Source organism: Synechococcus sp. RC10B2, from assembly GCF_047502635.1.
Genome location: NZ_JANSHO010000081.1, coordinates 1 through 47,798 on the forward strand (window position 1 = coordinate 1; position 47,798 = coordinate 47,798).

The window sequence follows — 47,798 nt, forward strand, 5'->3', positions numbered from 1 at the left end:
AAAAGCGCACGACACCCCTCCCCCGCCACGCGGGAGAGGGGCTGGGGGTGAGGGCGATTAGCACCCGCTGCCGAAGTTGAACAACACCTCCAGCAGGTCGGCGTCGTCGACGACCCCGTCGCGGTTCAGGTCGGCTTGCGCGTTGCTTGCGCCGAAGGCGAACAGCACGGTCAGCAGGTCGGCGTCGTCGACGCAGCCGTCGTCGTTAGCGTCGCCCGCGCGCGCAGGAACCCAGCCCAGCGCGGTCGGCTGCAGCCCTGCTGGGTAGCCCTTCAGCGTCAGACTCTCCACAGGCGTCGCGGTCGCCGTCTGCGCGTCGTGGTTCAGTTGCACGCGCCACAGCGTCGCGCCGTTGCTGTCGGCGGACGCCAGATACAGCGCGTCGCCCGCAGGGTCATACGCCAGCCCGCCCAGCACATGCCCGCTGGGGACGCCGCTCAGCGCGTACTGCACCGCGCCGAACACCAGCGGCTCGTCAGGGAAGTTCACGCGATGTAGCCCGTTCGCCGTCGTAATCAGCAGCGCGTCGCCGACCCACTCCAAGCCAATCGGCTGCAGGTCGGGGCGATCCATGCCGTAAAACCCGTTGGTGGGCAAGCCTGCCATATTGCTCACATGCACGATTCCAGGGCTGGAGTTGCTATGTGCGGGTGCGGCGCGCCAAATCTCGCCGTTGTGGATTGTGCCGTCCTTCATCCAGTGGTGCCCGTAGAAGCAGTTGCACATCTGGTAAGCGAACGCCGAGCGGAACGCGCCCGTGTAGGGGTTCAGTTTCAGCAGCGTGCGGTCGTTCTCCAGCCCGACATACAAATCGTTGCCGTCATACGCCAGCAGGTTGTAGTCGCGTGACTGCACGAAGCCCCACCTGCCTGGCTCTACCACGCGGTCTACCTGCCCCGTGCGCAGGTTGTAGCGGAACACACGCGCAGGCAACTCGCCCGCGCCCGACAGCCATAGGTAGCCGTCGGCGTAAACATTCGCGAGCAACAGCGCGCTCAAACCGAAACACGCAATCAGTTGTCGCATCGTTAGACCTCCATTCGGGACACTGCACCTTAATTGACTCCGACGCTGCCCAAAAGCGGACATGTCTGCCCGCGAAGGGTCGCCATACGCAGTATACACCCAATCGGGCGCGGGCGCAGCGTGCGGGGGCGAAAAACTCGGAAGATTCGGGGCGCAAACTGGTACAATTCTCCTGCTATGACCCGCGAAGCGTTTCGGGAGCGGCTGGCGCAGGGCGCACTGGTCGCCGACGGCGCGCTGGGCACGATGCTTGCCCTGCGCGGCGTGCCGCAGCCGTATGAGTTGGCGAACTTGACGCACGCCGAAGTGGTGCGCGCGCTGCATCGCGAATACTACGAAGCGGGCGCACGGCTGATTGAGACCAACACCTACTTCGCGAATCGCGTGCGGTTGCTGAACCTGCCTGAGCGCGGCAGCGAATTGCCCCCCGCCTTCAGCCTGCTGGAGCAGTTCGGGTCGCCCGACGAGTTGGTGCGGCGCATCAACCGCGCGGCGGCGCAACTGGCGCGCGAGGCGGTCGGCGACGACGCGCTGGTGTTCGGCGCGGTCGGTCCGGTGGGCAAGCCGCTGGAGCCGATGGGCGAGGTGCGCCGCGCCGAAGCGGAGCAGGCGTTCGAAGAGCAAATCCGCGCCCTGCTGGAAGGCGGCGTGGACGGGCTGATACTGGAGACTTTTATTGACCCGCAGGAACTCGCGCTGGCGATTCGCGTCGCGCGTCGCCTCGCGCCCGATGTGCCGATTATCGCCTCCAAAGGCTTCGTGGAGGACGGCGAGACGCTGATGGACGGGCTGCCCGAACGCTTCGCCGAACAGATTCAGCCGCTCGATGTGGACGCCGTCGGGGGCAACTGCATCGTGGGACCCCAGCGGATGCTGGACATCGTGCGGATGATGGCGCAGGCGACCGAACTGCCGATTAGCGCGATGCCGACGCCAGGCTTGCCGCAACTGGTGCGCGGGCAGGTGGTGTACGACATCCACCCCGACTACTTCGGCAAGTACGCCGCGCGCTTGGTGGAGGCGGGCGCGACGATTGTCGGCGGGTGCTGCGGCACGACGCCCGACCACACCCGCGCTATTGCCCAGCATGCCCGCGCCGCGAAGACCAAGCCGCGCACAGTCGTCGCCGTGCGCACGCGCGAACGCGCCCCCAAAGAGGAACTGCCCACCGCCAAGCCGTCGCGCCTATCGCACCTGCTGGGCAAGGAGCGCGTGATTACCGTCGAACTCGACCTGCCGCGCGGGCTGAAAATCCAGAAGGTCATCGAGAGCGCGCGCCTGCTGAAAGAGAACGGCGTGCATATGATCGACATCTCCGACGGGGCGCGGGCGCGCCTGCGGATGAATGTGATCGCCACCTCGCACATCATTCAGCGCGACGCGGGGATTGAGGTCATGATGCACTTCGCCTGCCGCGACCGCAACCTGCTGGCGATTCAGTCCGACCTGCTGGGGGCGCACGCGCTGGGCATTCGGAATGTGCTGGCGATTACGGGCGACCCCGCGCAGATTGGCGACTACCCCACCGCAACCAGCGTGTTCGATGTGGACGCGATTGGGCTGGTGCGCATCCTGCGCCGCTTCAACGAAGGGCGCGACCTCGCGGGCAATAGCATCGGCGTCTACGCCAACTTCACGATTGCCGCCGCCTACAACCCCCTCGCGCCCGACTTGGACGCCGAAAACGACCGCCTGCGCCGCAAAATCGACGAGGGCGCACATCTCATCTACACACAGCCGCTTTTTGAGATGCCCGTCGTGGAGCGCACGGCGGAACTGTTGCAGCGCCTGCGCACGCCGTGGTTCGTGGGCGTGCTGCCGCTGCGCAGCGCACGCCACGCCGAGTTTATGCACAACGAGGTGCCAGGCATTGAGATTCCCGAACCCATCCTGCAGCGGATTCAGGACGCGCCCGAAGACGCCGCACTACAAGTGGGGCTGGAGATTGCGCAGGAGTTCGTGCGTCAGGCAGATCCGTATGCGCAGGGGCTGTACCTGATGCCCCCTGCAGGCAGCGCACAAATCGCCCTCAAGGTGCTGGAGGGGTTGGGGTAAACTAAAGCAGGGGTGATTGCGCATGCATGCTGAGAGTTGGGCGGTTCCTTTACTGGATCAACTTATTCAGCAGAAGCAGGAGCAGCGCGCAGGCTTGGAGCGATTCTGGCAGTGCACGCGCTGGCTACGCCTTTTGACCCTACCTGCGTTCCCTGTTTGGTTGCTGCTTCAAATAGAGATGCGCTACGCAGAGCCGTTTCTCGTCGGGCTGCGCGAGCGGTACATCCACAATCGCCTCACGCGTATAGACCGCTTCATTCTCGAATGCTTATGGTATCAATCGCTTGTGCCACGATTCGTCCAGTTTTGGGAGCGTATTTTTTTGTATTATTTCGTCGTGTTTGTTTTAGCGTTTTCGATGATTTTTTACTTCATAGCGTTCATCGCGATTCGTGAGTTTCTGCGCTGAGCGTCGCTGCAACGGTGCTTAGCGGTCGGCGTTTCTGGGCGAGGCGCGAAGTAGGTTGTTCAACCTCGTGTGGAGGGCTTCTATGGCGCATTGGGTACTGTACGCGCTCTTCTCGGTGGGCGTGGTCATCGAACTCGTGTCGGTCTATTTGGACTGGCGCGTGATGACGGGCAGAGGGAAGACCAGCGGCGCGTGGGGTGTGGCGTTCGGGATTTTCGTGTTGTTTGGGTTGTACGGCGCGCTTTTGGGCAATCGGCGCGGCGAGCCGTTCGTGTTCACGCGGGAGTTGGCAGTCGCGCTTGCGGCGATAGGGTTTCAGGTAGCGTTTCACGGGCTGTATCCACTGGCGCGAACCTACTTGCCCAGGCGGCGTTCCTAAAGAGCCGTGAATACGGTGTTTCTGCGCTTCGGAGTGCAGAAGCGAAGCTCCCGCCTCATGCTGAAGCTACGCTTCAGCACTCCATAATTTGTCTCTCTCGTCGCGGTGTGCCCCTATCTCCCAAGCCCTTTTTCCTTGAGGTACTCGCGATAGACCGCCACCGCCTGCGGCATGGTGCTGGTGAGTTGCATAATGCCGCTGACGCGCCCTTTGGGCTGAATCTTGCGCTGGGTGAACGCCATCATCGCGTTCTCTTGACCCGTGTAGAGTTTGTGGAACAGGTCGGCGGTTAGGGTCAGCGCGGCTTCCTCCTCGCCGTCGGGCTTTTCGGTCACCACTTCCAACTTGCCGCCGCGCGTGTCGATCCAGAAATCGATGTCGGGCTGCTTGATGTGGATGGCAATCAGCATGTCCAGTTTCTGCCAGCCTTCGCGGATAACATCCACGCCGCGCAGCCGCTCGATGAACTCCAGCACAAACGCCTTCGCTTGCTCGGCATCACGATACGGGAACCCCATCGTCGTCTACCTCCGACGGAAGGGTTCGACGGCGCGCGGTGGGTTCCTGCCGACTCAGCGCACGGTGCTGCCGCTGGGCACTTCGCGGTCGGGATGCAGCAGCACTGCCCTGCCGTCCACATCCGCCGCCAACATCATGCCCTCCGAGACGATGCCCCGAATCAGCGCGGGCTGCAGGTTCACCAGCACGGGAATCTGCTTGCCCACCAGTTGGTCGGGCGTGTAGTCTTCGGCGATGCCTGCGACGATGGTGCGCGTCTCGCCGCCGACATCGAGCGTCAGTTTCAGCAACTTGGTGGACTTGGGCACGGGTTCGGCGGCAGTGACGGTCGCTATCCGTATCTGCAGTCGCTTGAAGTCGTCGATGGTGATGGCGTCTTGCATGGTCGTCGCTCCTTGCTGGGGTGGTTCGGGCTGGGGCGTAGGCGTGGGCGGCTGCTTGGGTTCCGCTTTCGCTTGCAGGCGCGGGAAGATGGGCGTCGGCTCCTGCAGCGTGTGTCCTGCGGGCAGGGCGTCCATCGCGGTGGCGTCGCTCCAAGCGGGCGGTTCGCCGATGCCGAGTTGCCGCGCGATTTCGCGGGCGACTTGCGGCATCGCTGGCTCCACCAGCGCGCACAGCAGCCGCGCCGCGATAAGCCCCGCGTACAGCACCTGCCCCGCGCGCGCCGTGTCGCCCTGCTTCATCAGCGTCCACGGCGCTTGCTCGTCGTAGTAGCGGTTCACCGCACTGATGATTTGCCACGCCTCGCGCAGCCCGCGGGGGAAGTCCACTGCCTCGTAAGCCTCCGTGACGCGGGCGGCTTGCTGCGCGAACAGGTCTGCCAGCCCTGCGTCTACCCGCGCACCGTCGGGGACGCGCCCGCCGAAGTAGCGGTGCATCATCGACAGCGTGCGGTGCAGCATGTTGCCCAAGTCGTTCGCCAGGTCGCCGTTGTAGCGCGTCTCCAACCCCTCCAGACTGAACTCGGCGTCGGAGTCGGTGGGCATCTCGCGCAGCATATAGTAGCGGAAGGCGTCCACTGCGTAGGGCGTCTCGCAGCCTGACGCCGCCGCCAACGACTGCACCACCTCCAGCGGCGCGTACACATTGCCCAGCGACTTGGACATCTTCTGCTTGTTCACAATCCACCAGCCGTGCCCGTACAGGCGTTCGGGCAGGGGCAAATCTAATGCCATCAGCATCGCGGGCCAGATGGTGGCGTGGAAGCGCGGCAGGATGTCCTTGCCCATCAGTTGCAAATCGGGCGGCCATGTGTCGGTGTAGTCGTCGCGCTCCAGCCAGCCCGTCGCCGTGAGATAGTTCAGCAGCGCGTCGAACCACACATAGACCACCCCGCTGGCGGGGTCGTCGGGCACGGGCACGCCCCAATCCGTACCTGTGCGCGTGACGGCGATGTCCTGCAGCCCTTCGGCGATAAAGCCCAGCGTCTCGTTGCGCCGCACTTCGGGTTCGATAAAGCGCGGATTCGCCGCGAGATGCGCCTTCAGGCGCAATTCGTAGGCGGAGAGGCGGAAGTAGTAGCACGGCTCGTCGCGCCACTCCAGCGGCTTGCCGCAGTCGGGGCAAGTGCGCGACTCACCTACCTTGCTGCTGGCGAAAAAGGTCTCGCACGAGACGCAGTACCAGCCCTGATAACTGCCCTTGTAGATGTCGCCCTGCCGCACCAGCCGACGAAAGACCTCCGTCACCACGCGCTTGTGGCGGTCTTCGGTCGTGCGGATGAACACATCGTACTCGATGTGCAGGGCTTGCCAGGTGCGCTCGAACTCGGCAGCCATCTCGTCGACGAACTGCTGGGTGGGGATGCCGCGTTCCCCAGCGACGCGATGCACTTTGGGCGCGTTCTCGTCCGTGCCTGTGAGGAAGTAGACCCTACGCCCGCGCCGTTTCTGGAACCGTGCGCAGGCGTCGGCAACAATCGTCGTCAGCGCGGTGCCGATGTGCGGCACGCTGTTGACATAGTAAATCGGCGTCGTGATGTAGTAGCGCTTCATGCGTGAGAGTAGTGTACCTGATGGCGCGTCGGGGTAAACTAATCGGGTGAAAAAAGGCGAGCCGATGAGTTATGAGCAGGCACGGGCGCGCTGGCAAGCGTCGAACCCGCCGCGCCATTACCTGTCGATAACCGACCTGACCCGTGAATCGGCGGAGACCGTCCTTGCGCTGGCGCACGCGATGAAACGCGCCACGCAGGGGGGGCACGAGTTGTTCCGCTTCGCGCGTCCGACCGCCGTCGCGCTGATTTTCGAGAAGCCGTCGCTGCGCACGCGCGTGACCTTAGAGGTCGGGTTGTACCAGATGGGCGCGTATGGGGTGTACCTAACGCAGAGCGACATCCAGATGGGCGCACGCGAGGCGGTGATGGACATCGCCCGCAACTTGGGGCGTTGGGTGCAGGGCATTATCGCGCGGGTGTTCCTGCACACCGCGCTGGAGGAACTCGCGCGCTTCTCGGATGTGCCCGTGATTAACGCGCTGAGCGACCGCGAACACCCGTGCCAAGCGCTGGCGGATCTGATGACCATTCAGGAGCGTTTCGGAACCGCGCCCCGCACGCTGGCGTGGGTCGGCGACGGCAACAATGTGTGCCACAGTTTCACCCTGCTGGCGGCGATGCTGGGGCACACCGTGCGCATTGCGACGCCTGAAGGCTACGCGCCGCGCCCAGAGATTCTGCAGCAGGCGCAAGCCTTCGCTGCCGAGTCGGGCGGCGCGGTTGTCGTAATCGATGACCCGCGCGAGGCGATCGCCGACGCCGATGGGGTCTACACCGATGTGTGGGTCTCGATGGGCTTCGAGACCGAGCGCGAGGCGCGCATGCGCAAGTTCCTGCCCTATCAGGTCAACGAGTCGCTGCTGTCGCTTGCCAAGCCCGACGCGATTGTGCTGCACTGCTTGCCCGCCCGACGCGGCGAGGAGATTACCGACGCCGTGCTGGACGGCGCGCAGTCGGCGGTCTGGGATCAAGCCGAGAACCGCCTGCACACCCAGAAAGCCTTGCTGGCGCTGATGCTGGGCTAAGCGCGCCCGAAAATCGCCAGCGACACGCGCGGCGCACGCGCCACCAGCCACGCCAGCCCGAACGGAATCAGCAGCCCCGTTAGGTAAAACAGTGGCAGCCCGAAACGCGCCTGCAACGCGCCCGCCAGACCCCAACGCGCCAACTCCGCCAGGATCAGCGGGTGCAGCAGGTAAATCTGCAGCGAGTAGCGCCCCAGCACGCCGACGCCCGAAACCACCCGCCACTCGCGCGTGCTGAGCCAATACGCCACTGCCAGCAGCAGGAAACTGACCCCCGTCGTGAACAGCCAGTTGCCCACCTGATACTGGAAGGTGTTGACCGCCTGCCCGCGCAGGGCATCCAGCGCGAGCGGCAAATAGAGCCACAGCCCCACGCACGCGCACCCCAGCGCAAGCAGCCACCCCCGACGCAGCACCACATCCAAACGCGCCGTCTGCGTCGCCAGCCACACCCCAAGCAGCACCACAGGCGTATACCACAGCACATAACTGCCCGTGTAGGGCACACGGTACACCAGTCGGTTAAACCAGTAGACCGCCATCGTGAGCGCGACGATGGCAAGCAGCACCGCCCAGAACGGCGGGCGCAAGCGCGCCACAGGCAACAGCAACGGCAACAGCACATAGAGTTGCATCGCCACCGCCAGAAAGTAGAGATGGAAGTACGCCTTGCCCCAGAACAGGTAGTCCGCCCAGCGCGACCAATCAGGCGACGCGCCAAACGCAAAGTACCGATACGCCAAGTAGACCCCACTCCAGAGCAGGTAGGGCAGCAGCGCTCGCAACGCGCGATTGGTCGTGTAGCGCCGTAGGCGGAACTGGCGCAGCAGCGCGGTCGTCAGCACCAGCGCGGTCATCATCAAAAACGCGGGCACGGCGTAGTGCAGCGTGCGGTTCAGCACCGCCAGCGTCAGCCACGCCAATCCGTCGCGATCGAGCATCCCCAGAAACCGCCCCGACGCATGGTGGAACACCACCTCCAGAATCGCCAGCCCGCGAAACACCTCCACCCAGCGGAAGCGTTCGTTAGCGTCTTGGGCAGGCGGCGCGGCGACCGCCGCGTTGTCGTGCGTTGGGCTAACCATGCGCGCCCTCCTCGAACCAGCGCGCCAACGCCTTCAGCGCGACATCCCATACGGCGTCGTTCGTGCGGTGCGGCAAGCTGGGGAAGAAGACCAGATGATCCTCACGCAGGTCGCCCCAGCCTGTGAACGGCAGGGCGCACCGTTGGCGTTCCTTGAGCCTGCCGCGCCACGGCTTGCCGTCGTTTGTGAGCGCGACGGTATATACCGTGCGCCCCATCGCCCGCCGCGTCTCGCGCCAGCGACACGCCTGCGAGACGGGGATTAGCACATCCTCGCCCGCCTGAATGAACATAATCGGCGCGCGCACCTCCAGCACATGCTTGAGCGGGTCGCGTGCGTCCCAGCATTCGGGGCACTCGTCGGGCGAGCCGCCCACCCAAGCGTCCCAGCGCTTGGCGCGCTCTGTGCGCCCGTAGTTGACCAGCATCTGGCGTTGTTCGCGGAAGTCCATCGGCGTCATCACGCATACGATGCCGCGCACATGCGGGTCATTGCGGGCGGCGTTGATGGCGATTGCCCCGCCCAGCGAGACGCCGATGTAGGCGTACCTGCCGTCGCCGCCGACCTGCGGGAGCGACTTCGCCAGCCCGCGCACATCCACCGCGTCTTCCAGCCCGAAGTCGATGAAGCCGCCGCTTTTGCCCTGCCCGCGCATGTGGGGCAGCGCAACCAGATAGCCCGCCTGCGCCAACCGTCGCGCCGCCGCCCGATGGTTCGCGTTCACGCCCACGAACCCGCCAGGCAGCAGCACCACCGCAGGCGCACGCGACTTGCCCTTCGGACGGTAAATCTCGGCGTACAGCGGCACGCCGTCCCGTTCGTAGCGCACGGTCTCGTAGTCTTGAGTCCTGCCCACCACCCGCAAGTTGGGAACCCACACGCCGTTCTCGGAACCCGTCTGTCTCGGCTGGCACGCGATGAGCAGCCAGCACGCCCCCAACAGCACCCAGCGTCGCATCGTCGCCTCCGCCGACAGGATACCCCATAACTGCCACGACTGGGTACACTCCCACCCGATGCACCAGTTCACTTGGCGGGCGATGGGCACGGAGTTTACGCTGTATCTGCCCGACGGCGAGCGCGAGTGGGCAGCGGGCGTCGCAGGCGAACTGCAGGAAGAGACGCGCCGACTCGAACGCCAACTCAGCCTCTACCTGCCCGACAGCGACCTGTGCTACCTGAATGCGCACGCGCACGAGCAGCCCGTCCGCGTGGAGCCTGAACTGTTCCGCCTGCTGCAGATCTGCCAGTCGCTGTATGCGCTGACGCAGGGCGTGTTCGACCCGACCGTGACGCCCCTGCTGCGCCTGTGGGGCTTCGTGGACAAGCAGTATCGCGTGCCCGACCCCGACGCGATTGAGCAGGCGTTGGAGCGCGTCGGGATGGAGTTGGTGCTGCTGGAGCCAAGCGGCTGCTGGGTCTACTACGCACTGCCTGGCGTGGAACTCAGTTTCGGCGCAATCGGCAAGGGTTGGGCAATCGCGCAGTGCGTGCGGATTCTGCGCGAACTGGGGGTGGGCAACGCCCTTGTGGACGCAGGCGGCAGCACGCTGTACGCGCTGGGAACGCCTGCGGGGGGTGTTGCCCTCACCCCCAGTCCCTCTCCCACAGGGTGGGCGAGGGGAGCAGAGGCTGCCCTCGCCCCCAGCCCCTCTCCCACAGGGTGGGAGAGGGGTGTAGGGGCGGACGGCGATGCGCCCTGCGGTGCATTCCCCCTCTCCCGCCTTGCGGGAGAGGGGGACAAAGGGGGTGAGGGCGACAAGGCACCCCTGCCCAGCGAAGCGCAATCAGGCTGGCTCATTCGCCTCCCCAATGGAAGCGAGAGGCTACTTCGGGACGCCGCGCTCGCCGTCGCAGGCGACACCGAGCAGTATTTCGAGGTGAATGGCATACGCTACGGGCACATTATAGACCCACGCACAGGCTACCCTGCCCCGTCGCGCCCGCCCGTAGCCGTGATTGGCGACGATCCGACGCTGTGCGACGCGCTCAGCACCGCGCTCTACATCGAACCCGCGCTGGAGAGTATCGTCCGCACGCGCTGCAGGTCGGTCTCCGTATCCACCGCAATCGACGGCTGCGGGAAGTAGACCATCCGAATCTTGTAGCCGTGTTCCAGCACGCGCAACTGCTCCAGCGACTCAGTGCGTTCCAGCGGCGTCGGTTCCCACTGGGCGTATTGCAGCAGCAGCGACTTGCGGAACACATACAGCCCAATGTGGCGCAGCACGGGCACATCGCTCGCCTCGCGCGGATAGGGAATTCGCGAGCGGGAGAAGTAGAGCGCGTCGCTGTTCTGGTCGACGACCACCTTCACCACGCTGGGCGCCTCGTAATCTTCGGGCTGCGCGTGGCAATAAAGGCTGCTCATCATCACGCTGGGGTCGTCCAGCAGGGGCTGCACGGCGCGGTCAATCGCTTCGGGGTTCAGCAGCGGTTCGTCGCCCTGAATGTTGACATAAATCTCGCCGTCGGTGTTGCGGGCGACTTCCGCCATGCGGTCGGTGCCTGAGCGGTGCGCGTGGCTGGTGAGCATCGCCTGTGCGCCGAAGGCGTGCGCTGCCTCGACGATTTCGGGGTCGGGCGTAGCGATATAGAGTTCATCCAGTGTGCGCGCCTGCGACGCCCGCTCCCACACCCACTGAATCATCGGCTTGCCCGCGATGTCCAGTAGGGGCTTGTTGGGCAGCCGCGTCGCCGCCAACCGCGCGGGAATCACACCGATGACCTTCATGCGCCCACCTGCCATAGGATTAGCCCCGACAGCACCTTCGGGTGGAAGTAGGTGGACTTGTGGGGCATTTTGCCGCCTGCGCTGGCGATTTGCTGCAGGGCACGCAGCGGGGGCGGGTTGAGCAAGAACGCCGCCTGCGCCGCACCCGTGCGCACTGACTCCAGCGCGTCCTGCGCCGAGCGGGTGTAGCGCTTCTGCGGCTCAGTATAGCCCAGCGCGGGCATGATGCGCTCGTGCAGCACCCACGAGTCGAGCCGTATCAGCGCGTCGGGCAAGCCTTGCACGGGCGGGTACATCTTCGGGCGGATGAGCCACGCGCCCTCGCGCCACACGAAGCCAATCGCCTCGCCGCCGTGCTGCGCCATCTGTTCCAGCACCGCCTCGTGCGCGACGGGGACGCATTCGAACTCGCTTTGCAGGCGCGCTTGCCACTCGGCGGGCGTGCCAGGCGGCGACTCGGCAAGCACGCGATGCGTCGGCAGAATCACCAAGCCCGGATCGTCCAGCGGCACGAGCAAAATGGGCACGAACCGTTCGGGCGAGTCGTCGGCGCCGTAGGTCTGACCGTAGCGCAGTGCAGTCTCGTAGCGGTGGTGCCCGTCGGCGATCCATACGCGAGCGTTCGCGAAGGCGCGCTCAAACCGCGAGACCTCCACAGGGTTCACGAGGCGCTCCAGTTTGTGGAAACTCCCTTCGGGCAGGTCGTCGCCCTCTACTTGCGCCAGTGGCTCCCACATCGCGTCGGCAATCGCCTCTTGGAACGCGGGGGTGTCCTCGAACAGCCCGAAGATGGTCTCCAAGTGTGTGCGGGTCGCCTGCAGCAAGCGGTAGCGGTCTTCCTTGACGCCAGGGAAGGTCTGCTCGTGGGGCAGCACGACGCCGTTCTCGTAAGGCTCGGTGTGCAGCAGCACGAAGTAGCCCGTGCGCGTGCGCGTGCCACCCGACAGCGGGTCGTGGAATCGCTGCACATAGCGGTAAATCGCGGGGTCGGGGTCTTGGCGCAGCACACCTTCGGCAAGCCAATGCTGGAGCAGGCGTGCGGCACGGGCGTAGCGGTCGTCGCCCCCCTCTGGCAGGGTCAGATGCACGATATTGTACGGGTTGCGCGCCGCCAACTCCTGACGCAGGGTGTCGTCGATGACATCATACGGCGGCGCAACCACATCGGGGATAAGCCGCGCGAAACGGGTCGCTCGAAACGCCCTTACAGTTGCCATACAGGTTTGCTCCTTCGCAAAGAATTCGTTGGATTCTAATCATGTAAATGTCGCGCCCCACCCCAACCCTCCCCGCACGCGGGGAGGGAGCCGCAATTCCTCCCCCGTGTACGGGGGAGGTTAGGAGGGGGGCATTTCCAAAAACTAACGCAAAGGGATTTATTACATCTCCCGTAATGGAGTATACCCAATTCACTCCCCCTGCAATTCCTGCAGGAGGCTTTCGATCTCGTGGCGCATCTCGGCTTGGGTCTCTGGGTCAGGGATGAACGCGACCTGCAGCCAAGTCCCCTCGCGCGTGTCGGGCGGGAGCCATGCCAGCGGGCAGAGCCAGTGCAGGTAGTCGCCCTCGCCGAGTGCGACAAGCAGCACGGCTATCGGCTCGCCGCGTTCGTCGGTCTCGATGCGGTCTACGAAGGCGCGTATCATACGCTTTGCCTCCTGTCGTTCAGCCACTGCAGCAGCGCTTTCAGCGGGCGTGTGTTCAGGATGCGCTCTGGGGTCGCCCATGCGCGTTGCGCCAGCCCGACCGCCAGTTCCATCGCCTGCAGGTCGCGCGCGGCGTGCGCGTCCGTGCCCAGACAGACCCACGCGCCGCTTTGCAGCAGCAGTCGGGCGATGGGCGTCGGCGGATCCATGCGCGTCGGGTAGCCATTGATTTCAATCGCCTTGCCCAGCACGCGGGCGCGCTCGAACACCTGTTCCCAGTCGGCGTCGTTGGGGGGGCGTTTGCCGTAGCGCCTGCCTGTGGGGTGCGCCAGCGCGTCGACGGCGGGGTGTTCCAGCGCACGGATCAGGCGCGCGGTCATCTCTGTGGGCGGTTGCCCATGCGCCTCGTGAATGCCTGCCAGCACGAACTCAGCGGCGTGCAGCATCCACTCAGGCGCGTGCAGGCTCCCGTCGGGCAGGATGTTGACCTCCACCGCGTTGATAAGGTACGGGCGTCCACCCGTGCGCTGATTGAGTTGCTCGATTGCGCGCCGTCGCTGTTCGAACGCCTCGCGGGTGGTGAACTGGTGCGCGTGGTCGGTAATCGCGAGGTACTCGTAGCCCAGCGCGTCTGCCGCCTGCGCCATCGTTTCGAGCGTGTCCAGCCCGTCCGACCAGTGCGAATGGCTCTGCAGGTCGCCGCGAATGTCGCCGAGTGCCACCAGCGTCGGCAGTCGCCCCTGCTCGGCAGCCTCGATTTCGCCTGTGTCCTCGCGTAGCGGGGGCGGGATGTAGGGCAGTCCCAGCGCGGCGTAGACGGCTTCTTCGGTGTCGTCGGCAAGGCACTCCGCGCCGCGCCACACGCCGTACTCGTTCAGTTTCAGCCCGCGCTCGATGGCCCGCTGGCGCAGGCGGATTGAGTGTGCCCGCGAGCCTGTCAGGTACAGCATCCCTGCGCCCCAGCGTTCGGGCGGCACAATCTTCAGATCTACCTGCATGCCGTCTTTCAGGAACACTTGCGCCCGCGAGATGCCCTGCGCGTACACTTCGGCGACGGCGGGCAGGCGCACGAACGCCTCCACCACCGTTTGGGGCGCGTCGGAGGCGACCAGGTAGTCCAAGTCGCCGACATCTTCCTGCATGCGCCGCGCAGAGCCGCACAGCATCGCCTGCTGCACGCCGTCCAGCGCCCCAATCGCCTGCTGCAACTCGCGCCCGCGCGGGAGGGCAAGCCCCAGTGGCGTGCGCCGCTGCGACTTGTGCTTGAGTTCCACCAATCGCAGCAGCCGCTCGCGCTTGCGTGGGGTAAAGTGCGGCAGGCGGTCTACTGCGCCGCTGAGGAGCGCGTTGCGCAGGCTTGCCAAGTCATGCACGCCGAGTTGCTCGTGCAGCAGGCGCGCCGTCTTCGCGCCGATGCCAGGCACCTCCATCACCTCCAGCACGCCTGCGGGAACCTTCTGGAGCAACTCCTCGCGCTTGGGGATTGTGCCCGTCCGCAGGTAAGCGAGGATTTTCTCGGCGATGGCTTCGCCGATGCCTGGCAGCGCAGCGAGCGCGTCCACGCCGTTCTCGGCGAGCGTCTCGATGGGCGTCTGCAGCGATTCCAGCACCTGCGCCGCCTGCCGATAGGCGCGCGACTTGAACGGGCTGTCCCCCACAAAATCGGTCAGGTCGGCGAGTTCCAAAAACTGCTGGGCAATCGCCTCGTTGGACATGGTGAGATTATACCTGCATCTATTCGGGCAAAATTCCCCCGAACAGGTCTTCGGGCACGACTACATGTACAACACTTGGCTTATCTACAACTACTCGGATGTGCTGCGCGGCGGCAGCCCGTCGCAGTGGACGCTGAACCCCAAGACGCTGGCAGCCGTGGCGCGCCCTGCGGACATCATTATCTTCTTCGACGCGTTTGCCATGTGGCACGGAACCTCCAAGGGACCCAACGGCGGACCCATCCCCGAAAACTGGAATGTGGCGTTCGTCGATGGGCACGCGAAGAACATCCCGCACACCGTGTTCATGGATCAGCACCCGTCTGTCCCTGCGGCGGGCGGGCGCACCACGCGCTTGAATCAAGACCCCTCGGCGGACAACCCCAACTTGTAATCCCATCCCTGACCGTCTGGCAGGAGCGCCTCCCGATGCGGCGAAATTGCCCGCGCGGGAGGCGCGTCTATGTATAGCCTCTGGGAGAAACTGGAGAAACGGGAGAAGGCGTCACTGGTGGGTGTTTACGCGGCGTCGCTTGCGCTGGTGTGGACATTAGGCTACGGCTGGGGACGCAGCAGCAGCGCGAGTAGCCCGATGCAGGTGGCAGGCGTCAGCCCACAAAGCAGCGTGGAAGTGATTGACCTCAGCCAACCGCCCAAGCCCGAAGCCGTGCCGACCGAGCCAACCGCGCCGACTGAGCCGACGCCCAGTGCAGAGGTGGTCGTGCATGTGTCGGGCGCGGTGAAGCGAGCGGGGGTGTATCGCCTTGCGCCTGACAGCCGTGTCGCCGACGCCATCGAGCAGGCAGGCGGCGCAACCCAAAACGCCGACCTCGACGCGCTCAACCTCGCCGAACCCATCCAAGACGGGCAGAAGATCCATGTGCCGCGCAAGGGCGAAGTCAGCGCGCCTGCTGTGGCGAGCGTCGCGCCGTCGCGATCACCACGAAGCGCGCCACAAGCCGCTGCCGCCGCCACGCCGCAGTTCCCCATCAACCTCAACACCGCCACCGCCGAGCAACTGGAAGCCATCCCAGGCATCGGTCCCGTGCTGGCGCAGCGGATTATCGAGTACCGCCAAACGCACGGCAGGTTCCAGTCGGTCGACGAACTGCTGGAGGTGCGCGGGATTGGACCGAAGCGGCTGGAGAACATGCGCCCGTATGTGGTGGTGAAGTAGCGGGCTATTCCCCATACACGCAAGTATGCGGGCGGTAGCCCTGCCGTTCGGCTTCCTGCGCCGAGCGGAAGCGCACTTGGTTCTGCGGTTTGGGCAGCCCGCGGCAATCGGGTCGGTGATACACCTTGCTGTTGCGGTTGCCGATGACCGTGCCGACGATGGGCGCGGGCTTCGTTTGCGCAGCTGGCTGCGTCGGCGCGGCGCGCGTGGTCGCAATCTGCAGTTTCTTGTCCGCGCCGAGGCGCATCACGATGTCGCCGTGCAGGTCGGTGCGGTACACGCGTCTGCCCTGCAGCAGGGCGAGCGTCTCGCGGTGGGGATGCCCGTAGCGGTTGCCTGCGCCCACAGAAATCACCGCGACGGTCGGGTTCACGCGACTGAGGAACGCGCGGTCGGTGCCGTTCTCCGCGCCGTGGTGGGCGACTTTCAGCACATCGGCGCGGAGGTTCGGGCGCGTGGCGTAGAGTCGCGCACGCCCCTCGCGCTCCAAATCACCCGTGAACAGGAAACTGCCCCCAGGCGCGTCGAGGCGCATCACAATACTGTTGTTGTTCGGGTCGGAGCGCGTGCCTTTTAGCAGCGGCTCGCTCGGCGCAAGAACGCTGACGCGCACATTCGGCGCAGGCTCCAGCGTCAACCCGCGCCGCACGACGCGAAACTTGGGGCGCTTGCCGTCGGGCGACCGTGCGCCCCGCGCCGCCAGCAGAAAGTCGCGGTACACGGGCGATTCGAACGGCATACCGATATCCCACACCTCCGCCACGGGGAACGCTTTCAGCACCTGAATCAGCCCGCCGATGTGGTCGCTGTGCGGGTGCGTCGCCACGAGCCAGTCGATCTGCTGCACGCCCAGCCGACGCAGTTTGCCCACCAGCGCGACGCCTTTGCTGGTCTCCCCACCGTCGATGAGCATCGTCTTGCCGTTGGGGAAGGTGATAAGCGCGCTGTCGCCCTGCCCGACATCCAAAAACGCGACCTGCAGCACACCCTGCGGAGCAGGCTCCAGCGCGGTTGGGGACGCAGGCGCAGTGGGCGCGGTCGCCGTGCGCTTCGGCGGCGCACTGCACGCGACCAACGCCAGAATCAGTATTGTCAGCAGGCTTGTACCGAGCGCACGGGCAAAGTTCGCAAATTGCCCCCCTCCTTCAGGTTCCCCCCGCTTCGCGAGGGGAACCGAGCGAGGGCACAGGTTCTCCCGCTTCGCAAGGGGAACCGAGCGGGGCGCACCTGTTCGGTTCCCCCTGCGTGCAGGGGGAACCTGAAGGAGGGGGTCGCCAATCCGTTGCGTTTTTGTAAAGCGTGTCGCGTTGGTCAGCGTTATGCCTGAGCGCATCGCCCAATTAAACCCCATCGGCTACCCCGCGCGCCCTGTGGCGTTGGCGATGTGCAGCGGCTGCAGCGCGGACGCCAGCACGCCGAAGCCAGGCGCGTAGAACACCGAGTCGGGTGCGCCCGCTACTGAGATGCCCGCCGCGTCGGTCAGGGTCTGCTCCAACTCCAGCAGCGTTGCGGGCTGAATCGCGTAGGGCAGGTGCGCCACCTCCGCGCGATAGAGTTCGCCGCGATGGGCAGTGAACAGCGCGTACCGCTCCACCAGAAAATGCTCCAGCGTGTTCGGCTCCGTCTCGCGCGGCTCGCCGCTAAAGCGATAGCGCACGCGAGCGTATGGGCGGGGACGCTTCTTGCGAGTCGTGGTGTAGACAATCTCGTTGGGCGCGAGCATCTCCCACCACATACGGGCATAGTAATACGGCAACTTCCAGAAGCGTCGCGCAACCCACACGCCCAGCCGATGCGCCGCGTCAAGGCTGAAAAACCAGACCCCGCGCTGCTCGCCATAGCGCACATAGGTACGGATGTTCGCTTCGGGGAAATCGAGCAGTTTCGGGATGGGGGGTAGCCACACGGGGCGCACGCTCTCCATCACGAAGGGCACGAAGCCGACCCACGCCGCGCCGTCGTAGGTGTCTATCTGCAGCGGCTCAGGAATCAGCGGGCGCAGGCTCGCTACGGGCACGCGCCAATGCACGAACAGCAGGTGCTTCCAGCGCATGCTCAGCGCGGGACGCCACTCGCGCTCGCTCATCGGGGGCATTCCGTCTCGCTCAAGCGTAGCCATCGGCTCAGTTTGCCCCGTAGTCGGGCAATAATCCAGTATACCCCTTCGACCATCCAAATCAGCGGGGGTAGGCTGAGGGGGCGGGTGAGCCAGCCGTAGCCGAGTTGCTCGCCGATAAACAGCACCGCGCGCCCGCTGCGCAACACGCGCCCGTCGGCGGTAATCACATGCACGCCGCGACGCAGAGCGTTGGGGGAGACGCGCTGCAGCAGTTCGGGCGGCGCGCTCTGAAACGGCGCGATGCGGAATCGTCCGTGCGTATCGCGCCGACGCAACCGCGCGATTGACCACGCGCAGAAGTCGCACGCGCCGTCCCACAGCACCCAGTGTACGGAAGAGTCCATTACCTATGAATACGCAAAAAGGGCTGGCGCGGTTGCCAGCCCTCGCGTTGACCCTTATAATGAGCGCGACTTAGCGCACGCGGCGGCGCAGCCCGACCAGACCCGCCAGACCCGCGCCCAGCGCAATCAGGCTCGCAGGCTCAGGCACCCAGTCCTGCTCCACCAGTAGGAGCGAGGCAGTATCTGTGCCCGGCGCACTGCCCGTAATGAACAGAAAGAAGTTCTCGTAGACCGTCACATCGTTGGCAGGCTGAGACAGACTTACGGAGAACACATAGGAGCCTGAGCTGCTTATCGTTCCCGCATCATTGTACAGGATTGCGTTGTCCGAGTTGCGCACGACCTTCTTCTGCCACAGAATTTGCGCGTTGCCCTGAATGAACGCCGCGATGACGAAGTTGAAGCCTGTTAGATTGCCGTCACCATGGCTTGGGGCAATCGAGTAGGTCGCGCTGTAGCCGCCGTTCGTGAAGGGGGTGCCGTCGCCGACCAGAATCGGGTTCGGTACGCCAGCAGCAGTCAGGAAGGTGACCTGTGGCAGTGGGGCAGTAAGCACCACTGCAGGCACATTGGTCGTCACAGCACCAGGGTTCAATACTCCCGAGCTGTTGATAATTGTTACCGTCCATGCGTGCGCTCCAGCAACCAGCGCCGCGCTCATCGCTACTGCATACAGTGTTCGTCGCATCATAATCCTCCTTTGCAGCGTGTGTGGCTCCCTCGCGCCGAACGCTTCTGGGCAAAGAAGCGTCGGCATAGAGCCACTTCCAGCAACAGCAACTTTTGTGCCAAACGCTGTGAAATTGCGGGCGGTCAGGGGCAATTCGAGCCGAATTGTGGAATAATCGGTGTGGGGAGACGACACGATGCTCTTTTTCATCGGTATGGCGGTTCTGTGTGCGTGGCTTGGGGCGCAGCTACGCGACCGCTGGCTCTGGGTGAACGCGGCGTTGTTTGTGGGGCTGGCGGGCATGCCTTACTTTACAAGTGTCGCACTCTGGGGCTGGTGGCTGGCAGTTGGGCTTACGGCGTTGTGGGCGGCGCGGCGGGTTCCGACGCCTTGCCCCGCGCCCGCTCCACCGACTCCACCTGCCCATTACGCAGTTTGTAGACCGTATCACAGTAGCGCAGCATCAGAGGATCGTGCGTAACCAGCACGACCGCGCCGCTGCCTCGATGCTGTTCCAGCAGATCCAGCACATGCAGCCCTGTAGCTTGATCCAGCGCAGCGGTCGGCTCGTCGGCGAAGATGACCTCTGGCTCCATCAGCAGGGCGCGCGCCACACACGCCCGTTGACGCTCGCCGCCCGACAGCGCGGATGGGAAGCGATGCGCCTTGTCCGCCAACCCTAACTGCTCCAGTAGCCACAGCGCGCGCTCGCGATACGCACGCACATCGGGCGCGCCAACCACAACATTCTCCAGCACGGTCAGGTAGCCCAGCAGGTAGGGCTGCTGGAACACGAACCCGAACCGCTCGCGGCGCATCGCGCTGCGCTCGGCGTCCGACGCCTCCGTGTAGCACCGCCCGCGATAGCGCACCGTGCCGTGCGTGGGCAACTTCAGCCCGCTCAGCAGATACAGCAGCGAACTCTTGCCCGACCCCGACGGACCGACAATCCCCACGAACTCGCTGGGGCGCACCTGCAGGCTCACCGAGTCGACGGCGCGCACCTCGCGCTCGCCGTCACGGTAAATCAGCGACGCGCCCTGCGCCTCAATCAGCACCGCTGGATTCATCCTGTTTCGCCTGTCGGATGGCGGTCAACACCTCGTCGCCGTGCGCGGCGGGCTTGACCTTCGTGAATACCTGGTGCACCCTGCCGTCGGGCGCGATCAGGTAAGTGATGCGATCCACGCCCCAGAACTCTTTGCCGTACATGTGCTTCTTGCGCCACGCACCATATGCCTCGCTTACCGTGTGGTCGGTATCCGCCAGCAGCGGGAACGGCAATTCGTATTTATCGGCGAATTGGCGATGGCTCTGCACATCGTCCGCGCTGACGCCCAGCACCACCGCACCCTCTTGCACCAGATCGGCATGCACATCGCGGAACGAACACGCCTCCTGCGTGCAGCCGGGCGTCATGTCTTTCGGATAGAAGTATAGCACCACCCATCGCCCCCGATAGTCGCTTAGGCGCACTGGGTTGCCCTGCTGGTCGGCAAGGCTGAAGTCGGGGGCGATCGAACCGCGCGTTAGGATAGCCATAGCACGCCAATTATACCGTCTGGTGGGGTATAATCGCGTTGCGCAACCGCGCGACAGGAGGCTGAACCGATGACACGAGTGTTTCGAGCAACGCTGCTAACGGCGTGCGCGCTGCTGAGTCTGAGCGCGGCAATCGCACAGGAATAAACCCTCAAATTGAATGTCAAAGAGGGCAACACCTTCAAATACCGCTCGTCGATGGATATCGACTTCGGCGGGCAACCTGTATTCGTAACTACTACAGTCACAAACAAGGTGGTGAAGGTGGAGGAGAACGGCAATATCCAGATGGAATCGGCGTCGAGCGAGTTGACTATCAAGTTCGGCGACCAAGAGATGCCCCAGCCTGCACCCCCCGCGACCAAGATGACCTTCAAGCCCAACGGCGCCGTCGCGAAAGTGGACGGCGGGGACGCCATGATGCAGCAGATGAACGCTGCGCAGATGGTCTACCCCGAAAAACCCGTCAAGGTCGGCGACAAGTGGAGCGAGACGGTCAAAAATGCTGGGGGCGAGCTGAAGATCGACTACGAGTTCGTTGGCGTGGAGAAGGTCGAAATTAAAATGACGGCTCGCTCGGTCAACGCCAAAGAAGGGGAAGGCTACAGCGCGGACGGCTTCAACTGGATAGACCCCAAAACGGGCATGCTCGTCAAGATGGAAGCCCGTATCAAGGGCATGCAGGTCGAGGGCGCGCCAATGCCCATCGACGGCACGCTGAAGATGGAACTGGTGAAGTAATCCTCTGTTGCTTAGCCATCCACGCGCAGCAGGGGCGAGCCTGCTGCGCGTGAGGTATAATCCCTTCGCGATGGCGACGCAGACGGCAACCGCCCAACCCAAACGCGCTAAACGCACCAAGCGGCAAGCGGAACCAACACCGCTGCCCGAACACATCCAAGCGTCGCTGGAACAACTCCAACAACTCAAACTACCCCCAGGAGACGGAGACCGAATGGAATCGGATTGGCATGTCGTGAGCATCTCACTCCTCGACGAACTCGTCCGCAACCACCTCGGCGAACCCAACCACTACTTCTGCGGCGGCAATATGTTCATCTACTACAGCCTCCAACAAGCCAAAGAGATCGAGGAGTATGTGGAAGCCGAAACCCCAAAACGCAAGCCGCGTTTCAAAGGTCCCGACTTTTTCCTTGTGAAGGGTGTGGACGGAACCAAGCCGCGCGACAGTTGGGTGGTGTGGAATGAGGATGGTCGGTATCCCGACTTGGTGGTGGAGTTTATTTCCAGTTCCACGCGCGCGAAGGATGTGGACAAGAATGTGAAGTTTTACGCGCATGTGTTTCGTGTGCCTGAGTATTTTTGGTTTGATCGGCGTAGTGGGGAGTTGGTGGGGTATCGTTTGACTGCGGATGGTTATGTTCGGATAGAGCCTGATGCGCGTGGTTGGTTGTGGAGTGAGGTGTTGGGTGCGTATGTGGGGGTGTGGCGTGGGTCGTATCGTGGTCGTGTGTGGTCGTGGTTGCGGTTGTGGGACAGCGAGGGGCAGTTGGTGTTGACGCGGGAGGAGCGCGAGGCGCGGGAGCGTGCGGCGCGGGAGCAGGCGGAGGCGCGCGCCGCGCAGTTGCAAGCCGAACTGGAACAGTTGCGCGAGCGATTGCGTCAGCAGGGCGTCATCAGCGACGACGAGCCACAGCCCTAATGCAGCCGTTTCGGTACAATTAGCGGTATGCTGGACTACCGACTCCTGCGCAGTGAACCCGACACGGTGCGCGACGCGCTGCACAAACGCGGCTACCCAACCGACCTCCTCGACGAATGGCTGGCAATCGACCAGCGGTGGCGCGAAATCACCACCCAAGTGGAGACCCTCACCGCCGAGCAGAACCGCGTCTCCAAAGAGATCCCCCTGCGCAAAAAGGCGGGCGAGGATACCGAGCCGCTGCTGGAGCAACTGCGCAGCCTCAAAGCGCAGATTGAGGCTCTCGAAGATGAGCGGCGCGCGCTGGAAGCCGAGCGCGAGGCGAAACTGCTGCTGCTGCCGAATATTCCCCACTCCACGACGCCCGTCGGCAACGACGCGAGCGAGAATGTCGAGGTGCGGCGCGGCGGGCAGCCCCACCCGATGGCGTTCGAACCCAAGCCCCACTGGGAACTGGCAGAGTCGCTGGGGCTTATCGACTTCGAGCGCGGCGCGAAGGTCGGCGGCAGCGGGTTCCACTTCTACACAGGGCTGGGCGCACGGCTGGAGCGCGCCCTCATCAACTTTATGCTGGACTTGCACACGCGCGAACACGGCTATGTGGAGGTCTTCCCGCCGTTTCTGGTGCGCCCCGAAGTGATGGTCGGCACGGGGCAACTGCCCAAGTTCGAGGAGGAGATGTACCGCTGCGCCGACGACCCGCTGTATCTCATTCCGACCGCCGAAGTGCCCGTGACGAATCTGTATCGCGAGGAGATTCTGTCGGCGGAGCAGTTGCCTATTAATTTGGTAGCGTATTCGCCGTGTTTTCGGCGCGAGGCGGGCGCGGCGGGCAAAGCCACGCGCGGGCTGCTGCGCCTGCACCAGTTCAACAAGGTGGAGCTGGTCAAGTTCACCACGCCCGAAACCTCCTACGAGGAACACGAGAAACTGCTGCGCGACGCCGAGACGGTGCTGCAGCGGCTGGAGTTGCCCTACCGCATCGTCGCGCTTTGCACGGGCGACTTGGGCTTCGCCGCCGCCAAGTGCTATGACCTTGAGGTGTGGGCGCCAGGTGTGCAGATGTGGCTGGAAGTGTCTTCGTGCAGCAACTTCGAGGCGTTCCAAGCGCGGCGGGCGAACATCCGCTACCGCCCCGAGCCGACCGCCAAGCCAGAGTTCGTGCATACGCTGAACGCTTCGGGTGTGGCGACCCCGCGCCTGATGGCGGCGATACTGGAGAACTACCAGCAGGCGGACGGCAGCGTCGTGATTCCCGATGCGCTGCGCCCCTATATGGACGGCGTCCGAGTCCTAACCCCGTAGCCGATGCGTTGGCTGCTGTGGCTGTGCGTACTGGCGGCGCTGATTGACCTGCGCGCCTTCGGGTTGACCGACCTCGACGAGGGGTTTTACGCCTCTGTTGCGTGGGCGATGCGTCAGTCAGGCGACTGGCGCACGCCGACCTTTCTGGGTGAGCCGTGGTTCGAAAAGCCCCCGCTGTTGTATTGGCTGATGGTGGGCAGCATGCGCGCCTTCGGTGAGAACGAGTTCGCGCTGCGGTTGCCATCCGCCCTGATGTACGCGCTGACCATTCTGCTGCTGGCGTGGTGGGGCAATCGTCGGCTGGGGCAGGGCGCGGGGAGTTGGGCGGCGCTGCTGTTCGCGCTCGCGCCGCTGAGCCTTATCTTGGCGCGGCTGGCGATTACCGACATGTCGCTCGCGTTTTTCCTGACGGTGGCGGTGATTGCGCTGTGGGAGGCGCGCGGGTTGGGCTGGAGCCTGATTGGCGGCGTCGCGCTGGGGCTGGCGTTCCTCACCAAAGGACCTTTCGGGCTGGGGCTGGTGGGGCTTTTGTATGTGTGGAACGCGCGGACGCTGCACGCGCGGGGGCTGCGATTCCGCTGGGTGCTGTTCGCGCTGGGCGTCGCGCTGCTGACCGCGCTGCCATGGTATGTGGGGGTCTACCTGCAGCATGGCGCGGCGTTTTTCAACGAGTTCGTGGTCAAGCAGAACCTGCTGCGCTTCGCGGGAGGCGACACGGCGCACTCGGTGCTGCCGCTGATTCAGCGCGGGGATGTGGGCAGCGTGCTGGCAGGCGTCGCGCTGTATCTGTTGTTTTATGTCGTGGTGCTGTGGCTGGGCGGGCTGTCGATGGTGGGCGGGGTGCGTGTGCTGTGGACGCGCGAGGACGACCCGCTGCGGCTCTACTTGCGTCGCTGGGCGTGGCTGGTGTTCGGGCTGTTCACGCTGAGTTTCACGAAGTTGCCCGCGTACATCTTCCCGATGTTCCCCGCGCTGGCGTTGTTGGTGGGGGCGCGTGTGGCGCAGGCGCGGCTTGCGTCGGCAGGCGATTCGGCGCAGCACGAGTGGCAAATGCGCCGTGCGGGGACGCTCGTCGTGCTGCTGGGCGCGGCGGTGTGGGCGGGTGTCGCGCTGTATCGTCCGCTCTGGGAAGGCGCGCCGTGGGCGGTTGCGCTCGCGCTGGGCATGCCGTTAGCGATGCTGGCACTGAATCGCCCCGTCGCGCCGCCGTGGATGCGGGGGGTGGGCGCGCTCGCGCTGCTGATCGGCTGGAACGGCGCGCTGACGGGCTATGACCGCCTCGCGCTGCGCCCTGTGCGCGAACTTGCGCTCAAGCCGCCGCCCTACCGCACGCTGATCGTGTACCGCGTGAACCCTGGCTACCCCAGCCTGCAGTTTTATCGGCGGGGCGCGTACATGCCCGTCAGCAACCCTGCAACAGCCCAAGCGCAGATGACCCAAACGGGCGCGTACTGCCTCACGACCGACCCCGATTTCGGCGGCGAAACGGCAATTCGCATCGGGCAAGCGCAGGCGATGGGACGCGCGTTCTATCTCTTCGCGCCAAAGTATACGCAGAGCCAACAGAAGCCGCCCTAAGCCCGCTGTAGACATCCAGAGCCGTTGCTTGCCCTTCCGATGTTTCGGGGATGAAATTTGCCTCCAAATTGCCCCAAAATCCCCGCTTTTGCGCCTAAACACTTGACACGGCGCGCGGGCGTGTGGTATAATTCGTTGGTTCGCACGCTTGGAGCGCAACGACGCCCGCCACAGTGTCAGGGGAACCCTCTCACAGCGAACCACCAGCCGATTGTTGCAAAGAACGCCGTACACGCGGCGATTGTGTCGCGTCTGCACGGCAGCGCGTGCGCGATTTCGCGCGTCTGCGCGTGAATTACGCAATAATCAATCAAAAAACTAAGGAGGTGAACCGCTATGCTGATGCAAACGATCAAGAATCTGCTTTCGGAGCAGAATCTGGATGGTCTCAAGGCGTTGCTGCGTGAGGCGAAGGTAGACGCGGTTGTGCAGTGTCTGCGTGAGTTGTCGCCGCAGGAGCAGGCGCTGCTGTTCCGACTACTGGACAAGGAGCGCGCCCTGCAGGTGTTCGAATCGCTGGCGCGCAGCGAGCAGAGCGACTTGGTGCGCGCGATGGACGACCCCGACCTGATTCGGCTGGTGGAGAGCATGGAGCCTGACGAGCGGGTGGCGTTGTTCGAGGAGTTGCCTGCGAAGGTCGCCAAGCGCGTGCTGCTGGAGGTCAGTCCCGAGGTGCGCCAGTCGATGAGCCTGCTGCTGGGCTACCCCGAAGGTTCGGCGGGGCGCGTGATGAACCCGAACTACTTGGCGTTGCCTGCCGACACGCCCGCGCACGAGGCGTTGCAACGGCTGCGCGAGTCGCCGCTGGATCCAGAGTATCTGCAGATGGTGCTGGTGCTGGGCGAAGGGCGTCAGTATCTGGGCTATGTGACGGCGGCGCAGTTGCTCAAGGCGCCGCCAAGCGCGCCGCTCAAGATGCTCATCAGCGACGCGCCCGTCGCCGTCTCCGCCTACGACAGCCAAGACAAAGTCGCCGAGATGTTCGTGCGTCGGCAGTATCCGCTGATTGCCGTCGTGGACAAGGAGGGGCGACTGGTCGGCGCGATTGACGCCGAGCGCGGGCTGGAACTGGTCGAGGAGAGCGAGGCGCAGCGGCTGACCGTGTTCGGCGGTACGGTCGCCATGGGCGGACCTGATGTGGATATCGTGCAGTCGCCGCTGCTGCGCATTTTCAAGGCGCGTGTCTTCTGGCTGATTGTGCTGACCTTTTTCGGGGTTATCACCTCCACCTTCGTGGCGCAGCAGGAGGAGCTGCTCTCCAGCGCGATTGTGCTGGCGGCGTTCATCGCGCCGATTATCGACATGGGCGGCAACACGGGCAGTCAGTCAGCGACGCTGGTGATTCGCGCGATGGCGCTGGGACAGGTGCGCCTGCGCCTGCGCGACTTCCTGTTTATTCTCAAGCGCGATGTGCCCGTCGCGCTGGCGATGGGCGTCACAATCGGCGTGCTGGAGGCGATTCTGGCGTACTTCTCCAAAGGGATTGGCGGCAGTGTGCTGTTGGTCGTCGGCTTAGCGATGCTCACCGTGACGATTGTGGGCAGCCTGATTGGCGTAGGGCTGCCGTTCGCGGCGCGGCGGTTGGGCTTTGATCCCGCCACGCTCAGCGGTCCCGTGATTACCTCGATAATGGACTTGTCGGGCGTGATGATTTACTTCGGCTACGCCTACTGGTTCCTCAGCGACCTGATTAAGCAGTGATACAAACGGCGCGGGGGCGGCTACCGTCCCCGCGCCCAGCGAGGGAGGCGATTAGGATGACGATGCATCTGCCAATTATGGTGAACCTGTTGACCGCGCTCGGTTTAGGTGTGTTGATCGGGATCGAGCGTCAGTGGCGTCAGCGTGCGGCGGGCTTGCGTACGAACGCGCTGGTCGCGGTCGGCTCGGCGGCGTTCGTCGCGCTGGCGACCGTCGTGGAAGGCGAGAACAGCCCCACCCGCATCGCGGCGCAGGTGGCGTCTGGAATCGGGTTTCTGGGCGCGGGCGTGATTATGCGCGAGGGCGCGGGCGTGCGCGGGCTGAACACCGCCGCCACCCTCTGGGGCGCGGCGTCGGTCGGTGTGCTGGCAGGCTCAGGCTACCCGCTGCTGGCGACCGCCGCCGCCCTGCTGGTGATTCTCAGCAATGTGCTGCTGCGCCCGCTCGCGCGCCAGATTGACCAGGTGAACACGGGCGCCAGCGAGCTGGGGCTCCGCTACACGCTGCGCTTGGTGTGCCAGCAGGCGAACGAACTGCACATTCGCGCCCTGCTGGTGCAAATGCTGAGCGCGGGACCGCTGATTCTGCGCAGCCTCGATAGCGTGGACATCGAAGACACCGATCGGGTGCGCGTGGAGGCGGAGGTCGTCGCCCAGACGCCTGCGCACGCCGCGCTGGAAGAGGTCATCGCGCGCCTGAGCTTGGAATCGGGCGTCTCAGCGGTCAGTTGGGCAGCAGCCATAGAGAGCGATTAAAGCGAAGAGCAGGCGCACACACCACAACGCCTGCTCTTATGGTTCGAGGGGACGATTCACGGGGTCAGGGTCGGATCGCATGCAGTCTCACCCCCTTCAGGAACGCTTCGTCGATGGATTTCCACGCAACCCACGCGCGTAGGGCGCGATGCTCCGCGTCGATGAGTTCCATGCGGGCGCGCCACAGCTCGGTCGCGTGTTCCAGCAGGGTGCTGGCGTCGTTGGCGACGGTTTGTGCGCGTGCGGCAGTGAGCCTCTCGACGCGCTGCTGCGCTTGCGTCAGCTGCGCGCGCGCCGCGCGGTAGGCGTCCTCCGCAGTGCGCTGTTCCGCCTGCGCCTGCAGGCGCGCTGCCTCCATGCGCAGTTCCTGCGCCTGTATCAGCAGTTGCTGGGCGCGAATCTCGGCGCGGCGCGCGCCGTAGTCAATCAGCGGGAACTCCAGCACCAGCGCGTAGGCAGGGCGCGTCGCGTTGCCCGCAAACTTCTCCACGCGCGTCTGCAGCACGACATCGGGCAGCAGCTGCGCCCGCATCAGGCGCAGCTCCGCCTGCAGCAGGGCTAACTGGGCGGCGTCCGCGTCTACAGCGTCGTCCGCCGTGGGCATGTCGGGCAGCTCCTGCACTGGCATCAGCGCAAGCGGCGCGTCCAGTGGTCGCTGCAGCAGCGCGTTCAGCCGATAGAGCGCGCGGCGGTGCGCTTCGCCAAACTCCACTGCCCGCGCCAGTGCAGTCTCGCGCGGCGCGTGAACGGCGCCCTGCGGCTGCAGCGCGTCAAGCGTCTGCACATAGTGCGCGACCGCCTCCAAGCGACGCTGGTAGGCGTAGGCGTCTACGAACGCTTCGGCAGTCTGGGTCAGCAACTCGTTGAGCGCGCTTTGCGTCTCTGCACGGTGGAGCTGGTAGCGCGCGTGGCTAAGCGCGGCGCGGGCGCGCTGACCGCCGTTCAGCTCCAGCGGTTGCTGCACGATCAACTCCTCGCCAGAGCCGCCGTCCGAAATCATCGGCGCAAGGTAGACACTCATCGGCGCGAAGGCAGCCTCCGCGCGCCCACGCCAGCGCGTCGCCTCCAGCTCCAGCGCCATCGCGCGCGCCAGCGGATGGTTCTGGGCGACCCGCTGCAGCGCGTCCGTCAGCGTTATGGTGTCCGCGTGCGCGACGGCAACGCACGCCATCGCGCCCAAGACGAAACGAATCATGGGAATCACCTCCTGTTTGGGATTATGTCGCACGGCGAGCGTGCGCGGGGATAGTGTACCCAACGCAAAGCGATAAAGTCAAGCGATATCGCCCAAAAGACGCCAAAAATAAGCAAATTGGGGATAGTTTACAACCCCCAGTGGCTAAGGTAGTCCCCAGAAGGCTTATTCCAGCCGTACAAGTGTAGTTCACGATTACTTCGTCCGTGTGCTCGTGATTATGGCGATTTTGAAACCCTCACCCTGCATCTCACTCGCTCACGAGGCGAGTGAAGGGATATGGAGTGCGGAAACGGAGCTTCCGCCCGACGCTGAAGCTGCCGCTTCCGCACTCCACAGGATTCGGCGAACCGCTCCCCTCTCCCACAGGGCTTAAAGGGGTAGGTTTTTTGCAGGCGTGCCTGCTCGCGGAGCCGCCGAGCAGGGCGTTTCTGCCGCCATGCGAGCGAGACGCTCGCGCTCCCAGCCCGCGCTGCGCTGGGAACGCGGGCGTCCCGCCCGCCACGCCAACCGCGCGAGAAAAAACCTACCCCTCTAATACCAATCGCGCGTCCGAAGTTCATCAATTGCCCCCCCTCCTTTAGGTTCCCCCCGCTTCGCGAGGGGAACCGCGAGAGGAGCGCCTACTGGTTCCCCCTGCTCGCAGGGGGAACCTTGAGGAGGGGGTTCTCGTTTATCCGTACTTTTGTGAACTCTGGCTCGGCGATTGGTATAATACCAATCGCAAGGGCAGAGTTTACAATTGCCCCCCTCCTTTAGGTTCCCCCCGCTTCGCGAGGGGAACCGCGTGGGGCGCGTGGGTTCGGTTCCCCCTGCTTGCAGGGGGAACCTTAAGGAGGGGGTTATCGGGCGTACTCGTTTTTGTGAACTCTGGCTCGGCGATTGGTATAAGCTCCCACAGGGTGGGAGAGGGGTTGGGGGTGAGGGCAGAAAATACGACCCCCTCGCCCGCTTGCAGGCGAGGGGGTCGGGTGTCGCAGCCTTGCGCGTCCATGCGATTACTTTTTGGTGATGCGCCGTGCGCCGACATAACGCTGATGGTAGTAGCCTGAGGTCAGCGTGTCGACGCGCACGCGCCCCCGCGCGCTGGAAGCATGCACAAACTTCCCGTTGCCGATGTAGATGCCCACATGCGAGATTCGGTTGCCGCGCGTGCGGAAAAAGACCAAATCGCCGGGGCGCAGTTCGCTGCGGCTCACGGGCTTGCCCACGCGGTACTGCGCGGCGGAGTTGTGCGGGAGACTGATGCCGTGCTGCCGATAGATATAGGATGTGAAGCCCGAGCAGTCGAACCCGCGTGCGCTGCTGGCGCCGTAGCGGTAGCGCGTGCCCAGATACTTCAGCGCACGACGCACCACGGTCGGCTGACCATCGGCAACCGCTGAGGCGTCCGTCGTTGCTGGCGTTTTGGAGGCGGTCGGTTGCGACTGGGTCTGTGCCGTGCGCGACGCCGACGCGCGCGCGGGGCGAGGAGCAGGCTTCCGATCTGTAGTCCGCTTCGCTACTTGCTTTCGTGTTTGCGGGGGCTGGGTCGGGCTGAGGTACTTGGCAAGCACCCAGCCTGTTGTACCGCTTTGGAGCCGAATGCGACTCCAGTCCCCCTGACGCCCCAGCACCTGCACCTTCGTCCAGCGATCGACGAGGGTGATGCGCTTGGCGTCCGTCGATGGCGCGGTACGGATGTTGACCCGATCGGTATTGAGTTCCGCCCAACCCGATGCGGGGGCGGCGGGTTGAGCCGTGCGCTGCGCCGACGCTGCTGCGTTGCCCTTGACGGGGATTTTGATTTGGTCGCCCACCTGCAGCGCATGCGGGTTGCGCAGGTTGTTGACCTCCAGCAGGTCGGGCAGGCGCAGTCCGTGCTTGTGAGCGATGGTGTAGAGCGAGTCGCCTGGTTGCACGGTGTAGGTGATGGTTCGCTGCGCCGAGGCTGCGACGATCAGGCTCACGAGCGGGGCAATCAACCCCAAGCGTACTATGGTTGCCATAGTTCCCTCCTTGGTGATAGTCTCGTGCCCTGCGACCTCGGTCGCAAAGCGGGGGCAGTATACCCCATTTTGGCGGGGGGTGTCAACCCCTGAAGTCGCCCCCGCCCGCGCAGGTATACTTGGGGTATGCCGCAGGGCGCGTCAGGGAGGGCGAAGCGGAGCATCGGCATAGGCGTCTGCGCCTTACTGGTGGGCTTGGCTGCCTGCGCACGATTCCCCGACACCCCCACAACGGGCGGCGTGCGCCGAATCGTGGTGGAGGTGCAGGTCGCAGGGCGCATCCGACCCGACTATCACTACTTCGTGCTGTTCAACCTCAGCAACGACCCGACAGGTCAGGCGGGACCCGTGCCTGTGGTTGCGCCGCCGTGGGGCAACGGCTTTGCGGCAGGCGCGTTCACGCACTTTATGCGCTACGACACCCTGCAGCCCGCAGGCGGCTACGCACTGTATCGCGTCGTGCCCAACACGAACCTGTCGGTGTTCCAGTATCTGGGCGCGCCGCGCTTCAGCGAACCCGTCGCCGCCGACAGCAACCGCCTACGCTTCGAGATCGACCTCACGCAGTTCATTCCCAACCCCGTCGACGCGGCGCAACTGCAGTTCATCCAGCTGAACATTATCGCGACCGACCGCATCCCCATAGACCCGAACGACCCCACGCGCAAGGTGGTGGACGCGCTGGGCGACCCAAACTTGGGCGTGAGCCAGTACCTGAACCTACGGATTGACCAGAACCGCATCGTGCGCAACGCCGACACGAATTTGGAGCCGCGCGGGGACGCGCCCGACCCCGATTTGGACATCGTGGACTGGCGGGTGGAGGTGCGCGCGCTATGAGCCAGCCGTCGCAAGGGCTGACACGGCTGGAGATTGCGCGGGGCTTGCGCTGGGCGAACTGGGACGCGGTGTTTTTCACGCTGTTTGTCGCGCTGACTTCGGGCGCATTCCAGATCGGCTTGGCGCGTGCCTTCGGCGCGAACGACCTGTGGATTGGGATTATCACCTCCGTGCCGTCGCTGGCGGGCGCACTGCAGATTCTGACGGCGTACCTTGCCGACACCGCGCCGAGCCAGAAGCGGCTGGTGATACGCTACGCCTTCTACTCGCGCCTGCCGTTTGTGGCGATTGCGCTGCTGCCGTTCCTGAGCGATTCCGCGCCGCGCCTGCAACTGTTCGCAGGGCTGCTGATTCTGTCGGCGGTGCTTGGGTCGTTTGCGGGACCCGCGTTTCTGGCGTGGCTGAGCGCGCTGGTGCCACCCGACTATCGGGGACGGTACTTCGGCAGGCGCAACATGATTTTGGGGCTGGTGTCGGCGGCGTCCGCGCTGCCCCCAGCGATTTTCCTCGACCAGGCGGTCAAGTACCAGCGGTTCTCGCAGGCGATTGCGTTCGCGACGCTGTACGGACTGGGCGCGGTGTTTTTGTTTTTGTCGCTGTGGGCGCTGAGCAAGATACCTGAGCCGCCCCGCACGCCCGCCGAAAGGCGCGGGCTGCGCGGCATCTGGGCGTTCTATCGCGAGCCGTTCCGCACGCGCAACTTCCGCTCACTGCTGGGGTTCAACACCTTCCTCGTGTTCGGGCAGATGTTCGCAGGACAATTCTTCACGGTCTACATGCTGGAGCAGATTCGCATGCCCTACCTGATGGTGCAAGTAGCGGGATTGATTGCCGCGCTGTTCAGCAGTCTGGCGATGCCTGTGTGGGGCTACTTGGCGGACAAGTTCGGCAATAAGCCGCTGCTCATGCTGTCGCTATGGGGCGTGGTGTTCCTGCCGTACCTATGGTTCCTGACCGACCCTGAGCGGTATGTGTGGAGCGTCGGCGTCATCTTCTTCATTCAGGTGCTTGCGGGTTCGCTGTGGGCGGGTGTGGGGCTGACGCAGTTCAACTTGAATGTGGCGGTTGCGCCCCCAGAGCAGCGGGCGGTCTATATGGGCGCGCTGAGCGCGATTGTGTCGCTGATGGGCGGTCTGGCGGCGTTTGCCAGCGGTGCGCTGATGGAGGCGATGAAGCCGTATGTGCCTGACCCGACGCGCTTTTTTGTGCTGTTTGCGATGGCGTCGCTGTTTCGGCTGCTGGCGTTGCCGTGGCTGCGAGCGATTCGCGAGCCAGAGGAGCGTTCCACGCGCTATGTGCTGTCGCAGTTGCGGGCGTCGGCGCGTCCGCGCGGGTGGCGTGCGATGCGCCAGTTGCGGGGTCAGGCGGATGTCGCCACACGCTTGAACGCGATTCGCACCCTGCTGGAAGAGAAAACGCCGCTGGCGGTGGAGGAGTTGACCGCCGCGCTGCACGACCCGATCCCCGAAGTGCGTCGCGAGGCAGCGCGTGCGCTAGGCGCGATTGGCGACTCGCGCGCCGTGCCCGCACTGATACGCGCGTTGCACGATCCCGCAAGCGACCTGGTGCTGGAGGCGGCGGATGCACTCGGCGCGATTGGCAGCCCCGAAGCGACCGACGCGCTGCTACCCTTGCTGGAGGCGGAGCGCATCGAGGCGCGGGTTGCTGCCGCACAAGCCCTGCGCCGTATCGCCGACCCGCGCGCCCTGCCTGCCCTGATGCAACGGCTGGAGCGTGCACCCGGTCCGCTGGAGCAGGCGACCCTGCTGGAAGCCATCGCCGCCGCGTTGGAACGCGCCGAACCCGACACCTTGCACGACACGACAGACCCGCATGCGCTCACGCACTGGCTGGAGTCGGAGCATCCGAGCGTGCGGGCGGATGCCGCGCTCGCGCTGGCGAGCCTGCCCGCCGACCCATCGCTCGCGCCGCTGCTGCGCCTGCGCTTGCAGCAGGAGACCGAGCCAGCGGTGTTGGCGGCGTTGGCGCGCGCACTGGCGCAACACGGCGACACGAACGACATCGAGCCGCTGCTGCAGCGGATGGCGCATGTCGAATCGCCGCTGGCGCGACAGCAAATCGCGCTCAGCGTCGCCCAACTGATGGGACGCTACGACTCGCTCTACACGCTGCTGACCGCCGACGAGCCCCGCCGCGATCGGCTCATCGAGAAGGCGCTTGCGCTGCGCCTGCGCGAGAAACCCGAACTCTCGGACGCGCTGCGCGCCTACGCCTACGGCGACTACGGCTCCGCGCTGCAAATCCTGCGCCACGCGATGCCCGACCACACACCCCTGCAGAAACTCGCACACGCGCCTGATTGCTTGGAATCGTGGCTACTGGCGGTGAGTGTGATTTAACGGCGCGTCGCCGCTTTCAGCCCGCGCAGATAGTCGCTAATCGCCGCCTGCCAGTGGGGCGAGTCGGCGAACTCGTGCAGATACTGCACCAGCTGGCTGCCCACCACCGCGCCGTCGGCGATTTGGGCAATCTGGCGCACATGGTCGGGCTTGGAGACGCCGAAGCCGACGGCGATTGGCAGTGTGGTGTGCTGGCGTATCCGCTGTATCAGCTCAGGCAGGTCGGACGGGAGTTGGTCGCGTGCGCCTGTGACGCCCGTGCGTGAGACGCAGTAGACGAACCCCCGCCCCCGCTCTGCCACCAGGCGTATGCGCTCGGTGGTGCTGGTGGGGGTCAGCAGGAAGATGGGCTGTAAGCTGTGCTGCTGCGTGTGGGGCAGCCACTCGTCTGCCTCGTCGGGCGGCAGGTCGGTCATTAGGCACGCCGTGAAGCCCGCGGCGACCGCCTCCTGCGCAAACCGCCCCAGCCCATACCGCTGCACAGGGTTGTAGTAGGTGAAGGCAATCAGCGGCGTCTGCAGCGTGGGGCTGACCGCTGCGACGGTCTCCAGCACGCGCGGCAGTGTCGTGCCCGCTTGCAACGCGCGATGCATCGCCGCCTGAATCACGGGTCCATCCGCCAGCGGGTCGCTGAAGGGGAAGCCGACCTCCACCATGTCGACGCCCGCGTCTTGCAGCAGGCGCAGGATGTCGGGTAGGCGTTCCAGCGACGGGTCGCCCGCTGTGATGTAGGCAATCAGCGCGGCTTCCCCCCGCGCCCGCAGCGCCTCGAAGATTGGCTCTAAGCGTTTCACGGGGTTTTGGCGCTCCTTTTGTGAACCCCCTCCTTAAGGTTCCCCCTGCCTGCAGGGGGAACCAAGTAGGCGCGCTTCTCGGTTCCCCTCGCGAAGCGGGGGGAACCTGAAGGAGGGGGTGATTCGCAGACGCCGAGTATGCAATCGGTCTTACCCAATCGGATACCCCTCCCGTTGCAGCACATGCTCGGCGAGGCGGTTGGCGACGGCAATCGCATCGATGCGCGGGGTAGGCAGGTTCGGCGTCCCGTCCGACGCGCCCAGCGCGTGCAGCACCAGCTCCAGTCGCTCGCGGATGTGGAACGCGCCCTCGCGTGCAAAGAGCAGCGCCATCAGCTCGCCCGCTTCGGCGTGCGCGCCCTGCAACTTGGGCAACCGCGCGACGATGCTCTCCAGCCCGTACAGGTAGACCGCCATCTCCGCAATCGCGGCGGCGACCTCCTGACGCTGCTCGCGCAGGTGGTCGCCATACGCTTCCCACGCCCGCTGGAACGCCACAAGCGTCGCTGCGCGGAACTGGGCAACCAGCGCGTTGAGCATCTCGCGCGTGTCGGTCGGCAGCTCGGCGGTCAGCACGGACGCCTGCGTGCGCGCCTCCTCCAGCAACGGCAGCCCCGCCCGCTGCATCTGCCGAATCAGGTGCTGCGTGAAGTTCAGGCGGTTGATTTCGTTCGTGCCCTCGTAGATGCGCGGCACGCGCGACTCGCGAAAAATCTTGGCGATGGGGAAGTCCTCCGTGTAGCCGTAGCCGCCGTGAATCTGCACGCCCTCGTCGGCGCACAGGTACTGCACCTCCGTGCCGTAGAACTTCAGCAGGGCGCACTCGCCCGCGTACTCCGACGCCGCCTCGCGGTAGCGCAGGTGCAGCTCGGGGTGGTCAGGCGGCAGGTCGTGAATCGGGTCGAACCACGCCTGCATCAGGTGTCCCGTGCGGTACAGCATGCTCTCCAGCGCGAACAGGTGGGTCGCCATCCGCGCGAGTTTGTGGCGCACCAGCCCGAAGTTGGCGATGGGCTGCCCGAACTGCTGGCGGTCTTTGGCGTAGCGGGTGGCAAGCTCCAGCGCGTATTTGCCCGTGCCGAGCGCGCTGGCTGCCATCTTGTAGCGCCCCAGATTCAGCGTGTTGAGCGCGATGTAGTGCGCCTTGCCGACCTCGCCCAGCAGGTTCTCGGCGGGCACGAACACATTCTCGAACGCCACGCGCCGCGTGCTGGAGCCGTGCAGCCCGATTTTATGCTCCTCGCGCCCCAAGTTGACGCCGGGCGTCGTGCGCTCCACCAGAAACGCGGTGAACTGCTCGCCGTTGAGTTTGGCGAACACGGTGAACAGGTCGGCGAAGCCCGCGTTGGTGACCCACATCTTCTCGCCGTTGAGCAGGTAGCCGCCGTCGGTAGGCACGGCACGGGTGCGCATCGCCAGCGCGTCGGAGCCGCTGCTCGGCTCGCTCAGGCAGAACGAGCCGCACCACTCGCCCGACGCGAGTTTGGGCAGGTAGCGCTCTTTTTGGGCGGGCGCGCCTTCCAGCACCAGCGGCAGAATCGCCAGCCCCGCATGCGCCTGCAGCGTCAGGCAGGTCGCGGGTTCGGGTCCGAGTTTCTCCACAATCAGCGCGACGGTCGTCTTGGGCAAGTCCAGCCCGCCGTAGTGGGTGGGCACTTCGGCAGCAGTAAAGCCCAACTTGCCCATCTTGCGGTCTAACTCGCGCATCAAGCCCTCTTTCGCCTGCTCGATTTCGGGCAGCAGGGGCAGCACCTCGTGGCGCACGAAATCGTCCGCCGCCTTGCCCATCAGCCGCGTCTCGGAATCGAAATCTTCGGGGGTGAACACACTGCCTGCCTGTGCAGGCTCAATCAGAAATACACAGCTCCGTTGCTTCGTTAGCATAGTGATTGCCATCGTCCACACTCCTTCGTTAGGCGCGTTGCACAACAGTTTTTCGAGAACCCCTCCTTGAGGTTCCCCCTGCGAGCAGGGGGAACCTTAGGGGCTGATAAGGGTACATCGGTTCGGCACAGAATCGCTGCAGCAGGGGCGACTTTCCCCGCGCGGGCGTGAAAGGGCAGGCGCGCCTCTTTGCCCTCACCCCCTTTGTCCCCCTCTCCCGCAGAGCGGGAGAGGGGGAACGCCCAGCAGGGCGCACCGCTGTGCGCCCCTACACCCCTCTCCCACAAGGTGGGAGAGGGGCTGGGGGTGAGGGCGAAAAAAGCGCGTCTGTTCCCCACGCAGCGAACCCAAGTGCTGTACCCTTATCAGAACCTTTAGGGAGGGGGGCAGAGCCACGCTTCCGCTTGCCCGAATACCCTCGTGCAACAAGCCTGCAGGCATGAGTATACCCCATGAGGTACACTCTCGAATAATGCGCGTGCTGGTGAGCGATTTGGTAGCAGAAGAAGGCTTGGCGGTCTTGCGTCAGGCGGCGGAGGTGGACTACCGTCCGAACCTACCGCGTGAGGCGTTGCTGGAGTGCGTCGGCGAGTATGACGCGCTGATGGTGCGCTCGCAGACGCGGGTGGACGCAGAAGTGATTGCGCGGGGGGCGCGACTAAAAGTCATCGGGCGCGCGGGCGTCGGCGTGGACAATATCGATGTGGACGCCGCCACACAGCGCGGCATCGTGGTGGTCAACTCGCCTGAGGGCAACACCATCGCCGCTGCGGAACTGACGATGGCGCATCTGCTTGCGCTGGCGCGCTACATCCCGCAGGCAGACCGCTCGCTGCGCGCGGGCGAGTGGAAACGCACGCAGTTCACAGGCGTTGAACTCTCGCGCAAGACGCTGGGGATTATCGGCATGGGCAAGATCGGGCGCGAGGTGGCGCGGCGCGCCCGCGCGTTCGGCATGCGCATCGTGGCGTATGACCCGTTCGTGCCCGACGCGCACATCCGTCAACTCGGCGCGGAGCCTGCCCCGCTGGAGACGCTCCTGCGCGAGAGCGATTTCATCACCCTGCACGCGCCGTTGACCCCCGAAACGCGCCATCTGCTCAACCGCGAGCGGCTCGCGCGCACCAAGCCAGGCGTGCGCATCATCAACTGCGCACGGGGCGAGCTGATCGACGCCGACGCGCTGGCAGAATTCATCGAGTCGGGGCATGTGGCGGGCGCGGCACTCGATGTGTTCCCCACCGAGCCGCCGCCTGCCGACCTGAAACTGCTGCACCAGCCGCAGAATGTGCTGACCCCGCACTTGGGCGCGTCCACCGTCGAGGCGCAGGTGAAGGTCGCTATCGATGTGGCGGAGCAGATTGTGGCGGTGCTACAGGGCGGCGCGCCACGCAGCCCCGTGAACCTGCCGCCGATTCCTGCCGAGCTGATGGCGCGGGTGGAGCCGTATCTGGAGCTGGCAAAGCGCATGGGCATCCTGCACAGCCAGCTCGCCGACGCGCCGATAGAACGGCTGCATGCGGTCTTTTCGGGCGAGTGGGGCGACCTTCCGTTGAACCTGGTTGCGCGCGCCGCGCTCGCAGGCTTGCTCCAGCGCACGACGGATACGCCTGTGAACTTGGTGAACGCGCCGCTAATTGCCCAGCAGCGTGGGGTGCATTTGGAGTGGAGCGTGCGCCCCGAAACGGAACTCTACCCCGACACGCTCACGCTCACGGCGCACACAGCAAGCGGCGCGCAGAAACTCACGGGCACGGTCTTCGGGCGCGCCGACCTGCGCATCACGCACCTGAACGACCTGTTCGTGGACATCCGCCCCGAAGGCATCCTGCTGTTGACGGAACACCAGGATCGCCCGGGCATCATCGGGCGTGTGGGCACCGTGCTGGGCAACTATCAGGTGAACATCGCGGGGATGCATGTGGGGCGCGAGTCGATGGGTGGGCGCGCGGTGATGATCCTGCAGGTGGACAACCCGATACCCTCGGAAGCGTTTGCGCAGATTCGGCAGTTAGAGGGTGTGGACAGCGCGCGGGTGGTGGTGTTTTAGGCGCGGGGGAACGCACGGCGTCGGGCGTTCCCCGCGTTATCGGCTACGGACAGCCTTGGAACGGGACATACACCTTGCCATCCAGCGCCATGTTTTCGTACCACTGCGGGCGCGGGATGCCGAGCGTCAGTTTGGCGTGCCCGTCGGCGTAGGCAGCCATCTGACCTTTGGTGACGCCTTCCCAGCGACAGTCTAGGCGCGCCACGCCAGCTGCCGCGCGACTTGTCGGTGTGGCGGCTATAGTCCGAGTCGGCGTCCCAGAAGAGCCAGACTCCTGCAGGGTTATCGATGGCGGCTTGCGGCACAGCTGCCAAGTTGCCGCGACAGTTCGCAGGCGTATTCGGCGGGCAGTCGGTTGTCAAGCGCGACTTGTAGGCATAGGAAGTGCCCGCACCGCGATAGCTGGGGTCGCCCGCGCTGAACTGATCCTGCTCCCAGAAGCTGGGGCGCGGCTCCGACGGGCAGAACCAGAATGGCAGAATTGTGCGCCCCATGTTTTTGGCAGTGTGTTAAGAGACGCGAACTGCTGTGGGTGTTCAACAAACGCGGGAACCACAACCCCACAAAAGCCCCCGAATCGGCTTCGCCAAATGAGTTTGCGTGTATCCGTGCCAATGCTTGACAATAATGCACTCAAGTCAGGTATAATGCACACGCTCAGAAAACGGGAACTTTTCCCCCGCGCGTGAGGTATTGAAGGCTGTGGAAACTTTCCGCAGCGCACGAAAATAACGATAGGAGGCACTGACTATGGGTAAGGTTGTTGGGATTGACTTAGGGACGACGAACTCGGTGATTGCCGTGCTGGAAGGCGGCGAGCCAGTGGTGATTCCGACGGCGGAGGGCGGTCGCCTGTGCCCGTCGGTGGTGGGCTTCACCAAGACGGGCGAGCGGCTGGTGGGCGCGCCTGCCAAGCGCCAAGCCGTCGTGAACCCCGAAAACACGATTTTCTCCATCAAACGCTTCATCGGGCGACGCTACGACGAGGTGGAGGAAGAGCGCAAGCGCGTGCCCTACAAGGTGGTCGCCGACAGCAAGGGCGACGCGGCAGTGCAGATCCCCGCGCTCGATAAGACGCTGCGCCCCGAAGAGATCTCGGCGATGGTGCTGCAGAAACTCAAGGCGGACGCCGAAGCCTACTTGGGCGAGAAGGTGGAGGCAGCCGTAATCACCGTGCCCGCTTACTTCAACGACGCGCAGCGCACCGCCACCAAAAACGCGGGTGAAATCGCGGGGCTGAAGGTGCTGCGCATCATCAACGAGCCGACCGCCGCCGCGCTCGCCTACGGACTGGACAAGAAAACCAACGAGACCATCCTCGTGTTCGACCTTGGCGGTGGCACCTTCGATGTCTCGATTCTGGAAGTCGGCGACGGCGTGTTCGAGGTGAAGTCCACTTCGGGCGATACGCACCTTGGCGGCGACGACTTCGACCAGCGCATCGTCGATTACCTCGCCGACGAGTTCAAGAAAGAGCACGGCATCGACCTGCGCCAAGACCGCCAGGCGCTGCAACGCCTGAAAGAAGCCGCCGAACGCGCCAAAATCGAACTCTCCAGCGTGACGACCACCACGATTAACCTGCCGTTCATCACGGCGGACGCGAGCGGCCCCAAGCACCTCGATATGACGCTCACCCGCGCGAAGTTCGAAGACCTGTGCGCCGACCTGTTCGAGCGGCTCAAGGGACCCATCTTCCGCGCGTTGGAGGACGCTGGTCTCAAGCCGAGCGATGTCGACGAGGTGGTGCTGGTGGGTGGCTCGACGCGCATCCCCAAAGTGCAGGAGATGGTGCGCCAGATCACGGGCAAGGAGCCGCATAAGGGCGTCAACCCCGACGAGGTGGTCGCGATTGGCGCGGCGATTCAGGCGGGCGTGCTGGCAGGCGAGGTCAAGGACATCGTGCTGCTGGATGTCACCCCGCTCTCGCTGGGCATCGAGACCAAGGGCGGCATCTTCACCGTGCTGATCCCGCGCAACACGACCATCCCGACGCGCAAGAGCGAAATCTTCACCACCGCCGCCGATGGGCAGACCAGCGTCGAGGTGCGTGTCTATCAAGGCGAGCGACCGATGGCGCGCGACAACAAACTGCTCGGCGTGTTCCACCTCGATGGCATTCCGCCCGCGCCCGCAGGCGTACCGCAAATCGAGGTGACCTTCGACATCGACGCCAACGGCATCCTGCAGGTCTCGGCGAAAGACCTCGGCACGGGACGCCAGCAGAGCATCCGCATCACGGGCTCGACGAACCTCACCCGCGAAGAGGTGGAGCGCATGGTGCGCGAGGCGGAGGCGAACGCCGAACGCGACCGCCAACTGCGCGAGCAAGCCGAGCAACTCAACCGCGCCGAGCGACTCGCCATCGACACCGAGCGGCTGCTGAAGGAGCAGAGCGATGCGATTAGCGCGAGCGACCGCGAACGCGCCGAGACGCTCATCCGCGACATCCGCGAGGCAATTCAACAGCAGAACGCCGAACGCGCAATTAGCCTGATGAGCGAGCTGGAGAGCCTGACCTACCGCATCACGGAGCAAGTGTACCAGCAGCGCACCGCGGGCTACGCCAGCGATACGGGCGCGACTGCAGGTGCGACCAGCGGCACAAGCGGCGACGATGTCATCGACGCCGAGTACCGCGAGGAGAAGTAAGCGTCTGGTGCGCGGCGGGGCAGCCGCCGCGCACCCATAGGGGGTGAACACGATGCGCGACTTCAAGGACTACTACCAGATTCTGGGCGTCCCGCGGAACGCCACCGAAAAAGAGATCAAGGCGGCGTACCGCAAACTCGCGCGCAAGTATCACCCCGATGTCAACCCCGGCGACAAAGCCGCCGAAGAGAAGTTCAAAGAGATCAACGAAGCCTATCAGGTGCTGTCGGACCCCGAAAAGCGCGCGGCGTATGACCGCTACGGCGAGCAGTGGCAAGCCTACCAACGCATGCGCGAGCAGTACGGCGAGAACTTCCAGCCAGGCGGGTTCGAGTCGCCGTTTGGGGGCTTCGGCGACTTCGGCGAATTCATCGAGAATCTGCTGCGTGGGGGAGGATTCGGCGGCGGGCTGCGCGTGCAACGCGCCCCGCGCGACATCGAGCAGACGCTCGAAATCAGCCTGCAGGACGCCATTCGCGGCGCAACCCGCACGATTCAGGTCAGTGTGGAGGAGCCGTGCAGTGCGTGTGGCGGCACAGGCGTCGCGCCGAACCGACGGCAAACCTGCCGCGCGTGCGGCGGCACGGGACGCCGACGGTTCGGCATGTTCGGGCTGGAGATGCACTGCGACGAGTGCGACGGTACGGGCGTCGTCGGCGCGCCGTGCCCCACTTGTCGCGGTACGGGCGCGGTAATGCGCACGCGCACCCTCACGGTCAACATCCCGCCAGGCGTCGCCGAAGGGCAGCGACTGCGCCTTGCGGGCGAGGGCGCGGCAGGCGCGAACGGACAGCGCGGCGACCTTTATCTGCGCATCAAACTCGCGCCCGACCCGCGCTTCGAACGCAAAGGCGACGACCTCTACACCGAAGTGGACATCGACTACCTGACGGCGATTCTGGGCGGCGAGGTGCAGGTGGAAACCCCGCACGGCACGGTCAAGATGCGCGTCCCCGCAGGCACGCAGAGCGGGGCGCGCTTCCGCCTCACAGGCAAAGGGCTGCCGCTGGGCAGGGGCAAAATCGGCGACCTGTACGCCCGCGCACGCATCACCGTGCCCAAGCATCTCACCACCCGCGAACGCGAACTGCTCGAAGAACTGCGCCGTCTCCGCACGGCACAGGAGGTGAAGGTATGAAGGATAAGAAGACGCCTTCGGACGAGCCGGTGTACCTGATTAGCGTCGCGGCGCGCATGTGCGGGCTGCACCCGCAGACACTACGCATGTACGAGCGGTTGGGGCTCATCCAGCCGCATCGCGTGGGCAATAGCAAGCGCCTCTACTCGGAAGCGGACATCGCTCGCCTGCGCCGCATCCAACGCCTGACCCAACAGATGGGCGTGAACCTCGCAGGCGTCGAAATCATCCTGCGCCTGCTGGAACGCATCGAGCAGATGAACCGCGAGATGTCCGAAGTCGTCGCGCAGACCAACATGCGCATCCTGCAACTGATACACGAGCATAACCTGCCGATTGACCCGCAGGTGCTGCTGATTCGCTTTGAGCGCTACGAGGATGACCTCGACTGAGTTTGTTTCGGACAGCCCTGCGTCGACGGAGGCGTTCGCGGCGCAGTGGGCGGGCACGCTTGCGCCCGACACGGCGATACTGCTGCGGGGCGACTTGGGGGCGGGCAAGACGACCTTCATCCGCGGGCTGGCGCGCGGGCTGGGCGTCACCGAACCCGTGCGCAGCCCCACCTTTACCCTCACGCACGAATACACCATCCAGCAGCCGCCTGCCCTGCGCGGGCTGCTGCTGTTTCACATCGACCTGTACCGCATCGAGACCGCCGCGCAGTTGCACACGCTGGGACTGGACGAGGTGTTTGAGCGTGGGGGCGTCGCCGCGATTGAGTGGGCGGAGCGGCTGGAACTGTGGGGCGCGCCGTTGCCCGTCGCGTACCTGTGGGCGGTGCGTCTTATCCCGATGGGCGACGCCGAGCGACGCATCGTCATCGAGTGTCTGCAGAAACCGCCTGCTTGCGCCGATACTACCCCCTGATGGCGCAGGTACGCAACCGTTGGGAGCCAAGCGCGACGCTGGAAGACGCCTTCAGGGGTGCCGCCGAACCCGAACCCGAACGCGATGTGCTGACGCAGCACCTGTGGGAAGCTATCCCGCCAGAGACGCTGCGCAGCCTCACCCCCGACCAGTACCGCGCAATCAAGCAGGCGTTCCACACCGCAACAAAGCGCCACTGGCTCGATATTCGAGGCGTCATCCCCCTCTACTTCACGCAGTTCTACTTCGTGTTCCTGCTGGGACCCGATCGGCGGCGCGAGTCGCGCGAGGTGTTGTACGAGCGTCGTCAGGCAGTACGCGAGGGCACAGCCAAAATCGTCGGGGGCATCGCGCTTGCCGTGTTCCTGACTCTGCTGTCGCTGAGCGCGTTCGCGCTGTGGTACCTGGTCAAGTGCCTTGTCGGAGCGGACATCTTGCCTGGCTTCAGCCTCAGCCAGTATTTGCGACGGATGTTATAACGCGTTTGACAACCGCTTTACCCAGTAATTTTACTGGAATTTGCCCAAATTCGCCTTAACACCCCCTTAACCTCTTGACAAACGGGGCGGGGATGTGGTATATTATAAGCGTCGTTGGGGAAACCCGACGGCGTAGCCCGAGTGCAGAGGCGATGTCCCTGCCGCTGGGAACCTCGCGCAGCCTGTGTCCGCAACGCTGCGCAAGCAGCCTGCGTAAGGCGCGCGAGGAGTTATGCGGAAGCCTGCGCCCCAGCAAAGGCGACCGCAAGCAGCGGATAGGAACGCTCGGAACCAGACGCGCCCACTCGAGGAGTGATAGGACGCCTTCGGATCGGCGGCAACGTCGGTTAAGGCTCCGAAGCTTCGAAGCGACGCTCTGTGGGAAGGCGGCTCCGAAAAGGGCAGAGCCAACGCCTCGGGCGTTTTTCTACTTAAGCACGCCTCTTTGGGGGTATACTGTGGCTATGGCGAAAGTGCTGTCACGCCCGAAGCCTACCGCGCGTGGACAATCTTCACGCCCGTTCACCCGCGCTGAACTGGAGCGGATGTACGACGCGGGCATCCTGCGCCCCGACGAGAAGATCGAACTCATCGGCGGCGAACTTATCCCAAAGGAGCTGCCCATGAAAAGCGCACACGCCACCGCAATCCGTCTTTGTGTCCGCGCGTTGCAGAATGCCTTTCCCGAAGAGGCAGGCTACCTTGTGGACACGCAGTTGCCGTTAGCGCTCAGCGAGCGCGACCAGCCGCTGCCCGATGTCGCTGTGGTGGAAGGCAGCATCCGCGACTTTGCCCGTGCGCATCCTACCCGCGCCGTGCTGGTGGTGGAAGTCAGCGAGGCGACGCTGCGCTTAGACCGCCATACGAAAGCCAGCCTCTATGCGTGGGCAGGCATCCCCGAATACTGGATTGTGAACCTTGTGGAGGGTGTGTTGGAGGTGTTTCGCGAGCCTGCGCCGATGGCAGGGCGCGCCTACGGCTACGGCTATCAGCAGCAGGCGGTCTATCGGTCGGGCGAGGCGATTGCGCCTGTGGCGCAGCCCGAGGCAGTGATTGCTGTGGACGACCTCTTGCCCCCGCGCGAGGCGGAGTAGGGGCGCGATCGCGCGAATTGCATTTGTTGCCCTCACCCCCTTTGTCCCCCTCTCCCGCGGGGCGGGCGAGGGGGAGCCGCAGGGCGCACCGCCGCGCGCCCCTACACCCCTCTCCCACAGCGTGGGAGAGGGGCTGGGGGTGAGGGCGAAAATGTGGAATAATCCCCCTTGACGATGGGGTACGGAGGCGCTACGGGCTATGTGGGCATCGCCGAGCTGTTCCTGCAGATGGGGCTGATTACCGAGCAGCAGCTTCACGACGCGCTCCAAAAACAGCAGGAAGGCGTGCCGCTGCCGCTGGAACACCTGCTGGTACAACTCGGGCACATCACCGAGAAAGACCGCGTGCGCGTGATGGGGCAGCACTGGGGCGTGCCGTTCGTCGACCTCGTGGAGACCCCGCCTGACCCGCATCTCGCCTCGATGCTCACCCCAGAGATGGCGAAGCGCTACCGCGCGGTAATCGTCGCCAAGGAGAACGGACGGCTGCTGGTCGCGATGGCAGACCCGCTGGACATCTTCGCCATCGACGAAATCCGCCAGCACACCAAGCACGAGATTGAAGCCGCCATCGCCACCGAAGAGGACATCCAGACCGCCCTCAAACGCCTCTACCGCACCGACTCCGCCGTCTCGGACACCGTCAAGGAGCTGATGCGCGACCTCGGCGAGAGCGAGATGCTGCGGCACGACAACGCCGACGAGGAGCTGTCGGCGGAGGAGCTGCGCGAAATCGCCGACGACGCGCCCGTGGTGCGCCTGGCGAACATGATTATCACGCAGGCGATTACCGACGGCGCAAGCGACATCCACATCGAGCCGACGCGCGAGTGCGTCAAGGTGCGCTACCGCATCGACGGCGTGATGGTCGACTCGATGGTGCTGCCCAAGCGCGTGCAGGCGTCGCTCACCTCGCGCTTCAAAATCTTGGCGAACATGGACATCGCCGAGAAGCGCGTGCCCCAAGACAACCGCATCAGCGCGACCATCGACGGGCGCGAGTACGACTTCCGCGTCTCCACCCTGCCGTGCATCTACGGCGAGAAGATTGTGATGCGCGTGCTGAACAAATCCAGCGTGCGGGTGGGGCTGGACAAGCTCGGCTTCCTGCCCGACACACTCGCCCAGCTGGAAGAGGTCATCAGCCGCTCCTACGGCATCATCCTCGTGACGGGACCCACAGGGTCGGGCAAGTCCACCACGCTCTACTCGATTCTGTCGAAGCTCAACACGGGGCTGGTGAACATCATCACGGCGGAAGACCCCGTTGAGTACGAGTTGCCAGGCATCAACCAGGTGCAGGTGAACCCGAAGGCGGGGCTGACCTTCGCGAGCGCGCTGCGGGCGATGCTGCGCCAAGACCCCGACATCATCATGGTCGGCGAGATGCGCGACCGCGAGACGGCGACGATTGCGATTGAAGCCGCGCTCACGGGGCACTTGGTGCTGTCGACCCTGCACACGAACGACTCGTCGAGTGCGCCGCCGCGCCTGACCGAGATGGGCGTCGAGCCGTTTATGATTGCCTCGTCGCTGATTGCGGTGCTGGCGCAGCGGCTGGTGCGCACGCTCTGCCCCCGCTGCAAACAGCCGTACCAGCCAACCGAGTCGGAGTTCACCACTTACGGCTTCACCCCGCCGCCGAACCTGCACGAGGTCACGATTTATCGCGCCAAAGGCTGCGAAAACTGCAAACACACGGGCTACAAAGGGCGCACAGGCATCCACGAACTGCTGGTGATGTCCGACCCTGTGCGCGATTTGATTCTCAAGCACGCGGCGGCGTATGCCATCCAGAAGGTCGCCGTCGAACACGGGCTGCGCCTGCTCAAGGAGGACGCCCTGCAAAAAGTGCTTCTGGGACGCACGAGCATCGAAGAGGTCGTGCGCGTCATCTACAGCGGATAGGAGGCAACCATGACAACACCAGCGGAGTCGGTCGTGCAGAAGGTCAAAGACCTCGCGGCGCTGCCGCAGGTCGTGCATCAAATCATTCACCTGACGAACAACCCCAACGCGAGCGTGAAGGACTTGGAACGGCTGATTAGCATCGATCAGGGCATGTCGACGCGCGTGCTGAACACGGTCAACTCGGCGTACTACGGCTTCTCGCGCAAGATTGCCTCTATCAAGGACGCGGTGGTGTTGCTGGGGTTCAAGGCGGTGCGCAATCTGGCGATGACCGTGAGCGTGTTCGACCTGTTTGTGGGCAAGACCGATCGGCAGAACCTACGGCGGGGCAAGTGGTGGCGCCACTCGATTGACACGGCGTTGTGTGCGCGGCTGATTGCCTCGCAGGTCGCAGGCGTTTCGCCCGACGAGGCGTACACGGCAGGGCTATTGCATGACATCGGCAAGCCGCTTCTGGATCGCTACGGCGGCGCGCCCTACGAGCAGGTGGAAGACCTCGTGGCGCAGGGTGTGCCTGAACTCGCGGCGGAGCGACAGGTGTACGGCTGCGACCATGCGGCGGTCGGGCGCGCCGTGAGCCAGCACTGGGGCTTCCCCGAAAAACTCGTGGAAGCTATCGGCTGCCACCACACGGAGTCGGCGGACGGGCTGCAGGACGCGCCGCTGACCGCCGTCGTCGTGCTGGCGAACCATGTGGCGCACCTGCTGCGTCAGCCCGACGCGCCCGACACCTGGTGGTTCGAGCTGCCCGCGTGGATCGCCGACACGCTGCAGCTCAGCCCGCAGCAGTTGCAATCGCTCTACTTGGGCTGCGAGGTGGAGATACAATCCTCGCCGATGGCGGCGTTGGGGCGGTAATAGGTGTGTTTGCGGTGAGTTTTCGATATGCCCCCCTCCGTGAGGTTCCCCTCGCGAAGCGGGGGGAATCGAGCCGCGCGCCCACGCGGTTCCCCCTGCGAGCAGGGGCTATTTTTCCCAGCGCAAGCGTGAACGGGCAGCCGCGCTGTATTGCCCTCACCCCCTGTGTCCCCCTCTCCCGCAGGCGGGAGAGGGGGGATTATGGAGTGCGGAAGCGAAGCTTCCGCCCATGCTGAAGCTAACGC

The 47,798-nt window shown here is 64.7% G+C and carries 45 protein-coding genes; 25 read left to right on the forward strand and 20 right to left on the reverse strand.

Translation table 11 applies throughout. From position 1 onward, the window contains the following. Window positions 1-57: 57 nt before the first annotated feature. On the reverse strand, window positions 58-1,026 hold the full coding sequence (locus NW855_RS12945) for a hypothetical protein (RefSeq protein WP_414508854.1): 969 nt from the start codon (window positions 1,024-1,026) through the stop codon (window positions 58-60). 177 nt (window positions 1,027-1,203) lie between these two features. On the opposite strand from NW855_RS12945, the gene NW855_RS12950 reads away from it, so the two are divergent. From NW855_RS12950 to NW855_RS12960, 3 genes are all read left to right on the forward strand, one after another. Further along, window positions 1,204-3,081, forward strand: a complete 1,878-nt coding sequence (locus NW855_RS12950; RefSeq protein ID WP_414508855.1) for a bifunctional homocysteine S-methyltransferase/methylenetetrahydrofolate reductase — start codon at window positions 1,204-1,206, stop codon at window positions 3,079-3,081. 22 nt (window positions 3,082-3,103) lie between these two features. Continuing rightward, a complete protein-coding gene (locus NW855_RS12955; RefSeq protein WP_414508856.1) occupies window positions 3,104-3,490 on the forward strand; it encodes a hypothetical protein in 387 nt (128 codons plus the stop codon). An 82-nt stretch (window positions 3,491-3,572) separates the two neighbouring features. Then, window positions 3,573-3,869, forward strand: coding sequence for a hypothetical protein (locus tag NW855_RS12960; RefSeq protein WP_414508857.1), 297 nt, complete (start codon window positions 3,573-3,575; stop codon window positions 3,867-3,869). Between the two features lie 113 nt (window positions 3,870-3,982). Here the strand turns inward: NW855_RS12960 and NW855_RS12965 are convergent, their stop codons facing one another. Beyond that, a complete protein-coding gene (locus NW855_RS12965) occupies window positions 3,983-4,387 on the reverse strand; it encodes an SCP2 sterol-binding domain-containing protein (protein ID WP_414508858.1) in 405 nt (134 codons plus the stop codon). A gap of 54 nt (window positions 4,388-4,441) precedes the next feature. Beyond that, window positions 4,442-6,382 carry a methionine--tRNA ligase gene (gene metG, locus NW855_RS12970; protein WP_414508859.1) on the reverse strand — a complete coding sequence of 647 codons (1,941 nt, stop codon included), beginning with the start codon at window positions 6,380-6,382 and terminating at the stop codon, window positions 4,442-4,444. Window positions 6,383-6,446: 64 nt separating this feature from the next. On the opposite strand from metG, the gene argF reads away from it, so the two are divergent. Beyond that, window positions 6,447-7,409 (forward strand): ornithine carbamoyltransferase, encoded by a 963-nt coding sequence (gene argF, locus NW855_RS12975; protein ID WP_414508896.1) that lies wholly within the window; start codon window positions 6,447-6,449, stop codon window positions 7,407-7,409. On the opposite strand, the gene NW855_RS12980 is transcribed toward argF, so the two are convergent. Both NW855_RS12980 and NW855_RS12985 read right to left on the reverse strand, forming a co-directional pair. Then, on the reverse strand, window positions 7,406-8,494 hold the full coding sequence (locus NW855_RS12980; protein WP_414508860.1) for an acyltransferase: 1,089 nt from the start codon (window positions 8,492-8,494) through the stop codon (window positions 7,406-7,408). The genes argF and NW855_RS12980 overlap by 4 nt on opposite strands. Next, the gene (locus tag NW855_RS12985) at window positions 8,487-9,452 is read right to left on the reverse strand and encodes an alpha/beta hydrolase family protein (RefSeq protein WP_414508861.1); all 966 of its coding nucleotides are present in this window, start codon (window positions 9,450-9,452) and stop codon (window positions 8,487-8,489) included. The genes NW855_RS12980 and NW855_RS12985 overlap by 8 nt, the downstream gene beginning before the upstream one ends. Here NW855_RS12985 and NW855_RS12990 point away from each other — a divergent pair. Continuing rightward, the gene (locus tag NW855_RS12990; protein WP_414508862.1) at window positions 9,412-10,584 is read left to right on the forward strand and encodes an FAD:protein FMN transferase; all 1,173 of its coding nucleotides are present in this window, start codon (window positions 9,412-9,414) and stop codon (window positions 10,582-10,584) included. The two genes, NW855_RS12985 and NW855_RS12990, sit on opposite strands and share 41 nt — an antisense overlap. Here NW855_RS12990 and kdsB read toward each other — a convergent pair. The 4 genes from kdsB to NW855_RS13010 form a co-directional block, all read right to left on the reverse strand. Beyond that, window positions 10,497-11,228: a 3-deoxy-manno-octulosonate cytidylyltransferase gene (gene kdsB / locus NW855_RS12995; protein ID WP_414508863.1), complete on the reverse strand. Its 732-nt coding sequence runs from the start codon at window positions 11,226-11,228 to the stop codon at window positions 10,497-10,499. The genes NW855_RS12990 and kdsB overlap by 88 nt on opposite strands. After that, the gene (locus tag NW855_RS13000) at window positions 11,225-12,445 is read right to left on the reverse strand and encodes a DUF1015 domain-containing protein (protein WP_414508864.1); all 1,221 of its coding nucleotides are present in this window, start codon (window positions 12,443-12,445) and stop codon (window positions 11,225-11,227) included. The genes kdsB and NW855_RS13000 overlap by 4 nt, the downstream gene beginning before the upstream one ends. Before the next feature lie 192 nt (window positions 12,446-12,637). Continuing rightward, window positions 12,638-12,874 carry a DUF3006 domain-containing protein gene (locus NW855_RS13005; protein ID WP_414508865.1) on the reverse strand — a complete coding sequence of 79 codons (237 nt, stop codon included), beginning with the start codon at window positions 12,872-12,874 and terminating at the stop codon, window positions 12,638-12,640. Continuing rightward, entirely contained in the window at window positions 12,871-14,589 is a 1,719-nt protein-coding gene (locus tag NW855_RS13010; RefSeq protein WP_414508866.1) for a helix-hairpin-helix domain-containing protein, read from the reverse strand. The genes NW855_RS13005 and NW855_RS13010 overlap by 4 nt, the downstream gene beginning before the upstream one ends. Here NW855_RS13010 and NW855_RS13015 point away from each other — a divergent pair. Both NW855_RS13015 and NW855_RS13020 read left to right on the forward strand, forming a co-directional pair. Further along, complete coding sequence (locus NW855_RS13015; protein ID WP_414508867.1) at window positions 14,588-14,983, forward strand: hypothetical protein; 396 nt, start codon at window positions 14,588-14,590, stop codon at window positions 14,981-14,983. The two genes, NW855_RS13010 and NW855_RS13015, sit on opposite strands and share 2 nt — an antisense overlap. Before the next feature lie 69 nt (window positions 14,984-15,052). After that, window positions 15,053-15,766, forward strand: a complete 714-nt coding sequence (locus NW855_RS13020) for a helix-hairpin-helix domain-containing protein (RefSeq protein ID WP_414508868.1) — start codon at window positions 15,053-15,055, stop codon at window positions 15,764-15,766. A gap of 4 nt (window positions 15,767-15,770) precedes the next feature. Here NW855_RS13020 and NW855_RS13025 read toward each other — a convergent pair whose 3' ends face one another. From NW855_RS13025 to bcp, 6 genes are all read right to left on the reverse strand, one after another. Beyond that, window positions 15,771-16,751, reverse strand: a complete 981-nt coding sequence (locus NW855_RS13025) for an MBL fold metallo-hydrolase (RefSeq protein ID WP_414508869.1) — start codon at window positions 16,749-16,751, stop codon at window positions 15,771-15,773. Between the two features lie 369 nt (window positions 16,752-17,120). Beyond that, on the reverse strand, window positions 17,121-17,885 hold the full coding sequence (locus tag NW855_RS13030; RefSeq protein WP_414508897.1) for a YqjF family protein: 765 nt from the start codon (window positions 17,883-17,885) through the stop codon (window positions 17,121-17,123). Continuing rightward, window positions 17,849-18,229 (reverse strand): thiol-disulfide oxidoreductase DCC family protein, encoded by a 381-nt coding sequence (locus NW855_RS13035; protein WP_414508870.1) that lies wholly within the window; start codon window positions 18,227-18,229, stop codon window positions 17,849-17,851. Before NW855_RS13035 ends, NW855_RS13030 begins: the two co-directional genes overlap by 37 nt. A 70-nt stretch (window positions 18,230-18,299) precedes the next feature. Beyond that, window positions 18,300-19,109 carry a PEP-CTERM sorting domain-containing protein gene (locus NW855_RS13040; RefSeq protein ID WP_414508871.1) on the reverse strand — a complete coding sequence of 270 codons (810 nt, stop codon included), beginning with the start codon at window positions 19,107-19,109 and terminating at the stop codon, window positions 18,300-18,302. Window positions 19,110-19,252: 143 nt separating this feature from the next. Further along, a complete protein-coding gene (locus NW855_RS13045) occupies window positions 19,253-19,969 on the reverse strand; it encodes an ABC transporter ATP-binding protein (RefSeq protein ID WP_414508872.1) in 717 nt (238 codons plus the stop codon). Beyond that, window positions 19,947-20,441: a thioredoxin-dependent thiol peroxidase gene (bcp, locus tag NW855_RS13050; protein WP_414508873.1), complete on the reverse strand. Its 495-nt coding sequence runs from the start codon at window positions 20,439-20,441 to the stop codon at window positions 19,947-19,949. Before bcp ends, NW855_RS13045 begins: the two co-directional genes overlap by 23 nt. 156 nt (window positions 20,442-20,597) lie before the next feature. Between bcp and NW855_RS13055 the strand changes: the two genes are divergently transcribed. From NW855_RS13055 to NW855_RS13080, 6 genes are all read left to right on the forward strand, one after another. Then, window positions 20,598-21,182, forward strand: coding sequence for a DUF6263 family protein (locus NW855_RS13055; protein WP_414508874.1), 585 nt, complete (start codon window positions 20,598-20,600; stop codon window positions 21,180-21,182). Between the two features lie 235 nt (window positions 21,183-21,417). Further along, complete coding sequence (locus NW855_RS13060) at window positions 21,418-22,104, forward strand: Uma2 family endonuclease (RefSeq protein ID WP_414508875.1); 687 nt, start codon at window positions 21,418-21,420, stop codon at window positions 22,102-22,104. A 27-nt stretch (window positions 22,105-22,131) separates the two neighbouring features. Beyond that, window positions 22,132-23,409: a serine--tRNA ligase gene (gene serS, locus NW855_RS13065; RefSeq protein WP_414508876.1), complete on the forward strand. Its 1,278-nt coding sequence runs from the start codon at window positions 22,132-22,134 to the stop codon at window positions 23,407-23,409. 3 nt (window positions 23,410-23,412) lie between these two features. Then, window positions 23,413-24,987 (forward strand): ArnT family glycosyltransferase, encoded by a 1,575-nt coding sequence (locus NW855_RS13070; protein ID WP_414508877.1) that lies wholly within the window; start codon window positions 23,413-23,415, stop codon window positions 24,985-24,987. Between the two features lie 336 nt (window positions 24,988-25,323). Beyond that, window positions 25,324-26,688: a magnesium transporter gene (gene mgtE, locus NW855_RS13075; RefSeq protein ID WP_414508878.1), complete on the forward strand. Its 1,365-nt coding sequence runs from the start codon at window positions 25,324-25,326 to the stop codon at window positions 26,686-26,688. Window positions 26,689-26,744: 56 nt separating this feature from the next. After that, entirely contained in the window at window positions 26,745-27,443 is a 699-nt protein-coding gene (locus NW855_RS13080) for an MgtC/SapB family protein (RefSeq protein ID WP_414508879.1), read from the forward strand. Between the two features lie 64 nt (window positions 27,444-27,507). Here NW855_RS13080 and NW855_RS13085 read toward each other — a convergent pair whose 3' ends face one another. Next, window positions 27,508-28,638 (reverse strand): TolC family protein, encoded by a 1,131-nt coding sequence (locus NW855_RS13085; protein WP_414508880.1) that lies wholly within the window; start codon window positions 28,636-28,638, stop codon window positions 27,508-27,510. 397 nt (window positions 28,639-29,035) lie between these two features. Here NW855_RS13085 and NW855_RS13090 point away from each other — a divergent pair, with 397 nt between their 5' ends. Beyond that, window positions 29,036-29,176 carry a hypothetical protein gene (locus NW855_RS13090; protein WP_414508881.1) on the forward strand — a complete coding sequence of 47 codons (141 nt, stop codon included), beginning with the start codon at window positions 29,036-29,038 and terminating at the stop codon, window positions 29,174-29,176. Between the two features lie 460 nt (window positions 29,177-29,636). Here the strand turns inward: NW855_RS13090 and NW855_RS13095 are convergent, their stop codons facing one another. Beyond that, window positions 29,637-30,626, reverse strand: a complete 990-nt coding sequence (locus NW855_RS13095; protein WP_414508882.1) for an NlpC/P60 family protein — start codon at window positions 30,624-30,626, stop codon at window positions 29,637-29,639. A gap of 189 nt (window positions 30,627-30,815) precedes the next feature. Between NW855_RS13095 and NW855_RS13100 the strand changes: the two genes are divergently transcribed. Together NW855_RS13100 and NW855_RS13105 are read left to right on the forward strand one after the other, a co-directional pair. Continuing rightward, window positions 30,816-31,466, forward strand: a complete 651-nt coding sequence (locus NW855_RS13100) for a hypothetical protein (RefSeq protein WP_414508883.1) — start codon at window positions 30,816-30,818, stop codon at window positions 31,464-31,466. Then, on the forward strand, window positions 31,463-33,826 hold the full coding sequence (locus tag NW855_RS13105) for an MFS transporter (protein ID WP_414508884.1): 2,364 nt from the start codon (window positions 31,463-31,465) through the stop codon (window positions 33,824-33,826). Before NW855_RS13100 ends, NW855_RS13105 begins: the two co-directional genes overlap by 4 nt. On the opposite strand, the gene trpA is transcribed toward NW855_RS13105, so the two are convergent. Both trpA and NW855_RS13115 read right to left on the reverse strand, forming a co-directional pair. Beyond that, complete coding sequence (trpA, locus tag NW855_RS13110) at window positions 33,823-34,620, reverse strand: tryptophan synthase subunit alpha (RefSeq protein WP_414508885.1); 798 nt, start codon at window positions 34,618-34,620, stop codon at window positions 33,823-33,825. The genes NW855_RS13105 and trpA overlap by 4 nt on opposite strands. Window positions 34,621-34,770: 150 nt before the next feature. Next, a complete protein-coding gene (locus NW855_RS13115; protein WP_414508886.1) occupies window positions 34,771-36,516 on the reverse strand; it encodes an acyl-CoA dehydrogenase family protein in 1,746 nt (581 codons plus the stop codon). A 427-nt stretch (window positions 36,517-36,943) separates the two neighbouring features. Here NW855_RS13115 and serA point away from each other — a divergent pair, with 427 nt between their 5' ends. Then, a complete protein-coding gene (serA, locus tag NW855_RS13120) occupies window positions 36,944-38,554 on the forward strand; it encodes a phosphoglycerate dehydrogenase (RefSeq protein ID WP_414508887.1) in 1,611 nt (536 codons plus the stop codon). Window positions 38,555-38,597: 43 nt separating this feature from the next. Here the strand turns inward: serA and NW855_RS13125 are convergent, their stop codons facing one another. Continuing rightward, entirely contained in the window at window positions 38,598-38,759 is a 162-nt protein-coding gene (locus tag NW855_RS13125) for a hypothetical protein (protein WP_414508888.1), read from the reverse strand. A gap of 545 nt (window positions 38,760-39,304) precedes the next feature. Between NW855_RS13125 and dnaK the strand changes: the two genes are divergently transcribed. The 8 genes from dnaK to NW855_RS13165 all read left to right on the forward strand — a co-directional run bounded on the left by dnaK (window position 39,305) and on the right by NW855_RS13165 (window position 47,553). Beyond that, window positions 39,305-41,206 (forward strand): molecular chaperone DnaK, encoded by a 1,902-nt coding sequence (gene dnaK, locus NW855_RS13130; protein WP_414508889.1) that lies wholly within the window; start codon window positions 39,305-39,307, stop codon window positions 41,204-41,206. 52 nt (window positions 41,207-41,258) lie between these two features. Continuing rightward, the gene (dnaJ, locus tag NW855_RS13135) at window positions 41,259-42,344 is read left to right on the forward strand and encodes a molecular chaperone DnaJ (RefSeq protein ID WP_414508890.1); all 1,086 of its coding nucleotides are present in this window, start codon (window positions 41,259-41,261) and stop codon (window positions 42,342-42,344) included. Continuing rightward, complete coding sequence (locus NW855_RS13140; RefSeq protein WP_414508891.1) at window positions 42,341-42,736, forward strand: heat shock protein transcriptional repressor HspR; 396 nt, start codon at window positions 42,341-42,343, stop codon at window positions 42,734-42,736. Before dnaJ ends, NW855_RS13140 begins: the two co-directional genes overlap by 4 nt. Further along, complete coding sequence (gene tsaE, locus NW855_RS13145; RefSeq protein ID WP_414508892.1) at window positions 42,723-43,211, forward strand: tRNA (adenosine(37)-N6)-threonylcarbamoyltransferase complex ATPase subunit type 1 TsaE; 489 nt, start codon at window positions 42,723-42,725, stop codon at window positions 43,209-43,211. The genes NW855_RS13140 and tsaE overlap by 14 nt, the downstream gene beginning before the upstream one ends. Then, window positions 43,169-43,690 carry a hypothetical protein gene (locus NW855_RS13150; protein ID WP_414508893.1) on the forward strand — a complete coding sequence of 174 codons (522 nt, stop codon included), beginning with the start codon at window positions 43,169-43,171 and terminating at the stop codon, window positions 43,688-43,690. The genes tsaE and NW855_RS13150 overlap by 43 nt, the downstream gene beginning before the upstream one ends. 464 nt (window positions 43,691-44,154) lie before the next feature. Beyond that, the gene (locus NW855_RS13155) at window positions 44,155-44,784 is read left to right on the forward strand and encodes a Uma2 family endonuclease (protein ID WP_414419119.1); all 630 of its coding nucleotides are present in this window, start codon (window positions 44,155-44,157) and stop codon (window positions 44,782-44,784) included. A 201-nt stretch (window positions 44,785-44,985) separates the two neighbouring features. Next, entirely contained in the window at window positions 44,986-46,692 is a 1,707-nt protein-coding gene (gene gspE / locus NW855_RS13160) for a type II secretion system ATPase GspE (protein WP_414508894.1), read from the forward strand. 9 nt (window positions 46,693-46,701) lie between these two features. Then, window positions 46,702-47,553: an HDOD domain-containing protein gene (locus NW855_RS13165; RefSeq protein ID WP_414508895.1), complete on the forward strand. Its 852-nt coding sequence runs from the start codon at window positions 46,702-46,704 to the stop codon at window positions 47,551-47,553. Window positions 47,554-47,798 lie beyond the last annotated feature (245 nt).

Bases quoted from the DNA above. Each gene is read 5' to 3' on its own strand.
- NW855_RS13095 (WP_414508882.1), bottom strand. From the start codon at position 30,626: ATGGCAACCATAGTACGCTTGGGGTTGATTGCCCCGCTCGTGAGCCTG.
- NW855_RS12985 (WP_414508861.1), bottom strand. From the start codon at position 9,452: ATGCGACGCTGGGTGCTGTTGGGGGCGTGCTGGCTGCTCATCGCGTGC.
- NW855_RS12945 (WP_414508854.1), bottom strand. From the start codon at position 1,026: ATGCGACAACTGATTGCGTGTTTCGGTTTGAGCGCGCTGTTGCTCGCG.
- NW855_RS12990 (WP_414508862.1), top strand. From the start codon at position 9,412: ATGAGCAGCCAGCACGCCCCCAACAGCACCCAGCGTCGCATCGTCGCC.
- NW855_RS12980 (WP_414508860.1), bottom strand. From the start codon at position 8,494: ATGGTTAGCCCAACGCACGACAACGCGGCGGTCGCCGCGCCGCCTGCC.
- NW855_RS13080 (WP_414508879.1), top strand. From the start codon at position 26,745: ATGACGATGCATCTGCCAATTATGGTGAACCTGTTGACCGCGCTCGGT.
- NW855_RS12950 (WP_414508855.1), top strand. From the start codon at position 1,204: ATGACCCGCGAAGCGTTTCGGGAGCGGCTGGCGCAGGGCGCACTGGTC.
- NW855_RS13085 (WP_414508880.1), bottom strand. From the start codon at position 28,638: ATGATTCGTTTCGTCTTGGGCGCGATGGCGTGCGTTGCCGTCGCGCAC.
- NW855_RS13140 (WP_414508891.1), top strand. From the start codon at position 42,341: ATGAAGGATAAGAAGACGCCTTCGGACGAGCCGGTGTACCTGATTAGC.
- NW855_RS13105 (WP_414508884.1), top strand. From the start codon at position 31,463: ATGAGCCAGCCGTCGCAAGGGCTGACACGGCTGGAGATTGCGCGGGGC.
- bcp (WP_414508873.1), bottom strand. From the start codon at position 20,441: ATGGCTATCCTAACGCGCGGTTCGATCGCCCCCGACTTCAGCCTTGCC.
- NW855_RS13010 (WP_414508866.1), bottom strand. From the start codon at position 14,589: ATGTCCAACGAGGCGATTGCCCAGCAGTTTTTGGAACTCGCCGACCTG.
- kdsB (WP_414508863.1), bottom strand. From the start codon at position 11,228: ATGAAGGTCATCGGTGTGATTCCCGCGCGGTTGGCGGCGACGCGGCTG.
- NW855_RS13165 (WP_414508895.1), top strand. From the start codon at position 46,702: ATGACAACACCAGCGGAGTCGGTCGTGCAGAAGGTCAAAGACCTCGCG.
- NW855_RS13000 (WP_414508864.1), bottom strand. From the start codon at position 12,445: ATGGCAACTGTAAGGGCGTTTCGAGCGACCCGTTTCGCGCGGCTTATC.
- NW855_RS12955 (WP_414508856.1), top strand. From the start codon at position 3,104: ATGCATGCTGAGAGTTGGGCGGTTCCTTTACTGGATCAACTTATTCAG.
- dnaJ (WP_414508890.1), top strand. From the start codon at position 41,259: ATGCGCGACTTCAAGGACTACTACCAGATTCTGGGCGTCCCGCGGAAC.
- NW855_RS13035 (WP_414508870.1), bottom strand. From the start codon at position 18,229: ATGGACTCTTCCGTACACTGGGTGCTGTGGGACGGCGCGTGCGACTTC.
- NW855_RS13115 (WP_414508886.1), bottom strand. From the start codon at position 36,516: ATGGCAATCACTATGCTAACGAAGCAACGGAGCTGTGTATTTCTGATT.
- NW855_RS13045 (WP_414508872.1), bottom strand. From the start codon at position 19,969: ATGAATCCAGCGGTGCTGATTGAGGCGCAGGGCGCGTCGCTGATTTAC.
- serS (WP_414508876.1), top strand. From the start codon at position 22,132: ATGCTGGACTACCGACTCCTGCGCAGTGAACCCGACACGGTGCGCGAC.
- NW855_RS13070 (WP_414508877.1), top strand. From the start codon at position 23,413: ATGCGTTGGCTGCTGTGGCTGTGCGTACTGGCGGCGCTGATTGACCTG.
- NW855_RS12960 (WP_414508857.1), top strand. From the start codon at position 3,573: ATGGCGCATTGGGTACTGTACGCGCTCTTCTCGGTGGGCGTGGTCATC.
- serA (WP_414508887.1), top strand. From the start codon at position 36,944: ATGAGTATACCCCATGAGGTACACTCTCGAATAATGCGCGTGCTGGTG.
- NW855_RS12965 (WP_414508858.1), bottom strand. From the start codon at position 4,387: ATGGGGTTCCCGTATCGTGATGCCGAGCAAGCGAAGGCGTTTGTGCTG.
- NW855_RS13020 (WP_414508868.1), top strand. From the start codon at position 15,053: ATGTATAGCCTCTGGGAGAAACTGGAGAAACGGGAGAAGGCGTCACTG.
- mgtE (WP_414508878.1), top strand. From the start codon at position 25,324: ATGCTGATGCAAACGATCAAGAATCTGCTTTCGGAGCAGAATCTGGAT.
- dnaK (WP_414508889.1), top strand. From the start codon at position 39,305: ATGGGTAAGGTTGTTGGGATTGACTTAGGGACGACGAACTCGGTGATT.
- argF (WP_414508896.1), top strand. From the start codon at position 6,447: ATGAGTTATGAGCAGGCACGGGCGCGCTGGCAAGCGTCGAACCCGCCG.
- NW855_RS13015 (WP_414508867.1), top strand. From the start codon at position 14,588: ATGGTGAGATTATACCTGCATCTATTCGGGCAAAATTCCCCCGAACAG.
- metG (WP_414508859.1), bottom strand. From the start codon at position 6,382: ATGAAGCGCTACTACATCACGACGCCGATTTACTATGTCAACAGCGTG.
- NW855_RS13005 (WP_414508865.1), bottom strand. From the start codon at position 12,874: ATGATACGCGCCTTCGTAGACCGCATCGAGACCGACGAACGCGGCGAG.
- NW855_RS13030 (WP_414508897.1), bottom strand. From the start codon at position 17,885: ATGGCTACGCTTGAGCGAGACGGAATGCCCCCGATGAGCGAGCGCGAG.
- NW855_RS13155 (WP_414419119.1), top strand. From the start codon at position 44,155: ATGGCGAAAGTGCTGTCACGCCCGAAGCCTACCGCGCGTGGACAATCT.
- tsaE (WP_414508892.1), top strand. From the start codon at position 42,723: ATGACCTCGACTGAGTTTGTTTCGGACAGCCCTGCGTCGACGGAGGCG.
- NW855_RS13040 (WP_414508871.1), bottom strand. From the start codon at position 19,109: ATGAAAAAGAGCATCGTGTCGTCTCCCCACACCGATTATTCCACAATT.